The organism is Streptomyces sp. NPDC033165, assembly GCF_055577965.1.
Map to the genome: position 1 here is coordinate 1 of NZ_JBVIPK010000020.1, position 56981 is coordinate 56981.

Sequence of the window (56981 nt, forward strand, 5' to 3'; positions counted from 1 at the left end):
CCCCCCCCCCCCCCCCCCCCCCCCCCCCCCCCCCCCCCCCCCCCCCCCCCCCCCCCCCCCCCCCCCCCCCCCCCCCCCCCCCCCCCCCCCCCCACACCCGCTCCCCCTCCCGCTTCAGGAGTCCCGTTGCCCCGCAGCACATCCCGTACGCACCGCACGTCCCACCCGTCCTCCCTTTCCCGCCCGTCCCTGACGCACCGCGTTTCCCGACGGATCGCAGCCCTGCTGACCGCCGTGGCTCTCGGTGCCGCCGGTACGGCTCTGGCCGGCTGCTCGTCCGAGGCTCCCCCCACAGGTTCCGCACCGACCGGACACGTGCGGACAGCGGAGCCGGAGTCGGACCCGGAGTCGAAGGCGAAGGCGGTACGACCAGCCCCCACCGAGCTCTCGATCCCCTCGATCGGCGTGCGGAGCTCCCTCATGGAGCTCGGACTCAACGCGGACGGCACGGTCGAGGTCCCGCCCGCGGAGAAGGGCATGACTGCGGGCTGGTACACCGGCGGGTCGGCCCCCGGCGAACCGGGCCCGGCCGTACTGATCGGCCACAACGACACCCGCTTCGGCCGGGCCGTCTTCCACGACCTGAAGAACATCCGCAAGGGCGCCAAGGTTCTCGTACGCGACGGAACGGGCAAGACCCTGCGCTTCAGGGTCACGGCGAAGGAGTCGGTCGCCAAGAAGGCGTTCCCCACCGAGAAGGTCTACGGCCCGACGAAGGGCAGCACGCTGCGGCTCATCACCTGCGACGGGGACTTCGACGCCGAGGGCCATCCCGTCGACAACCTCATTGTGTACGGCATACTCGGCTGAAAATCGACGGCACATCCACGGAACCGGGACGCGAACCAGATGGCAGCCGACCGGACAGACTGATGGCATCCAGCGTCTACCCGTGGGTAACTGCCGCTGCTTTGATGGGTGGCACCCGCTACACCCCCCACTCGACGCAGGAGACTTCGTGCCGAACACCGCGTTCCGCCGACTGACCGGCGTGGCCGTTTCCGCCACGCTCGCCGCCGTCACCCTGGCCGTGAGCTCACCGCAGGCCACGGCCGCCGAGACGCCCTCGCTGCGGGTGCTCTCGTACAACGCGTTCCTCTTCAGCAAGACCCTTTACCCCAACTGGGGCCAGGACCACCGGGCGGCCGAGATCCCCAAGACCTCGTTCTTCCAGGGGAACGACGTCGTGGTGATACAGGAGGCGTTCGACAACGCGACCTCCGACGCACTGCTGCGGAACTCCGCCGCGCAGTACCCCTACCAGACGCCGGTGGTCGGCCGGAGCAAGAGCGGCTGGGATGCGACGGGCGGCTCGTACTCGGCGACGACGCCGGAGGACGGCGGCGTGGCGATCCTGAGCAAGTGGCCGATCGTGCGCCAGGAGCAGTACGTCTACAAGGACGCCTGCGGGGCCGACTGGTGGTCCAACAAGGGCTTCGCCTATGTGGTGCTGAACGTCAACGGCACCCGGGTCCACGTGGTCGGCACGCACGCCCAGTCGACCGACCCCGGCTGCTCGGCGGGCGAGGCGGCCCAGATGCGCAGCCGCCAGTTCAAGGCGCTGGACGGCTTCCTCGACGCCAAGAACATCCCCGCCTCCGAACAGGTCGTCGTGGCGGGCGACTTCAATGTCGACGGGCACTCCGCGGAGTTCGCCTCCTTCCTCTCCGACGCGGGCCTGACCGCAGCGGACACGAAGACGGGCCACCGGTACTCCTTCGACACCCGCGACAACTCGATCGCCGCCGACCGCTACCCGGACGACCCGCGCGAGGACCTCGACCACGTCCTGCACCGCGCGGGCCACGCCAGGCCGTCGGACTGGAACAACGACGTGATCAAGGAGCAGAGCGCCCCCTGGACGGTCTCCAGCTGGGGCAAGAGCTACACGTACGACAACCTCTCCGACCACTACCCGGTGATCGGGTCCACCAACTGACAGCACGGGCAACCGACTCCACGGGTGGGACAATCGAGGGCATCCTCCCTCCCCCGCCCGTGAAGGACCCGCTCCGTGAACACTGCCCCCCAGCCGTCGTTCCACCTCCTCCCCGGAGACGTCGACTCCCCGGTGCTGCTGCACGTACCGCACGGGTCCCGGATGGTTCCCGAGGAGGCGCGGGACGGAATCCTGCTGGAGGACCGGGCTCTGGAGCGGGAGCTCGACCACATCACCGACGCCCACACGGGCGAACTGGCGGCCCGGGCGGCGGCGGCATGCACCGCCGCCCGGCCCTGGCGCTTCGTCAACAACCTCTCGCGCCTGGTCGTCGACCCGGAACGCTTCCCCGACGACCGCGAGGAGATGCGCGCCGTCGGTATGGGCGCGGTCTACACGCACACGACGCACCGCGAACGCCTGCGCGGCCCGGACCTCGACCAACACCCTCTGCTGGAGCGGTACTTCCACCCGTACGCGCGGGCGATGACGGCCGCCGTGGACGCCCGCATCGCCGCCACGGGCCGCGCGGTGGTCATCGACGTCCACTCGTACCCGACAGCGCCCCTCCCCTACGAACTCCACGGCACCGGCCCCCGCCCGCCGGTCTGCCTGGGCACCGACCCGTTCCACACCCCGCCGGAGCTGCGCTCCCTGGCCGAGGAGGCGTTCGCGGGCTTCGGCGGCACGGGGGTCGACAGCCCGTTCGCCGGTACGTACGTCCCGCTCAAGCACTACGGTACGGACCACCGGGTCACCGCCCTGATGATCGAGATCCGCCGCGACACGTACATGAGCGAGCCGGGCGGACCCGCGGGTGAGGAACTCGACGCACTCGCCGCGGCCGTGGCGGAGCTGGTGGGCCGTCTCTGACCGGCGGTTCCGCACGAGCTGCCGACCCGTCGGCCATGGACGGCGCAGCCACGTCCCCCGCCCTCACCGACCCGGCCGGACGGCCCGCCCGGCGGCCGGTTCGGCGCTGTCCGCTGAAGCACACGGCCCGGGTGGAGGCCAAGGGCAAGTACCAAGGGCAGGGCGGAGAGCGGCCGTTGGCGCCCCCTGGCCCGGCGCCCGCCCGAAGTGGCGCCGGAACGCCCGGCGGGAAGCCGACGAGGGCAAGGCGTCGGCGCTCGGCCGGAGGAGGGCCCGGCCGAGCGCCGACGTACGACATCCGTGCCCGGGCCCGGGCCCGGGCCCGGGCCCGGGCGCCGCCGCCCGAAGGTGCGCGCTACCCGATCTCCACCACGCGCGCCCATGCCGGAGGCCCGTCCGGAACGCGGTCCGGGTCGCCCTCGCGGTAGGAACGGTTCCTGCGTCGGCGGGGGAACAGACCGACGACCGTCCGGCACGCCGGTTGCGCGGCCGGCCACGGTGTCTGACCATCCGTCAGGACAACGATGGCGTCGGGTCGGGGATGCGACCGCAGCGCCCTGGCGAAGCCCGTACGCAGATCCGTACCGCCACCGCCCACCAGCGGGATGCCCTCCGCGCTGCACAGCGGATGCACGACCCGGGTCGCCGCGTCGCACGCGAGGACGGTGACCAGGTCGCGGCGGCCGCCCACCGCTCGGGAGATGGCGGCGACCTCCAGGAGCGCACTGCCCAGTTCGGCGTCGCTGACCGAGCCGGAGGTGTCGATGACCACGGAGACCTGGGGCGGCCTGCGACGCAGGCTCGGCAGGACGACACCGGGCAGTCCGGCGGAGCGCCGCGCGGGGCGGCCGTAGCTGTAGTCCTCCCCCGCGCCGTGGCCCGAGGTCGCCGAGCGGACGGCGGCCCCCAGCAACTCCCGCCACGGCTGCGGAGGATGGAACGCCTCCTCCGCCCACCGCTTCCATCCCTTCGAGGCGTTCCCGGGGCGGCCGTTGATGCCCTGCGCCACCCGGAAGCGGACCGCGTCCTGCTCCTGGTCGCTGAGCCCGTCGGCTCCCTCGGGCCCCAGCTCCCAGTCCCGCGCCAGTCCGTCGGCGCCGCTGCCGCAGTCCAGCCAGGCGAGGTTCTGGGTACTCGGGCCGAGGCCGAACTGGCGCAGGTAGTCCTCCATGAGCTCGCCGGTCGGCAGCCCCAGGGTCGACGGGTACACAGCGCCCTTCGGCCGGGCCAGGCCGTCGCCGTACACATCGTCGTTGATCTCGCAGTCGGCGGCGATGTTCATCCGCAGCCGGTCCCCGGGGCCGTTCAGCCCGCGCTGCCGGGCGACCCGGTCGCTGCGCCCGTGGTGGTCACGCAGCAGGTGGGAGACCTCGTGGACCCAGACCCCGGCCAGCTGCTCCACGGGGGTCCGCGCCACGAACGCGGGTGAGACGTAGCACCGCCAGTACCGGTCGACGCCCATGGTCGGCACCCGCCACGACTCCACGGTGTGCAGGGCGAACAGCGCCGTCGCCAGGTAGGGGCGGGCCCGGGCGGCCTGCAACCGGGCGGCGAAGAGCTTGTCCCGGTCGAGCGCCCTCGGCGCGTGCGTCGCCGTCGCCTTTGCCGCCGTCGTCTCAGTCGCCTTCGCCTTTGCCTCTGCCTCTGCCTCTGCCTCTGCCGTCACCTTCATCGCCCCGCCTTCGCCGGGACTCGGCCCGCGACCCGGTCAGCCGCCCGATCGGCCCGCCGGGAGAGGGACACCACGCCGGCCAGGTCCTCGATGGCCTCCGGTACGTCCCAGTCCTCCTGGCGCAGCGCGGCGAGCGCGGTCGCGGGAACGACCACCAGATCCGGGGCCCCGGTCTTCAGGGCCCGGACGAGGAGCGTCCACGCGGCATCCCAACGGGACCGGTCCGGGCGGGTACGGACCGCCGCGACGACCCCGTCCAGCGCGGCCTGCCGGAGATCCCCGCGCTCGGGCAGGAAGGCCGCCGCCGGGTCGGCGAGCAGCGTCTCGGGGTCCGGGAGGTCCATCCGGTCCAGGCCCGCCAGGAGCTCCAGCCCCGGGCCGTCCCCCACCGTTCCCCTGACCAGCAGGGACAGCACCTCCCGGGACGATCCGGCGGCGGTCGCGAAGGCGATCAGGCTCAGGGTCATGTCCCAGCTGCGCGGCGACGGCCACGGACCGCCCCGGCGCGTCTCCGTACTGGGCAGCCGGTGGACGAGCGTGGGGCGGGCGGAGAGGAGCCCGCACACCGCACGGCGGGCGAAGTCCACGGCCCCGGGCAGCTTCCCGGGGTCGAGCTCCGGCAGCGTCGCGCGCGGCCAGGTCCCGCCGAGCCCCCGCACGACGACCTCGTGGTCGTGGGTCCACTGGAGGTGGACGAAGCGGTTGGCGAGCGGCGGACTCAGCTCCCAGCCGTCGGCCGCCGAGGAGCGCGGGTTGGCGGCGGCCACGATCCTCACACCGGGCGGGAGTTGAAGGGCGCCGATGCGGCGCTCCAGGACGAGGCGGAGCAGCGCGGCCTGGACGGCGGGCGGCGCGGTGGACAGCTCGTCCAGGAACAACAGCCCCCGCCCCGCGCGCACGAGGCGAACGGCCCAGTCCGGCGGGGCCATCGGGACGCCCTGCTCGGCGGGGTCGTCCCCGACGATGGGCAGCCCGGAGAAGTCGGACGGCTCGTGCACGCTGGCGATGACCGTGGTCAACGGCAGGTCGAGAGAGGCGGCGAGCTGTGTGAGGGCGGCGGTCTTGCCGATGCCCGGTTCGCCCCACAGGAGCACGGGCAGATCGGCGGCGACCGCGAGCGTCAGTGCTTCCAGCTGGGTGTCGGGGCGCGGCTCGGTGGTGGTGTCACGGAGCAGGGTCATCAGCTGCTCGGCGACGACGAGTTGGGAGACGGGCGCGGGGCTGGGGGTGACGGTGGAGTCCACGGGAGCGGCGGGCCGGGTGTTCGTCAGCATGGTGATCACCTGAGGTTGAGTGAGAGGACGAATGAGCGGGGATGTGTACGGGCGTGGGTGCGAGCGTGAGTACGGGCGGACATGCGGGGGTGAGGGTGCGGGGTTTGCGTACGGGCTTGTGTGCGGGGTCGCGCACGGGTCCGTGTGCGGGTCCATGCGTGCACGTGCTTGCGCACGACGGCGCGGTCCGACGCTCTGAGGCCCCGGGTCCCGGGGCAGTTGTCAGCCGACGGCGGTACGGCGCGGGCGCCGGTCACCGGGACGGCGATGGTCGGGGCGGTAGCGGGCGGGACCGGGGCCGAGCAGGTCCGCCCGGAACAGGCCGTAGGTGATCCGCCGTTGCGCGGCGGCCTCCAGTTCGTCCCGCAGAGGCCCCTTGCGCAGCACCGCGTCAGGACCGAGCAGGCCCTCGACGACGGCCAGCGCACCGGCGATGTCTCCGTGGTCGAGACGTTCGCGCACACCGGTCAGGCAGTCCGGGCGCCGGTGAGCCCGGTCGATGGCCTGGAGGCAGGGAAGCGGCGTACCGGTCAGAGCGACCAGCAGCTCTTCGCGGCGGATCTCGGCCGGGTCGTGGTCCAGTGCGGCGAGAGCCCCGTCGACCAGCCCGATGCGGTGCCGGGCTCCCCGGCACTCCACGATGCGCGGCTGCCCGGCCCGCTCAGCAGTCCGCGAGCGGGCCGACGCCGGGACCGTTGCCGGTACCGATGCCGGGTCCGGGGCCGTCGGTGCAAGATCCGGTACGAGGGCGCGCGCGACCAGCGGGTGCAGCTGACCGGCCTCGATCGAACCGCTACGGATCAGGTCGAGGTCCGGCAGCACCCAGGTCGCCGTATCCGGCAGCACCGGCGATGCGGCAGCCGTGCGCGCATCCCTGGCCCCCGCCGCAAGGCGCACGACGGGTGGCGTCCCGCAGCCGCCCCCGCCTTCCTCCACGTACACGAGAATCCGGCGGCGGCCTCCCAGCCGTACGCTCACCGCCCCTCCGGGCCCCTGCCCCTCGGCCCGGAGCAGGATCGCCGCCTCCGCTGCCCAGCGGTCGACGGCGTACGGGCGATCCGGCGGCAAGGCGTCCAGCAGGTGCGGGTCAACAGACGTGCCGCGAACCGCTGTTGGCTGGTCAGCTCCGGATCGCATCCGCAGCTCGTCGACTCTGCGCGCATCCCACAGGTGGCGGTGCAGATCGAGCCGGAAGCGGCGGTTCGGATGGGGGTGGGGATGGCGGCGGGCGCCCGGTTCGGCGTACGACCCGTCCCACAGGGTGAGGCTGACCCGCTGTCCGGCGTCCGCCCAGGCGGGCGGGGTCCGGACAACGAGATACAGCGGGTCCGGCGGCCCGTCGGGCTCCGGACCGCCGTAGCGGGCCAGTGCGATCGTCAGCCCCGGGCGCAGCAGCCCGTGCGGAGCGATTCTCGGCAGATGCCAGCGCAGCAGGTCGGGAGCCAGATGGCGCAGGTCGGCCCGGATGCGGGCGGCGAACGCCGTTCCATGGCTGCGCGCCACGGATCGTAGCTGGAGATCGACGTCTACGCCGGCGGCGGCGCATGCCCCGGCCCAGTCCCCCGCCTGTCGGCGGGCGGTCGCTGTCTCGATCATGGCGGCCGGCACGGCGAACTCGCGTACGCGAGGCCAGAAGGAAGTATGAGACGGGTGGGAATCCCGATTCGCGATGTGATGGTGCATCAGCACTCACCTTGCGCGGACGGGTCCCCCAATCTGTTCATGGAGTGAGTCATCGCGGGAAGCTTAGCTCCGGTCACCGTGATCCGCCAGAACGTTTTTCGTGACCGTAGCCGGGGCCGCCCTCGCGCCTCCCTCAGCGTCAGTTGTCGGCGGGCGTGACCCACTCGACGAACTGGATCATCACGCCGTAGGGCCACACAGGACCTGACCGCGGGACGCGCGAGGCCGGAGTTCTCCCGGATGATCGCCGACAGCACCGCCCTCACGGCCTGCCCGCGCCGACTGCCCGACCCCCGCGTGCCCTTCGGCCACATCCAGGAGTAGACGCTCGCCGGACGGACCGACCCCGAGATCGCGGCTGAGCAGGGAAGGGAACGCATGGCGGAGGACGGGCCGCTCCCCGGCGTCGGGGGAGGGGCGGCCCGACCTCGTACAGTCGTCGCCTCAGGGCTCCCTCATCGCCCCAGGGGCTCAGAAGAAGACCCCGCACCTCAGCAGCACATTCGCGTACGGCCGGGCCTCCCCCGTACGCACGATCAGGCGGGCCGTCGCCGTGAGCGCCTTCAGTTCGTCGTGCGGGAGCAGTTCCAGCCAAGGGAAGTGGTCGTCCAACAGGGTCGCGGCCTCCGGGTTGGCGTCGCGGATCTCCTGGGCCGCCGTCGCGCCCTCCACGGCCAGCTCGTCGAGCAGGCCGTCCAGCACCTCCGCGAACGACGGGGTCCCGGCCCGGAAGGCCAGGTCGACCACCCGCGGTCCCGGCGGGATCGGCATGCCCACGTCGCAGACCAGCACGCCGTCTCCGTGGCCGAGTTCGGCGATGGCACCGGCCAGGTGGCGGTTGAGGACGCCCGACTTCTTCACAGCGCGTCGACCTCCTCCAGCGTCGGGAACGACTCCTGCGCACCCCGGCCCGTGACCGCCGCCGCGCCCACGCGCACCGCGAAGGCCGCCGCCTGCCGCAGGTCGTCGCCGCGGCCCAGCCGCCAGGCCAGGGCCGCCGTGAACGCGTCCCCGGCCCCCGTCGTGTCCACGGCCTCGACCTTCGGGCCGACCAGGTGGTCCAGGGAGTCCGTACGGCGGTCGGCCACCAGGGCGCCCTCCGCGCCGAGCGTGATCACGACCGAGCGGGGGCCCAGCTCAAGCAGCGCCGGAGCCCACTCCTGCGGGGTCTCCCCCGCTGCCGCGCCCAGGATGTACCGCGCCTCGTGCTCGTTGACCACCAGCGGATCGCAGGCAGCGAACACCTCATCGGGCAGGGGGGCGGGCGGGGACGGGTTGAGGACGAACCGGGCGTCCGGCCCCAGGCCGCGTACCGTCTCGGCCACGGTGTCGAGAGGGATCTCCAGCTGTACGGAGACGACCCGGGCGGCCGCCAGCAGCGGGTCCGCCGCCCGGACGTCCTCGGGTGTCAGGCGTCCGTTGGCCCCCGGGGAGACCACGATGCTGTTGTCGCCCGAGGGATCGACGGTGATCAGGGCGACTCCGGTCGGGGCCCCACCGACCAGGACGCCGTCCGTGTCGACGCCCGCGGTGCGCTGCGTCTCCAGGAGAAGGCGGCCGTGGTCATCGTCGCCCACTCGGGCCAGGAGCGCCGTACGGGCCCCCAACCGGGCTGCGGCGACGGCCTGGTTGGCACCCTTGCCGCCGGGGTGGACGGCCAGGTCGGAGCCGAGCACCGTCTCGCCGGGCGCGGGGCGGCGCTCGACGCCGATCACCAGGTCGGCGTTGGCCGATCCGACGACCAGCAGGTCGTACCGGTCATCAGGGGCGTTGTCGTGCATGTGCGTGCTTCCTGCTTTCGTCGTTCCGGGTCCGCCGGGACCACCGGGACCACCGGGGCAACCGGTGTCTGTAGGCCGGTTCACGGGCCGGTTCACCGACCGGTCCACGGACCGGTCCACGGACCGGTTCAGGAGAAGTCGGCGACGTTCTCCCGGGTGACGACCTTGACCGGCACCTTCACCATGCTCTCGACCTTCTCCTCCTTCGCGGCCTTGACGGCGTTGCGCACCGCGATCCTGCCCAGCTCGGCGGGCTGCTGCGCCACGGACGCGTAGAGCGTGCCCGCCTCGACCGCCTTCAGTCCGTCCGGGGTTCCGTCGAAGCCGACGACGGACACGGACTTTCCGGCCTTGCCGCCGAGCGCCTTGGCCGCGCCGAGCGCCATCTCGTCGTTCTCGGCGAAGACGCCGGTGACGCCGGGGTGCGACTGGATGAGGTTCGTCATGACGTCCAGGCCCTTGGTGCGGTCGAAGTCCGCGGGCTGCTTGGCGACCACCTTGATGCCCGGGTACGCCTTGAGGCCCTCGGCGAACCCGGCCCCGCGCTCACGGCTGGCGGAGGTGCCCGCCGTGCCCTGGAGGATGACGATGCTGCCCTTGCCGCCGAGCTTGTCGGCCAGCGCGTCGGCGGCGAGCTTGCCACCCGCCACGTTGTCCGAGGCGACGAGGGTTGCGGTGTCCGCCTTGTTGACCCCCCGGTCGGCGGCGACCACCGGGATCTCGGCCTTGTTCGCGCTGCGTACGCCCGGTCCGACGGCATCGGAGTCCACCGGGTTGACGATGATCGAGGAGACGCTCGAACTCGTGAAGTTCTGGAGCTGGTTGGCCTGCTGGGAGGCGTCGTTCTGGGCGTCGGTGACGGTGAGGTCGATGCCCGCCTTCTTCGCCTCCGCCTCCGCGCCCTCCCGCATCTGCACGAAGAAGGGGTTGTTGAGGGTGGAGAGGGACATGCCGACCTTCGTCGCACCGCCGGACGAGCCGGAGTTGAAGAGGGAGACCGCTCCGATGACGATCGCCGCACAGAGGGCCGCACCCGTGAGCCTGAGGGCGTTCCTCCGGCCGGAGCCGGGTGCGCCCGGGGCGGTCCCGGCCGAGGTGGCCGCTCCCGAACCGGCCTTGCGGCGCAGCGTGTCGAGAAGGACGGCCAGTGCGATGACGACGCCGATGACGACTTGCTGCCAGAACGCCGATACGGAGAGGAGGTTGAGTCCGTTGCGGAGTACGGCGAGGATGAGCGCGCCGATCAGGGTGCCGGACGCCTTGCCGACGCCACCGGCCAGGCTGGCGCCGCCGATGACGACCGCGGCGATGGCGTCGAGTTCGTACCCCTGGGCGGCCTGCGGCTGGGCGGAGACGAGGCGGGAGGCCAGGACGATGCCCGCGACGGCGGCGAACAGGCCGGACAGCGCGTAGATGACGATCTTCTGGCGCTTGACGCGGAGCCCGGAGAGCCGGGCGGCTTCCTCGTTGCCGCCGATGGCGTACATCGAGCGGCCGATGAAGGTGCGACCGAGGATCAGGGCGGTGATCAGGCCCATCGCGATCATCACGAGGACCGGTACGGGGAGCCAGCCGCCGAGCGTGTCGCCGAGCCGCGAGACCGACTCGGGGAAGGCGATCGGGCTGCCCTGCGAGATGACGAGAGACAGCCCTCGGGCGATCGAGAGCATCGCCAACGTCGCGATGAACGGCGGGAGTTTGCCGTACGAGACGAGGGCGCCGTTCACGAAGCCGCAGGCGATGCCCGTGACGATCGCGAGCACGACCGCGAGGACCACCGGCACTCCGGCGGAGGTGGCCGACCAGGCGAGGACCGTCGCGGAGAGGGCGGCCACCGAGCCGACGGACAGGTCGATGCCCGCCGAGACGATGACGAAGGTGACGCCGAACGCGAGGATGGCGGTGACGGCCGCCTGGACACCGACGTTCAGCAGGTTCTGGGTGGTCAGGAAGTCGCCGGAGAGCAGCGACATCGCCACCACCAGGACGACCAGGGCGCTGAGCGCGCCGTTGTCGAGCAGGACGCGGCGTATCACGGAGACTCCGCCCGCTCCCATGTCGCTCTTGACGGTCTCAGTGGCCACGGAGGCCCTCCTTCTCCTGCTTCGTTGCGGGGTGTTCGGTGGGGGCGGGGCTGTCGGCAGGGGTCGGAGCGTCGGCGGCCCCTGTACCGACGGCGAGGGCCATCACGGCGTCCTGGGTCGCCTCTGCCGCCGGGAGCTCACCGGCGATCCGCCCCTGGGCCATGACGAGGACCCGGTCGCTCATGCCCAGGACCTCGGGCAGGTCACTGGAGATCATCAGGACGGCGTGCCCGGAGGCGGTGAGCTCGTTGATGAGCTGGTAGATCTCGACCTTGGCACCGACGTCGATGCCCCGGGTCGGCTCGTCGAGGATGAGCACCCGGGTGTCGGCCAGCAGCCACTTCCCGATGACGACCTTCTGCTGGTTGCCGCCGGACAGGGTGCGGACATGCTGGCCGAGGCCGGACATGCGGACACCGAGCTGCTGGGCGATGCGGGCGGCGGCGGTGCGCTGGCCCTTGAGGTCCACCAGCCCGGAGCGGGTCGCGGAACGCAGGGTGACCAATCCCAGGTTCTCCTGCACGGAGGCGTCGAGGACCAGCCCCTGGCCCTTGCGGTCCTCCGGTACGAGGCCTATCCCGGCGCCCATCGCGGCGGGGACGTCGTGCCGGGTGAGGCGCTCGCCGCGTACGTCGACGGTGCCCGCGTCGTACGGGTCGGCCCCGAAGACGGCTCGCGCCACCTCCGTACGTCCGGCCCCCACGAGTCCGGCCAGGCCGACGACCTCCCCGGCGTGCACATCGAAGCTGATGTCGTGGAAGACGCCGTCCCGGGTCAGCCCCCGCACGGAGAGCAACACCTCACCCGTGTCGGGGCGTTCACGCGGGTACTGCTGCTCGATGCTGCGGCCGACCATGAGCTGGACGAGTTCGTCCTCGGGGGTCGACGCCGGGACCTGGTCGATGCTGCGGCCGTCGCGGAGGACGGTGACGCGGTCGCCGAGCGCGGCGATCTCTTCCAGGTGGTGGGTGATGAAGACGATCCCGACGCCGTCCTCGCGCAGTTGGCGCACGATCGCGAAGAGCTTGTCGACCTCCTCGGAGGTGAGCACTGCGGTCGGCTCGTCCATGATGAGGACACGTGCCTCCAGGCTCAGCGCCTTGGCGATCTCGACCATCTGGAGCCGGGCGATGCCCAGTTCGCGGACCTTGGCATCGGGCTCGACGTCGACGCCGACCCGGCGCAGCAGCTCCGCCGCGTCCTGGCGCATCCGCCGGTGGTCGACGAGGCCGAAGCGGCGCGGCTGGCGGCCCAGGAAGATGTTCTCGGCGACGGTGAGGTCGGGGACGAGGTTGAATTCCTGGTAGATGGTGGCGATCCCGAGCCGTTCGGCGTCCTGCGCACCGGCGATGCGCACCTCGCGGCCCTCGGCCAGGATGCGGCCGCGGTCGGGGCGGTAGGCGCCGGAGAGCATCTTGATGAGGGTGCTCTTGCCCGCGCCGTTCTCACCGAGCAGGACGTGGACCTCGCCTCTGCGGAGGTCGAAGTCGACGCTGTCGAGCGCCACCACGCCGGGAAAGGTCTTGCGCAGACCCTCGATGCGCAGCAACTCATCTGGTGCGGCCACCAGTTGCTTGTCCGGTGCGGTCACCGGTCGCTCCTCTGGTTCGGTGCGGCCCCGCCGCACGAGCGGCGTACGACGAGGCGGGCGGGCAGGGTGACGGACTGCGGGGTCCGCCCTTCGATCAGGTCGGCCAGCGCGCGTACGGCGGCCCGTGCCAGGTCCGCGGTCGGCTGGGCGATGGCGGTGATCGGCGGATCGGTGTGCACGAACCACGGGATGTCGTCGAAGGCGGCGAGCGCGATGTCGTCGGGGACCCGCAGCCCCCGCGCCCGGATCGCGTCCAGCGCGCCGAGCGCCATCAGGTTGTCGGCGGCGAACACGACCTCGGGCGGCTCGGGCAGGGCCAGGAAGCGTTCGGTGGCGCGGCGCCCGCTGGCCGCCTGGAAGTCACCCTGTCCGATATAGGCGTCGGGCAGCGCGAGCCCCAGCCCCCGCATGGCGTCCCGGAAGGCCTCGACGCGCTCGTTGCCGGTGGTGGTGGCCGCCGGCCCGGCGATGATCGCGAGCCTCCGGTGACCGAGACCGTGCAGATGGGCGACCAGGTCCTTGACCGCGCCCGTACCGTCGGCCCGGACGACGGGGACGTCGATGCCGGGAATCCAACGGTCCACGAAGACCATCGGCGTACCGCTCAGGGCCACCTCCCCCATCAGCGGGGAGCCGCCGTCGGCGGGCGAGACGAGGAGCCCGTCGATCCGGCGGTCGATGAGCGTGCGGATGTGATGGTCCTGGAGCTCGGGCCGCTCGTCGGCGTTGCCGATGATCACGCTGTAGCCGAGCGTGCGGGCCTCCTCCTCGACGAAGCGGGCCAGCTCGGTGAAGTACGGGTTGAGCACGTCGCTGATGACCAGACCGAGGGTGCGGGTCTGGGCCGTGCGCAGCGAGCGGGCCACCGCGTTGGGCCGGTAGCCGAGCGCCTCCACGGCGGCGAGAACGCGGGTGCGCGCCTCCGCGCTGACGGACGGATGGCTGTTCAGCACCCGCGAGACCGTGGCGACGGACACTCCCGCCTCGGCCGCGACATCCTTGATGCTCGCCATGTCCGGACCACCTCCTTGTGGTTTCCGTACACCTCGAATCCCCTGGGCAGCCCGATCGCGCGACGCCGTGGAATCGATTACACGGATGATTGGAATCGATTACATGGCCGAAAACAAGACCCCTCCTCGCGTCCGAGACCGGATCGTGACAGGAGCGCGGTCACAGCAGTGACGGCTTGCCCGTCGGGGGCGGCTCGTGCCAGGGGTGGCTTGCGTCAGAGGTGGAGGGAAACCCAGGAGACCCCAGCTGACGTGGGGTCTTCAGTGGTGTCCGAGGGGGACTTGAACTCTCCCCTCCCGCTGTTTCGGGCGGTTTCATGCCGCTGCTGGCCATGCGTTGGCCACGTGGCCAACCTTCCGCCTACTCCGGGGAAGCCGAGTACCTTTCGACGCTGGCCCGCCCCGTGGAGCGGTGGCCCCTCGTGAAGTGGAACGCAGGGGCCACCGAACTGGGCTGGGTCGTGGTCGGAGAGGGCAACACCTACCGTCTACGGAAGCTCGCCGCCTCCGGTGCGGGCCGACTCGGCCTGTCATCCCTGGTCTGACCTGGGGAATCTCTCGGCTGTTGGTCACGTGGCTGGTCACGCCACAGCCTGGAAAAGCAAAAAACCCCTGATCAACAGGGGTCTTAGCTGGTGTCCGAGGGGGGACTTGAACCCCCACGCCCGATAAAGGGCACTAGCACCTCAAGCTAGCGCGTCTGCCATTCCGCCACCCGGACAAGGTGTCTGTCGTTCGCGGTGTGTTCCCCGCGGCGACATGGAAAACAATACCAGGGGTTCGGAGCGCGTTTCACCTGCATATCCGTGGCATACCCGGTGGTCAGTGCGGTGCGGCGGGCCGGTGGTCGGCGCCTCCACGGTCTGGGGAGGTCGCGGGGCTACCTTCGCGTCCATGACTGATCGCGGCTACCGCCCGCCCCGTCCGCTGTCCCCTCTGCGCGAGCACCTGCGCGACACGTTCTGGTTCGCCCCGACCATGGGGTTCGTCTGTGTGTTCGTGCTGTGGCTGGGCGCCACCGAGGTGGATGACGAGATCGTCTCCCTGTTCCAGCGGGAGGAGGCGTACGACGAGCTCGCCGTGCTGATCTCGTTCTCGCAGGACGCGAAGACGATCGTCACCACGATCAGCTCGGCCATGATGACGTTCATCGGTGTCGTCTTCAGCATCTCGCTGGTCGCGGTGCAGATGGCCAGCGGACAGCTCACGCCCCGCGTGGTGCGGATCTTCGTCAGGAGCCGGATCAGCAAGCTGACGCTGACGGTCTTCCTTGCGACGTTCCTGTTCTCGCTGCTGGTCCTGTCCTCGTACGAGAGCGAGACCGACCCCCGGCTGGTGGTCTCGGTCCCCCTGGTGCAGAGCCTCCTCATCCTGCTGCTGCTGGGGATGAGCCTGCTGCTGTTCGTCATCTATGTGAGCGCGACGCTGCGGCTGATGCAGGTCGGGCCGGTCGTCGACAGGATCGCGCGCGACTCGTTCCGGGTCCTGGGCAGGATGCCGAGGGGGCCGCAGGGGGCTGATGAGCTGGGGCCGGAGACCGCACGGGCGATGCACGAGGGGCGCGCCGGGGTGCTGCGGGACGTGAACACGGCGCGTCTGGTGCGGGCCGCCCGGCGGCAGGACGTCGTCCTGCGGCTGATCCCTCGGGTCGGGGACTTCGTGGTGCCGGGGACGCCGGTGCTCGCCGTCCACGGCGGGGCCCTACCGCCGCGGCACCGGTTGCGGTACGCGGTCTCCGTCTCGGTGGAGCGCACCCTGCACCAGGACCTGGCGTTCGGACTGCGCCAGCTCACCGACATCGCGTTGCGGGCTCTGTCGACGGCGGTGAACGACCCGACCACCGCCGTCCAGTGCCTGGACCGGAGCGTGCAGATCCTGGCGGCGGTGGTGCGGCTGCCGCTCGGCACGGTCCACCACCGGGACCGGGCCGGGCGGGTGCGGCTGGTGCAGGACGGTCCGGGCTGGGAGGACCTGGTCGACCTCGCCTTCGAGGAGATCCGCTGGTGTGTGGCCGGCAGCCCCCAGGTGATGCGCCGACTCGTTGCGGGGCTGGACGATCTGCTCCTGCTCGCCCCCGAGGAGCGGAAGAAGCCGCTGATCAGGCACCGAGCCCTGCTCGTGGAGACCGTGGAGCGCACGGTACCGGTGAGCGCCGACCGGGAGTTCGCCCTTCTTCCGGACCGGCAGGGCATCGGGTAGGAGCACGTCACAGCGTTAGGGGGGCAGGGCAGGGAAGGGCAGGGAAGGTAGGGGCCGGGACCGCCGGAGGCCTCCGGCGGTCCCGGCCCCTCGCGCGTCAGTCGCCGCAGCGGCCCTTGCGCAGGGAGTGCAGGTGTTCGCTCGACTTGCGGGCGAAGGCGAGCGAGTCGACCGGGTTGTCGTGCTCGGCCTGCCAGTGGTGGTAGGAGCGGCCGCGGTGGGTCCGGTTGGTGACCTTGGACAGGAACGTCTTGTAGTCGATGTCCCCGTCACCGACGTCGGACATGCGGTACCCGTCGCGGGTCGAGTCGTCACGGACCCCGTCCTTGACGTGGAACAGGGGGTAGCGGTCCGGGTGCTTCAGTACGTACTTCAGGGGGTCGAGCGGGGCCGGGGTCCCGTCCGCACGCTTGCTGAAGCGGAACTGGGCGCAGTAGGCCCAGTAGATGTCCATCTCCAGGTAGACCAGGTCCGGGTCGGTCTCGGCGAGCAGCACGTCGTAGAGGCGCACGCGCGGCTTGTCGGTCGCGAAGGAGAACTCCTCGGCGTGGTTGTGCTGGTAGAACTTCATGCCGCGCTTGCGGGCGGCCGCCCCGTAGATGTTGAACTCCTCGGCCACCCGCTTCCAGCCGTCCACCGTGGAGCCGTAGCGGAAGGGACCGGAGGGCGTCCCGATGTGCTGGAGTCCGAGGGCCTGGGCGTCGTCGAGCACCCTTTCCAGGTTCTGGGCGAAGGTGTAGGCGTCGGGGTTCCCGTCGTCGTAGTAGCCGACGTGGCTGCCGATCGGGTGGAGGCCGTGGTCCCGGGCCAGCCGCTTGAGCTGGGCCAGGGTGATGGGGCCTGCCGAGCCCTGGGTGTAGCCCGCGAGTTCGATCTCGTCGTAGCCGTACTTCTCCAGCTCGGCGAAGACCGGTGCGAAGCCGAGCGTGGAGATCTGGTCGCGCAGACTGTAGAGCTGGATACCGAGGCGGCCCGGGGGCAGTACGGGCTTTCCCTTCCCCCTCCCCTTGCCGTGGCCGTGGCCGTGGTCATGACCGTGGCCGTCTCCCTTGCCGTGACCGTGGCCGTTGCCGTGGCCGTTGCCGTGGCCTTGGCCCCTGTCCCGGCCTGCGGCCTGGGCGCTCGCGGTGCCGATGATCGTGGCGGCGGTGGCTCCGGCGGCGACGCCGAGGACGTTGCGGCGGCTCAGTCTGCGGGCGAGTTCGGTGTCCTTGGAGGTGCGGCTCATGTTCGCGTGACTCCCTTGAGTGACCTGTCGGATGGGGTGACGGTGACTGGTGGGTACTGGGTGCGGTGCCGGGTGGTTGTCAGTGCAGTCCGGCAAGCTGGAGGAGCAGGGACTTCACTTCGGTGGCCCTGACCCGGTCGGTGAACGCGTGGGGGGTGGAGCACAGGATGAGCGGACCTTCGTCGTCGCTCGCGGGGAGGCGGCCGTGGCTGCCCCGGATAGGTGCGGGGTCAAGGGGGACGACCGCCATGCGGTAGCGCAGGCCGAGCTTCTTGCGGGCGACCGCCGAGACGGCCTTGACACGGACGTAGGGGTCCTCGGGGTCCATGAAGAGCTCGACGGGGTCGTAGCCGGGCTTGCGGTGGATCTCTACGAGCTGGGCGAAGTCGGGGGCCCGTGCGTCGTCGAGCCAGTAGTAGTACGTGAACCACGCGTCCTTCTCCGCCACGGCGACCAGTTCGCCGGAGCGGGGGTGGTCCAGGTGGTGCGCCTTCTTGCCCTCGTCGTCGAGCAGCTGCTCGATGCCGGGCAGGTCCGCGAGGGCGGCCCGGGTCGCCTCCAGGTCCTCGGGGCGGCGTACGTAGATGTGGGCGAGCTGGTGGTCGGCGACGGCGAAGGCCCGGGAGGCCATCGGGTCGAGGTACTCCATGCCGTCCTGCGTGTGCACCTCCAGCAGGCCCGCCCGGCGCAGCGCCCGATTGATGTCGACGGGGCGGCTCACGCGGGTGATGCCGTATTCGGAGAGCGCCACGACGGTACGGCCTTCGGCACGGGCGTCCGCCAGCAGCGGGGCCATGGCCCGGTCGAGGTCGGCGGCGGCCCGGTGGGCGCGCGGGTCGTCGGGGCCGTAGCGCTGGAGGTCGTAGTCGAGGTGGGGCACATAGCAGAGAGCGAGGTCGGGGGTGCGGGTGGCGATGATGTGCCGGGTGGCGTCGATGATCCACTGGGAGGAGACGAGGTCGGCACCGGGTCCCCAGAAGTGGAAGAGGGGGAACGTGCCGAGCTCGTCCGTGAGTTCGTCGTGCAGGGCGGGGGGCCGCGTGTAGCAGTCGGGTTCCTTGCGGCCGTCGGCGTAGTAGACGGGGCGCGGGGTGACCGTCCAGTCGGTGTCGGCGCCCATCGCGTACCACCAGCAGATGTTGGCGACGGTGTAGCCGGGGTGGGCGCGGCGGGCCGCGTCCCAGAGTTTGTCGCCCTCGACGAGCCCGTTGTGCTGGCGCCACAGCAGGACGTCGCCGAGCTCGCGGAAGTACCAGCCGTTGGCGACGATGCCGTGTTCGGCGGGCATGGTGCCGGTGAGGAACGTCGACTGGGCGGCGCAGGTGACGGCGGGCAGGACGGTGGCGAGCGGGGCCTTGGTGCCCCGCTCCCCCATGGCCCTGAGGTTCGGCATATGGGCCAGGAGCTGCGGGGTGAGGCCGACGACGTCGAGGACGAGGAGGGGGGTGGGGCGGCTCTCGCCGCCCGCCCGGGGTGGGCTGTCCGTGCTGTCCGTGCTGTCCGTGCTCATGGCAGCTCCTTGAGGCCGAGGTCGACCAGGAGGTCGCGGGCGAGGGTGAGTTCGGCGGCGATACCTTCGGCGAGCTGGGTGCGGGTGCGGGGCCGCAGTTCGACGGGCAGCGCCTGCCAGGTGTACGTCTCCACCTCAAGGTGTCTCGTCAGCGGCACCGGTCCGCCGACGAGGCGGGCGAGCGCGGTACGCAGCACGGGCAGGGTGGAGGTGAGCGGGGGCGCGGGCGGCGCGTGCAGCGGTACGTGGAAGTGAGCCCGCCAGGGCGTGCTGTCGGGGAGCGCCCGACCGCCGATTGCCTCGTCGAGGTCGTCGGTGCCGCGCAGCCCGGCCGCGGTGCTGGTGCGGGTCTGGTGCAGGAAGCGCGGTTCGGCGAAGGCTGCCAGCGCGGTGCGGACCTCTGGCAGGTGGGGGCGTTCGGCGTGCAGGGCGGCGGAGAGCTGCGACTTGACGACCCGGATGCCGGCGGCGGTGAGTGCGTCGAGCGCGGTGTCGGGGTCCTCGAAGGAGGTGGCGAGGTGGCAGGTGTCGACGCAGATGCCGATGCGGTCGTGGGCCACGTCGGTGAGCGGGGCGATGGCGTCGGCGGTGGTCTCCACCGTGCAGCCCGGTTCCGGTTCGAGGCCGATCCGGATGGACTTGCCGGTCAGTTCGGCGAGCGCGTCGAGCCGCTGGGCGAGGGCGACGAGGGCGACGCGCGCGGTACGGGCGGCCTCGGGGTCTTCGCCGTAGGGGGTGCGCCAGGCGAGGGGCAGGGTGGAGATGGTGCCCTGGGTGGCGTCGTCGGGGAGGAGAGCGGCGAGGAGGCGGGCGAGGTCGGTGGTGTGGGCGAGGCGTTCGGGTTCGGTCCAGTCCGGCCGGTAGACGCGGTACTTGACCTCGTCGGCGCCGAATCCCTCGTAGGGGAAGCCGTTGAGGGTGACCACTTCGAGGCCGCGGCTGTCGAGTTCGGCGCGCAGCGCGCGGAGTTCGGCGGGGTCGTTGACGAGCGTGCGGGCCGCGTCCCGGGCGAGCCAGAGACCGATGCCGAGCCGGTCCCGGCCGAGGAGGCGGCGGACCGGTTCGCAGTGGTCGCGGAGCTGGGCGCGGACGCCGTCCAGGGTTTCGGCGGGGTGGACGTTGGTGCAGTAGGCGAGGTGGACGGTGGAGCCGTCCGGGTGGCGGAAGCGCATCGCCTCACTCCCCGCCGCGCAGTATGGAGTTGCCCTCGTGGAGCGGTCGGCGCTGGTCGGGCACGGCGGTGTCGAGCTGGAGGCGGCCGCTCTGTCCGTAGAAGGCGACGGGGTTGCGCCACAGGACCTGGTCGACGTCGTCCTCGGTGAACCCGGCCTTCAGCATGGCGTCGGCGACCTTGCGGGTCTTGAGCGGGTCGCTCTTCCCCCAATCGGCCGCGGAGTTGACGAGGATCTTCTCGGTGCCGTGGTTCCGGAGGATGGCGACCATCCGGTCCTCGTCCATCTTGGTGTCCGGGTAGATGGAGAACCCGGCCCAGCAGCCACTGTCAGTGGCGGCCTTTACGGTTGTCTCATTGAGGTGGTCGAGCAGGACGCGCTCCGGGGGGAGGTGCGATGCGCGGATGGCGTCGAGCGTGCGGTGCAGGCCGGCGAGCTTGTCGCGGTGCGGGGTGTGGACGAGGGCGGGCAGCCCGTGTTCGGCGGCGAGCCGGAGCTGGGCGGCGAGGGCGTGGTCCTCGGCCGGGGTCATCGAGTCGTAGCCGATCTCACCGACGGCGACGACGGAGTCCTTGACCAGATAGCGGGGCAGTGCGTCCAGGACGGGGGTGCAGCGGGGGTCGTTCGCCTCCTTGGGGTTGAGGGCGAGCGCGCAGTGGTGCGCGATGCCGTATTGGGAGGCGCGGAAGGGTTCCCAGCCGAGCAGCGCGTCGAAGTAGTCGAAGAAGCTGGCGGGTGAGGTGCGGGGCTGGCCGAGCCAGAAGGAGGGTTCGACGAGGGCGCGGACGCCTGCGTCGTACATCGCCTGATAGTCGTCCGTGGTCCGGGACGTCATGTGGATGTGGGGGTCGAAGATGCGCATCAGGACTCCTCCGTGGGGGCGGCGGGGGTGGTGAGGGCGAGGACGGTGCGCAGGTCTTCCGGGACCGTGCGGCCTGCGGCGGTGCGTTCGGCGGCGAAGTCACGGAGCATGCGGGCGAGTTCGGTGTCCTCATGGGCGCGTTCGCCGAGCCGGGCGACGGCCTCCACCGGCACCCCGGTGAACAGGCATTTCAGCACCGCGTGCCGCCAGGCGTGCGGGGCCAGGTGGGCGGCGGCGTAGGGGCCGACGGCCGCGGCGATCAGCCGGGTGTCGTTGGTGCGCAGGGCGTCGTCGACGAGCGGGAGAGCGGTGTCGCCGAGGTCGAGGAGGTGCAGGGTGAGCAGGACGGCGCGGCGTTCGGCGGCGGTGCCCTGTTCGTAGAGCCGGGTGACGTCCCGCAGCGAGGCGCGGGCCGCGACGAGGAGGAGGGAGCGTACGGAGTCGGCGTGCTCCGGTCCGCAGTGGCGGCCCGCCGCGGCATAGCTCAGCTCCCATGACGAGGGGGCGGAGGAGATGGAAGGGGTGGAGGAGGAGATGGAGGAGGCGGAGGAGGACGTGGCGTAGGGAGAGGGGGTGCGGGTGCTGGGGGCGGCCTCGGCGACGGCCTCCGCGAGCCAGGTGCGGGCGGTGTCGTCCAGTTCGGTGTCGAGTTCCTCGCGGGGCTTCAGCACGGGGCGGCTCCCTTCGTTTCGGCGTCGCCCGCCATGGCGTTGCGCAGGAAGTCGAAGGAGGTGCGGGCCAGTTCGGGGCCCGCGTGCGAGTGGCGGGGCAGTTCGACGACGGTGAGGCCCCGGTAGTCGGACGCGGCGAGAGCGGCGAGTACGGGCGGGAAGTCGATCTCCCCGTCACCGAACGGGAGGTGCTCGTGGACCCCGCGCCGCATGTCCTCGATCTGGACGTGCCGGAGCCAGGGGGCGGAGTCCCTGATGCACTCCACGGGGGTCGCCTCCTCCAGGCACTGGCAGTGACCGATGTCGAGCGTGAGGCCGAGGGGCCCTGGGTTCCCGAGGAGAGCCCGGAGGTGGTGGAAGTCGGCCAGGGTGGCGAGGAGGTGACCGGGTTCTGGTTCGACTGCGAGGGGGGTGCCGGACCGGTCGGCGGCTTCGAGAACGGGGGTGAGCGTTTCGGTCAGGCGTTTCCAGACGGTGCCCGTCGAGGTCTCCGGCGGGGTGCCCGTCGAGGTCTCCGGCGGGGTGTCCGGCGGGGTGATGCCGCTGAAGCAGTGGACGGCGTGCGCACCGAGTTCGGCTGCCACATCGAAGGCGCGGACGAGGAGCGCGGTGCGGGCGGCCCGGGCGTCGGGGTCCGGGTCGATGAGGGAGGGGCCGTGCTTGCGGCGCGGGTCGAGGACATAGCGGGCGCCGGTCTCGACAGTGACCCGCAGCCCGAGGGCGGTGAGCCTGCGCCGGACCTGCCGGGTGCGTTCGGCGAGGTCCGGGGCCATGGGGTCCAGGTGCATGTGGTCGAGCGTCAGCCCGACGCCCTCGTAGCCGAGGTCGGCGAGGAGCCCGAGGGCGTCGCCGAGGCGGAGGTCGGTGAGCCCGTTGGTGCCGTATCCGAGGTGGAGGGTCATGTGAGGCTCACCTTCCGGGCGAGGGTGCGGGCAAGGGGGACGAGCCCCATGACGACGAGACCGGTGACCGGGGACCCGGCGCGGGCGGCGAGCACGGCCTGGAGCGGGATCATGGCCCGGATGCCCCCGCCGACCGCCCGCTGGGTCAGGGGCGGGGACGGGTTGAGCGCGGCGTGCAGGAGGGGTGGTCCGGCGGTACGGAGGTAGACCCCGGTGAACGCGGGAACCAGGAGACGGAGGGAGGCGGTGGACCAGGTGGGTCGGCCTGGGCGGTGGTGCCCCGCTCCGGGGGATGGTGCCCTTGCGCCGGGGGCGGTTGCCCTTGCGCCGGGGGCGAATGCACTTGCGCCGGGGGAGGTTGTCCGCCTGCTGGGAGCAGTCGTTGCTGCCTCGGCGGTGGTTGCACTCGTGCCGGGTGGGTCGAGCGTCTGTCCCCGGGGCTCTCGCAGCACTGCCGCGGCGAGTGCCGTCGTGGTGGCCAGCACCGCGAGCGGTGCGCCGGTCGACCGACCCTGCGCTTCGTGGCGCGACACGGCGGTGACGCCGTAGGTGTGTGCGCCGAGCGCCAGGGCGGCGGGCAGGGCGGGCAGAGCGAGCAGGGATGTGGACAGGGCGCCGCGCGCCGGTGCCGGGATACCTGCCGCCGGTGCCGGAGCCGCCGTTACGGAGGTTCCTGCCACCGAGGACGCCGGTGCGGCAACGTTGTCGGGCCGACGACCGCGCCGACCGGATGCCGCCCCACCGGTCGCCCCCGTCGCCGTCGCCGCGGCCGTCGCGCCCAGCAGCAGGTCCAGGGAGCGGGCCGCCGCCATCGCCGCAGGGCCCGCCTTCGTGTGCTTCAGGTGGAGGTCGTAGGCCCAGACCGTGGCGGCCAGGCCCGTGGCGACGGTCAGCGCGGGGCGGCCCGCCCGTGCGGCCAGGGCCAGGCCCGCCGCCGTCAGCACTCCGGCCACGCCCAGTGCAGCGGCCGGGCTGACGCGGCCCGAGGGGATCGGGCGGTGCGGGCGGTCGACGGCGTCCTCGTCGCGGTCGGCCCAGTCGTTGAGGGCCATCCCCGCCTCGTACAGGCACAGCGAAGCGCCCACGGCGAGCGCGGTGGCCCGGCCGGGCCGGCGGCCCACCGCGGCCGCCCCGGCCAGCGCGTCACCGGGCACGGAGAACAGGGCGGAGACGCGGAGCAGTTCCGCCCATGCCCGTAGACGCGCGGGGCGCGGGGTCCGGCCCGGGTACGCTCCCCGACCGGCTGCGTGGTGAGCGCCGCTTCCGGGGCGTGCACCCGAGCCCCGGACCGCGGCGGCACCCCTGCCCCCAGCCCCCGGGCCTGAGGTCGAGGTCCCGCCCGGGCCCGGGCCACCGCCCCCTCCCCGGGCCCACGCCTCCGCACCCGGAGCGGCCGCCGTTTCCCCGCCTCCGCCCCGGCCTCCATGCCGGGACGCAGACGCGGACGCAGACGTATCGGCACCGCCTCTCCCGTTCAGGCCCGTGGGGGGCGTCCGGAGCCTGTCCGGTGCGGGCGCAGTCCCGCCCGTACCGGACAGGCCGTCTTCGGGCGCGGCGGACGTCCGGCCACCGCGTTGAGGGGTGGTCCGGAGTGCGGCCGCGAGGGCCGTCAGGCGCCGCCTCATGCCTGGTCCCGCAGCCGCTCGGCGAAGGCCAGCAAGGTGGCGTACTGCTCCGCCAGCGCGGCCGACGTGCCGCCGTCCGGATCCTTGAAGTAGAAACCCAGCTCCGGCAGGGGGCCGCTGATGCCGGTCTCGTGGGCGCGGGCGAGCAGCCTCGCCAGGTCCAGGACCAGGGGGGCCGCGAGCGCCGAGTCGCAGCCCTGCCAGATGGTCTGGAGGATCATGCGGGAGCCGAGGAAGCCGTCGAAGGCTATGTGGTCCCAGGCCGTCTTCCAGTCCCCCATCGCCGGTACGTCATCGATGTGGACCTCGCCCTCGGGGGCGTTGCCGAAGGTGTCGGCGAGGACGCGTTCCTTGCCCGCGTTCTTGGCGGCCGCGGCCGCCGGGTCGGCCAGCGCCGCCCCGTCCCCGCCGCCCAGCAGGTTCGACCCGGACCACGCCCGCACCGCGAGGGCGCGTTGGAGGAACATCGGGGCGAGTACGGACCGGAGCAGCGTCTGGCCGGTCTTGCCGTCGCGTCCGGCGTGGGGAAGTCGGCAGGAGGCGACGGTGTCGGTGAGCGCGGGGGTGCGCAGTCCGGTGGAGGGGGTGAAGTTGGCGTAGGCGCAGTCGGCCCTCAGGGCCGCTGCCGCGTACAGCGAACTGGCGGGCAGCCGGGGGGCGTCGGGGCCGGGAGCGGGTTCGGTGGAGGCGACGTTGATGACGACAGTGCGTGCCAGGTCGTGGCGGTGGGCGAAGTCGGTGAGGTCGGCGGCGAACGCGGCGATGAGCTCCCCGTCACCGCGGTGGTCACCGGGAAGCGGTCCGCCCGGGCGGATCTCGGCGTCGGCGGCGTCGAGTTCCGCGCGTACGGCGGACGGCAGCCCGTACGGGAGCACCCCGCCCTCGGCCAGCGCCTCGGCCCGCTTGGACAGCGGGCAGTCGAGGGTGTCGTGGCCGCCGAAGACCAGGCTGGTCAGGGGCGGCAGGCCGCTGTCGGCGAAGGGGGGCGTCTCGGTGACCATGCCGGTCGGCGGGTGGAGGCCCGCCGCGATGGCCGCGCACCCTGCGGTGGCGGTGGTGGCGACGGAGCCGCGTGCCCCGATGAACCAGACGCCGGTGCGACGTGGAGCGTCGGAACGGCCTGGCGCGTCGGAACGGCCTGGGGCGCCGGAGCGGCGTTCACGATCGGCGTGTGCGGTCACGGGCTGCCTCCCTGAGGGGGTCGGGGTGGAGGACAGCGGGCGGGGGGAAGGTGTGCGCGCTTCCCCCCGCCCGCCGTCGGCAGAGGCGGCCGCCCTACGTCGAGGGCAGCTCCTTCAGTTGGATGTTGCGGAACGACACCTGGTCGTCGGCCCCGTGGTTCTGGAGGCCTATGTAGCCGTCCTTCAGGCTGCGGACGGGGTCGGTGTTGGTGAAGTCGTTGATCTTCGTTCCGTTGAGGAAGATCCGCAGACGTTCGCCCTGGACCTTGATCTCGTAGCTGTTCCACTGCCCCGGCGGCCGCAGGACACGGTCACGGGCCTTGATATTGGCCGACTTGAACCCGTAGACGGCACCCGTGGTGCGGTCGGCCGCGTCGGTGGCGTCGATCTGGATCTCGTAGCCGTTGTTCACCGCCGACCAGGGGTCGTCCGACTCCGGGAAGCCCACGAAGACACCGGAGTTGTCGTCGCCCGCCATCTTCCAGTCGAGCTTGAGGGAGTAGGACTTCAGCTCCTTCGCCTGGTAGTAGAGCAGGCCCATGCCGCCCTCGGAGTGCAGGGCGCCGTCTTTGACGGCGAACTGCCCCGGGCCCGACTGCTTCCAGCCTTCCAGAGTCTTGCCGTTGAAGATGGTCCGGTAGCCCTTGTCCGGCTTGCAGTCGGCCTTGACCTGGCCGGTGGCGTAGCGCAGGCCGCCCAGCACGTGGCTGCGGAAGGCCGGTTCGGCGTAGGACTCCTTGGTGTGGCCGAGGCCGGTGTAGAAGGACCGGCCGCCCTGGTAGTTCTGGCACCAGGAGATCGGGTGGTCGCCCTTCATGTTGCCGCCGGTGTAGGTGGTCTCGTCCAGGGTGGCGAGGATCTTGGCCTTGTCCCGGGGATTGGTGCGGTAGTTGTACCACTCGTCGGTGCGCTCCCACTCCTCGTCCAGATGGGCGGTGGCGGGGTGGTCGTGGTCCTCGACGCGGACGGTGGCGGGCTGGATCCGCGGGTGGGAGTCGAAGTAGGCGCCGACGAGGCCACCGTAGAACTCCCAGTCGTACTCGGTGTCGGCGGCCGCGTGGATGCCGACGTATCCGCCGCCGGTGGAAACGTAGTTCTCGAACGCCTTCTGCTGCTCGGCGTTGAGGACGTCACCGGTGGTGGAGAGGAAGGCGACGGCGTCATAGCGGGCGAGGTTGCTGGTGGTGAACTGGGCGGCGGACTCGGTGGAGTCGACCGTGATGTTGGTGTCCTTGCCGATCTCCTTCAGGGCGGCGATGCCGTCCGGAATGGAGTCGTGGCGGAAGCCGGCGGTCTTGGAGAAGACCAGGACGCGCTTGGCCGTCTTGTCGACCGGAGTGTTCGACAGCTCGAAGTCGTCCACGTCGTAGAGGGCTCCGTCACCGCCCTTGAAGACGAGAAAGAGTTCCGTCTGCTTCTTCGGGGCTCCGCGCAACGGGATGTCGACGTCCTGGAAGGTGTCCCAGCTGCCGGTCACCGGGATCGGTCCCGAGCCGAGGATCTTCCCGGTGGGCGATCCGGTGCGCACTTCGAGGAAGCCGCCCGAACCGGCCGACGAGATACGGGCGGTGAGCTTGGTGGTGCCGCCGAGGACGTACGTCCTGAAGGAGATCCAGTCGTCGTTGTGGATGTCGCCGACGGTCCTGCCGCCGTGCGCGCTCTCCTTGCTCGGGGTGGTGACACCGTAGGAGTCGTCGTAGTGCTCTGCCTGCCGGTGCCTGGGCTGGAGCCGCGCCTGGTCCTTGCCGGTCAGCTCGGCCTGGCCGCCGCCTCCGTTGTCGGTGTACGAGGCCGAAATGCCGCCGTAGATATTGGCGTTCGGGTCGTGGCCGCCTTCCATGGCGGTCTTGATGGTGCCTTCGCAGCCGTGTTCGGTGGTGATGTCGTGGCCGTGACTGTCGTGGCCCAGGGTGAACTTGACCTCGACCTCGGTGCAGTCGATGGTCCCGTCCTCCGGGTCCCTGACGTTCACCTTGAAGGGCACGGAGTCACCGAACTCGAAGAGCTGCCCGTCCTCGGGGAGCACCAGCTCCACGGTCGGGGCGGTGTTGCCGACGGTCACGTGGACGCTGGCCGAGCCGGTGCGGCCGGTCGGGTCCTCGGCGGTGAGCGTCGCGACGTACGTGCCGTTCTTCTTGTACCTGTACGTGGGGTTGGCGGCGGTCGAGGTGCCGCCGTCGCCGAAGTCCCAGGAGTAGGTCAGCGCGTCGCCGTCGGCGTCCGATGTGCCCGCCGAGGAGAATCCCACCTTCAGCGGCGCGGTGCCCGACGTCTTGTTCGCCGAGGCCTCCGCGATGGGCGAGCGGCCTCCGGTGGCGTTCTCGATGCGGTAGAGCGCGGAGTTCTCGTCGCCGCCGAACCAGGCGAGGCCGTAGTCGAGGACGTACAGCGCCCCGTCCGGGCCGAAGGCCATGTCCATGATCTGCGTACCGGACCACGGCACGTCGTTGATGGACTGGACGGCGCCGTCGGCGTCCTGCTCGATGCGCTTGATCCACCTGCGGCCGAACTCACCGGCGAAGAAGTCGCCGTCGTAGGCCTCGGGGAACTTGACCGGGGAATCGAGGCCGGCGTCGTAGCGGTATACGGGACCGCCCATCGGGGACTCGGAGCCGGTGCCGAACTCGGGTACCGATCCGCCGTCGTACGGGATCCAGGCGGCCTCGGCCGGAGGCAGGTCGACGAGGCCGGTGTTGTGCGGCGACTCGTTCTTCGGTGCGGCGCAGTCGAAGGCCGCGCCGGATGTCCTGGTGGCGAAGTCGTAGTCCGTGTACGGCTCGTTCTCGCCCACGCAGTACGGCCAGCCGAAGTTGCCCGCCTTCGTCACCCGGGCGAACTCGACCTTCCCGGAGGGGCCGCGGTCCGGGTCGGCCGCGCCGGCGTCGGGGCCGTAGTCACCGACGTACACGATGCCGGTGGCCTGGTCGACGGAGAAGCGGAACGGGTTGCGGAAGCCCATCGCGTAGATCTCGGGGCGGGTCCTGTCCGTTCCGGGCTCGAAGAGGTTCCCCTCGGGAATGGTGTACGAGCCGTCTTCGGCGACCTTGATACGCAGGATCTTGCCGCGCAGGTCGTTGGTGTTGCCGGAGGTGCGCTGGGCGTCGAACGCCGGGTTGCGGTCGGGGCGTTCGTCGATCGGGGTGTAGCCGTCGGAGGCGAAGGGGTTGGTGTCGTCGCCGGTGGAGAGGTAGAGGTTGCCGTCCTTGTCGAAGTCGATGTCGCCGCCGACGTGGCAGCAGATGCCTCGCGAGGTGGGGACGTCGAGAACCTTCTTCTCGCTGGCGGTGTCGAGGGTGCCGTCCTCGTTCAGGACGAAGCGGGAGAGCCGGTTGACTCCGTCGAATCTCTCGAATTCGGCGGCGGTTCCGGTCTCGGGGGCGTCGCCGGGCGGGGTGTCCATCAGGGGTGCGTAGAAGAGGTAGACGGCACGGTTCTCGGCGAAGTCCGGGTCGACGCCGACGCCTTGGAGGCCTTCCTCGTCGTGGGTGTACACGGGGAGGGTGCCGGAGATGCGGGTGTTGCCCGCGCTGTCGGTGATCCGCAGCTCGCCGCCGCGCGAGGTGTGCAGCACGCTGCGGTCGGGGAGGACGGCCAGCGACATGGGCTCGCCGGTCTCCTCCACGCCCTTGGCGAGGGTGACTTGCTGGAAGTCCTCCGCCGCGGGCGCCTCGTGCCCGGGGTGGCCCGGGTGGGCGGTGGCGCCGGGCGCGGAGCCGAGGGCCAGGGTCGCGGCGGTGAGGAGTCCGCCGGTGAACAGCGCGAGCGATCTGCGTACGCGGGTCCGGGCAAGGAGACGCTGTCTGGTTCGGTGCACGAAAGGTCCTCCGGAGAGTGCCGGTTGTACGGGCGGGTTGGAGCCGTGCCGTGCCGCGCGGGGACTGCCGCGCGTGCCTCACCGGAGCCGGGAGCGACCCCGGTGACGCGAGTCATGTCGTGTACACGAGGTGGACGGTAGACCTGTTCGTCCATGACGGAAAGCCCTTGTGCAACAGCCAAGTCGAACTTCTGCTTCCGGCAGGACAAACGAGATTGCGGGCAGGGCGAGGCAGCCCCGGGAGGCCTTCATGAAAGCCTCGTTCCCCCCGGAACTGCCCTGCCTGCGGCGCTACTCGCCGCCGCCGAAGGCCGCGTCGAAGGTGGCGGACGGCGGGTCGAAGTCGAACCGTTTGAGGCTGGCAAGCGCTTCCGGCGCACCGGTCAGCCGGTCCATGCCCGCGTCCTCCCACTCCACGGAGACGGGGCCCTCGTAGCCGATGGACCGGAGCATCCGGAACACGTCCTCCCAGGGCACGTCGCCGTGCCCCGCCGAGACGAAGTCCCAGCCGCGCCGGGGGTCGCCCCAGGCCAGGTGCGAGCCCAGGCGGCCGTTGCGGCCGTCGAGGCGCTTGCGGGCCTCCTTGCAGTCCACGTGGTAGATCCGGTCCCGGAAGTCGTAGAGGAAGCCGACCGGGTCGAGGTCCTGCCAGACGAAGTGGCTCGGGTCGAAGTTCAACCCGAACGCGGGCCGGTGGTCCACCGCTTCGAGCGCCCGCACGGTGGTCCAGTAGTCGTACGCGATCTCGCTCGGGTGCACCTCGTGGGCGAAGCGCACGCCCTCCGCGTCGAAGACGTCCAGGATCGGGTTCCAGCGCTCCGCGAAGTCCTCGTAGCCCCGCTCGATCATGTGGGGCGGGACCGGCGGGAACATCGCGACGAGGTGCCAGATCGACGATCCGGTGAACCCGACCACCGTGTCGACCCCGAAGGCGGCGGCCGCCCGTGCGGTGTCGGCGATCTCGGCGGCGGCCCGCTGCCGTACGCCTTCGGCCTCGCCGTCGCCCCAGATGCGGGCGGGCAGGATGCCCTGGTGGCGTTCGTCGATCGGGCTGTCGCAGACCGCCTGGCCGACCAGGTGGTTGGAGACGGCGAAGCACTTCAGCCCGTACTTGTCGAGCAGTTGGTGCCTGCCGTCCAGGTAGCCGGGGTCCGCGAGGGCTTTGTCGACCTCGAAGTGATCTCCCCAGCAGGCGAGTTCGAGGCCGTCGTAGCCGAAGTCCCGGGCGTGGTGGCAGACCTCCTCCAGCGGGAGGTCGGCCCACTGGCCGGTGAACAGGGTGAAGGGTCGGGGCATGGGCGAGGACCTCCTAGGAGGGGACCGGGGTGTGTACGGAGTTCTTGGCGGCGCTCTCCTCGATGGCGGCGAGCACCCGCTGCACCTGGAGCCCGTCCGCGAACGAGGGCCGGGGTTCGGTGCCTTCGGTGATCGTGCGGATCACGTCGCGCGCCTGGTGGACGAAGGTGTGCTCGTAGCCGAGGCCGTGGCCCGGCGGCCACCAGGCCTCCAGGTAGGGGTGTTCGGGTTCGGTGACCAGGATGCGGCGGAAGCCGGCGGTGGCGGCGGGTTCGGTGTGGTCGTGGAAGGAGAGCTCGTTGAGCCGTTCCAGGTCGAAGGCGAGCGACCCCAGCTCCCCGTTGATCTCCAGCCGCAGCGCGTTCTTGCGTCCCGCCGCCATCCGGGTCGCCTCGAAGGAGGCCAGCGCCCCGGAGGCGAGACGGCCGGTGAAGACCGCCGCGTCGTCCACGGTCACGTCGCCCAGCTCCGTCGCGTCCGCGCCGCCGGAGAGACCGGCGACGGGCCCGGCGAGCAGCGGCCGCTCCCGCACGAAGGTCTCAGCCACGGCCGACACCCCGGTCAGCAGCTCCCCCGCCAGGTACTGGGCGAGGTCCACGATGTGCGCCCCCAGGTCGCCGAGCGCGCCCGAGCCCGCGCGTTCGCGCTGGAGCCGCCAGGTCAGCGGGGAGGCGGGGTCCACCAGCCAGTCCTGGAGGTAGCTGGCCCGTACGTGGCGCAGGGTGCCGAGGCGGCCGTCCGCGATGAGCTGCCTGGCGTACGTGATGGCGGGCACCTTGCGGTAGTTGAAGCCGACGATCGCCACCTGGCCGCGGGCCTTGGCCGCTTCGGCGGCGCGGACCATCTCCTCGGCCTCCGCGACGGTGTTGGCGAGCGGCTTCTCGCACAGCACGTGCTTGCCCGCCTCCAGGGCGGCGATGGCGATCTCCGCATGGCTGTCGCCGGGGGTGCAGATGTCGATGAGCTGGACATCGTCCCGGGCGATCAGCGCCCGCCAGTCGGTCTCGGCGGCCGCCCAGCCGTGCCGGGCGGCCGCGGCGTCGACCGCCGCACGGTCGCGTCCGCAGATCGCGGCGAGAGCGGGCCGCACCGGCAGGTCGAAGACGTGTCCCGCGGTGCGCCACCCCTGGGAGTGGGCGGCGCCCATGAACGCGTAACCGACCATGCCGACCCCGAGCGTTCCTGGCGCCTGCTGCGGCGGCGGTGCTGCGGCGGTCTGCGTTTCCGTCTCTTGACTACGGGCCATGCGGACTTCCTCCTCGTCGGTGTGCGGTAACGGGCCGGGGGACGCGCCGTCCGCATCCCCCGGAATCCCGGTCAGTTGAAGCCCGTCGGCAGGTACTGGTCGATGTTGTCCTTGGTGACCACGGCGGAGTACAGGGTCAGCGAGGTCGGGATCTCCATCTCGGAGAGGCCGCTGATGCCCTTGCTCTGGCCGAGGGCGCGCGCGAGGTCGATGGCGGAAGCGGCCATCGTCGGCGGGTAGAGGACGGTGGCCTTCAGGACTCCGTCGTCGGCCTTGATGGCTTCCATGGCGGACTTGACCCCGGCCCCGCCGACCATGATGAACTCGTCGCGGCCCGCCTGCTCGATGGCGCGCAGCGCTCCGACGCCCTGGTCGTCGTCGTGGTTCCACAGGGCGTCGAACTGCTTCTGCGCCTGAAGGAGTTGGGCCATCTTCGCCTGCCCCGACTCGACGGTGAAGTCGGCGGACTGACGGGCCACCAGCTCGATGTCGGGGTAGTTCTTGAGCGCGTCGGAGAAGCCCTGACTGCGCTGCTTGGTCAGCTCCAGGTTGTCGATCCCGGCGAGTTCGACGACCTTGGCGTTCGTCCTGCCCTTGAGCTGCTCGCCGATGTAGTGCCCGGCGTTGAGGCCCATGCCGTAGTTGTCGCCGCCGACCCAGCATCGGTAGGCCTGCGGGGAGGCGAAGATGCGGTCCAGGTTGACGACGGGGATGCCCGCCTTCATGGCCTCCAGGCCGACCTGGGTGAGGGCCTTGCCGTCGGCGGGGAGGATGACGAGGACGTCGACCTTCTTGTTGATGAGGGTCTTGACCTGGCCGATCTGGGCGGCGGTGTCGTTGGAGCCCTCGGTGATCTCCAGCGTCACCTCGGAGTACTTCTCCGCCCGGGACTTGGCGTTCACGTTGATGGCGTTGAGCCAGCCGTGGTCGGCCTGGGGTCCGGCGAAGCCGATGGTGACGGGCTTGCCCGGATTGTCGTCGGCCGCGGGCTGGCTGTTGCCCGCGGGCTCGGCGTTCTTCGGCTCGTTGCTGGTGCAGGCGGTGAGGAGGGCGCCCGTGGAGACGGCTGCGGCTCCGAACAGCAGCCCTCTGCGGCTGGTTTCTGGCATGGCGGTCTGCCCCTTCGTCCGGTGGGTGGGTACGGCGTGCGGGTGCGGGGAGGGTGCGGGGTGTGCCGGGGGTTTACACGGCTGCTCAGGTCTCGCCGCCGCGCAGGGTGCGGCGCTGGACGAGGACGGCGGCGACGATGATGGCGCCCTTGGCGATCTGCTGGACGTCGCTCTGGAGGTTGTTGAGCGCGAAGATGTTGGTGATCGTGGTGAAGACGAGGACGCCGAGGACGGACCCGACGATGGTGCCGCGGCCGCCGCTGAGCAGGGTCCCGCCGATGATCGCGGCGGCGATGGCGTCGAGTTCGTAGAGGTTGCCGTTGGTGTTCTGGCCGGATCCGGACAGCACGATCAGCATGAAGGCGGCGATGCCGCAGCAGAGGCCGGACAGGACGTAGAGGTAGAGGCGCTGCCGGCGGACGTCGATCCCGGCGAGCCGGGCGGCCTCCGCGTTGCCGCCGACGGCGACCGTGCGGCGGCCGAAGGTGGTGCGGTTGAGGATCAGCCAGCCGACGATCGTGACCACGGCGAACATGATGACGAGCGGCGGCACCCCGAGGATGTAGGAGTCGGGCAGGCCGAGGTTCAGGACCGGGTCGACGGTGACGATCTGGGTCTTGCCGTCCGTGATCTGGAGGGCGAGACCGCGGGCCGAGGCGAGCATGGCGAGCGTCGCGATGAACGGGACCATTCCGCCGTACGCGATGAGGACGCCGTTCACGAGTCCGGCGGCGACACCGACGATCACGGCGGTGAACGCGATGCCCGCGAAGCCGTACTCCTGGGTGGCCAGGGTCGTCGCCCAGACGGAGGCGAGGGCGACCATGGCTCCGACGGAGAGGTCGATGCCGCCGCTGGTGATGACGAAGGTCATGCCGACGGTGACGACCCCGATGACGGACGCCTGGGTCAGGATCAGCTGGAGGTTCCCGGTGTCCAGGAAGGCGTCCGGTTCGGTGATGCCGCCGACCAGGACGAGGGCGGCGAGCACGCCGAGCAGGGACAGGGTCCGGACGTCGAGCCGCAGGCCGAGGCCGGGCCGCTCGCCGCCCGTCTTCGACGGCGGCGGGCCGGCGGGACCGGTGAGGTCCCCCTTGTCCGGCCCGTTGTGCTGCGCCGACGGGGCGGGCTGTGTCATGGCGTCGGGCTCCCTTCCATCACGAGGTCGAGTACGCGGTGCTCGTCGAGCTCCCGGGCGGGGGCGGTGTGGACCACCTGTCCCTCCCGGAGCACCAGCACCCGGTCGGCGAGGCCCAGCACTTCGGGCACTTCGCTGGAGACGAGCAGGACGGCGAGGCCTTCGTCGGCCAGCCGGCGGATCACGGCGTAGAGCTCGGCGCGGGCGCCGACGTCGACGCCACGGGTCGGTTCGTCGAGCAGCAGGACCCGGCAGCCGCGCAGCAGCCAGCGGGCCAGGACAGCCTTCTGCTGGTTGCCGCCGGAGAGGGTCCGGACGGCGGCGTCCGGGTTGTCGGGCCGGAGCGAGAGTTCCCGGGTGGCCTGCCGGGCCGCCTTCCGTTCACCGCCCCGGTCGATCCAGCCGAGCCGGGCGAAGCGGGAGAGGGAGGAGACGGAGACGTTGCGGGTGACCGATTCGGTGAGCAGCAGGGCCTGCGCCTTGCGTTCCTCGGGGGCAAGCCCGATGCCCGCGGCTACGGCGGCGCGGACGCTGCCGGGGCGGAGCTCCTTGCCCGCGACGGTGACGGTCCCGGTGGTCGCCCGGCGGGCGCCGTAGATCGTCTCCAGGATCTCGGAGCGCCCCGAGCCGACGAGTCCGGCGAGGCCGACGATCTCACCCGGCCGCAGTTCCAGATCGACGGGGGCGAACTCCCCTTCACGGGACAGGCCTTGAACCAGCAGTACGGGATCCGCCGGGGGGCCGGCGGGCTCCTCGGGGCGCGGCGGGAAGACGTACGCGACGTCCCGGCCGGTCATCATGGCAACGATGTCGCGTGTGGGTGTGTCGGCGGCGGGCAGCCCGACGGCGACGGCCCGGCCGTCCTTGAGGACGGTGACCCGGTCGCCGATGCGGCGGATCTCCTCCAGCCGGTGCGAGATGTAGACGACGGCGACCCCGTCGGCGGTGAGGCCGTCGACGATCCGGAACAGGTTGTCGACCTCGTCGGGGTCGAGGGCGGCTGAGGGCTCGTCCATGACGATGAGCCGTACGTCGTGGGAGAGCGCCCGCGCCATGGAGACGATCTGCTGCTGGGCGGCCGAGAGGTCCCCGACCGGCCGGGCGGGGTCGATCTCCGGGTGGCCGAGGCGGGCGAGCAGCGCCCCCGCGGCCGAACGCCCCTCCCCCGTACGGACGATGAAGCCCGCACTGGTCGGTTCGTGGCCGAGGAAGACGTTCTCGGCCACCGACAGCCCTTCGACCAGGTCGAGTTCCTGGTAGATGGTGGCGATGCCCAGGCGCATGGCGGCGATCGGCGACCTGAGCTGGACGGTGTCGCCGCGCCAGGTGATCTCTCCGCCGTCGGGCTGGTGGGCTCCGGCAAGCACCTTGATGAGGGTGGACTTGCCCGCACCGTTCTGGCCGAGGAGGCAGTGGACCTCGCCGGCCTGGACCTCCAGGTCGACGCCGTCCAGGGCGCGTACGCCGGGGAAGGACTTGGTGATGCCGGACATGGTGAGCAGGGGTGGTTCTGGTGCCATGACGAATCCCCTCGGCGAATGGGGTCTCCCCTGCTCGGACGGGCCGAGGGGGCGGGGAGGGCCGGTGAGCGGACAGGGCGCGGGGCTGGAGGTGCCGTGGAGCCGACGGCACCGCGAACGGCTGCCGGCCGGTACCTGAGGAGCTGAGTACCTGATGCGTAGGGACGAATGCCTGACGAGTACCTGATGAAGACCTGGCGAGTGGCGGAACGGTGGTGCGTACGGCCCCGGGTCAGGCCGGTGAGAAGAGGTGGTCGCTGATGAGCCGGGCCGCGCCGGTCACTCCGGCGGCGGGCCCCAACTCGCCCAGCACGATGGGGAGATTGCCGGTGGCCAGGGGCAGCGACTGCTTGTAGACCTGGGTGCGGACACTGGCGAGGAGGTTGTGACCGAGGCCGGTGACCCCGCCGCCGATCACCACCAGACCGGGATTGAAGAAGCTGACGAGACCGGCGATGACCTGGCCGACCCGGTTTCCGCCTTCGCGGATCAGGTCGAGGGAGGCCGCGTCCCCGGCCGCCGCGGCGGCGGCCACATCGGCGGCGGTGAGTCGGCCCGCCGCCGCCAGCCGGACGGCGAGCTCGGGCGACCGCCCCTCCCGGGCCGCGTCCTCCGCGTCCCGGGCGAGGGCCGCACCGCTGAAGTGGGCTTCCAGGCAGCCCCGGTTGCCGCAGGCGCAGGCCCGGCCGTCCGGTGTCACCTGGATGTGCCCGATGTCGCCCGCGCTGCCCGTCGTACCGCGGTACACCTCGCCGCCGACGACGATGCCGCAGCCGATACCCGTGCCGATCTTGACGCAGAGGAAGTCGGCCACGGAGCGGGCGACGCCCGCGTGCTGCTCCCCCATCGCCATGAGGTTCACGTCGTTGTCGACCATGACGGGGCAGCCCAGCTCCTGGCTGAGCGCCTCACGGACCGGGAAGCCGTCCCAGCCGGGCATGATCGGCGGCGCGACCGGCACACCTTCGGGGAAGCGCACGGGGCCGGGGACTCCGATACCCGCGCCGTCGAAGCCGTCGGCGAGCCCGGAGGCCCGCAGTTTGGCGGCCATCGACAGCACCTGCTCGAAGACGGCCACAGGCCCCTCGCGCACGTCCATCGGATGGTTGAGGTGTCCCAGTACCTCCAGCTCCGCGTTGGTGACGGCCACATCGACCGAGGTCGCACCGATGTCGACCCCGAGGAAACGCAGTTCGGGAGCGAGCCGGACGTTGTGCGAGCGGCGTCCGCCACGGGATGCGGCGAGTCCGTCGGCCACCACCAGGCCGGTCTCCAGCAGCCGGTCCACCTCGACGGCGAGCTTCGAGCGCGAGAGGTCGACCTGATCACCCAGCTGGGCACGGGAGTTGGGGCCCCCGTCGCGCAGCAGCCGGAGCAGCCGCGCCTGATGCGCGTTCGCGGGCCGTGCCGTCATACGTCTCACGCGTCCCTCCCCGCCACATCGGCCAGTCCGTCGGGCTTTCGAGGGGAACGTAGCAGCGCTTTCCCGGGGTGGGAAGAAGTTGCGCAGGGATCAGCCCCGACTTTCTCCACGCCCAGGACAAAGGTGCTCCGGGGCGACGTGCGGAGTGACGCGGGGAGTGGCCTGAGGAGCGACGCGGGCAGCGCTCAGGGGCAGCGGATGACCTGTCCCGCGTACGAGAGGTTTCCGCCGAAGCCGAAGAGCAGGACGGGCGCGCCGGAGGCGACCTCGCCGCGCTCGACCAGCTTGGAGAGCGCCATCGGAATGGACGCGGCGGAGGTGTTGCCGGAGTCGACGACGTCCCGGGCGATGACCGCGTTGACCGCGCCGATCTTCCGGGCGACCGGCTCGATGATCCGCAGATTGGCCTGGTGCAGGACGACGGCTGCCAGGTCCTCCGGTGCGATGCCCGCCCTCTCGCAGACCTGCCGGGCGATCGGGGGCAGCTGGGTGGTGGCCCAGCGGTAGACGGACTGGCCCTCCTGCGCGAAGCGCGGCGGCGTCCCCTCGATCCGTACGGCGTTGCCCATCTCCGGCACCGATCCCCACAGCACCGGCCCGATCCCGGGGCCGCCCGGGGTGTCGGGGGCGCCCGGGTCGGCGGTGACGACCGCGGCGCCCGCTCCGTCGCCGAGCAGGACGCACGTGGAGCGGTCGGTCCAGTCCGCGATGTCTCCCATCTTGTCGGCGCCGATGACCAGCGCCCGGGTCGCCGCACCGGCCCGGATCGTGTGGTCGGCGGTGGCCAGCGCGTGGGTGAACCCGGAGCACACCACGTTGATGTCCATCACGGCGGGCGAGCCCATGCCGAGCCGTGCGGCGACCCGCGCCGACATGCTCGGGGACCGGTCGATGGCCGTGGAGGTGGCGACGAGGACCAGATCGATGTCCGAGGGCTGGAGACCGGCGGCGGCCAGCGCCTTGGCTCCCGCGTGCGCCGCCAGTTCGTCCACCGGCTCGTCGGGGCCTCCCACGTGCCGGGTCTTGATGCCGACCCGGCTCGTGATCCACTCGTCGCTCGTGTCGACCATGGCCGCCAGGTCGTCGTTGGTGAGCACCTTGGCGGGCTGATAGTGGCCGAGCGCCACGACACGTGAGCCGGTCATACGGGGTTCCCCTCGGGACGTAGGGCAGGAACCATCCAGTCTTGGTCGCTACCGTCCGGTACGAGGGCACGTGATCCCACAGGAATCCGGGCCGGACGTTGGAGCGTTGACAACTGCCTGGTCAACGTGCTGTGCGGGCGACGGCGACAGGCCGGTCGGTGTGTCGGACAATGGCGGGGTCAGGTTCCGGCTCCCGCACTCGGCACGGGGCCTCCGCACACGGACAGAATCGGGTTCAACTGTATGGGACGGGTCACCGAACGCCGCCGCACCCTCCGCATCCGGGACGGCGCCGTCTCCGTCCGCGCCGACACCCTGGTGGCGGAAGAGCCCCTGGAGATCCGGCTGAACGGCAGACCCCTGGCCATCACCATGCGGACGCCCGGCGACGACTTCGCGCTGGCCGTGGGGTTCCTGGTCAGCGAAGGAGTGATCGCCGAGGGGGACGAGGTGCGGTCGGTCGTCTACTGCGCCGGAGCCACGACGGACGGCGTCAACACGTACAACGTGGTGGATGTGAAGCTCGCGCCGGGCGTCGTGGTGCCCGACATCACGCTGGAGCGGAACGTCTACACGACGTCCTCGTGCGGCCTGTGCGGCAAGGCGAGCCTCGACGCGGTACGCACCACGACCCGCCACCCGGTCGCCGACGCTCCCCCGGTCCGCCTCTCTCCCGAGCTGCTGTCGGCCCTCCCGGACCGGCTGCGGGCCGCGCAGAAGGTGTTCGACCGGACGGGCGGGCTGCACGCGGCCGCCCTCTTCTCCGAGGAGGGCGAGCTGCTGGACGTACGGGAGGACGTCGGTCGGCACAACGCGGTCGACAAGCTGGTGGGCCGGGCGCTGACGGACTCCCGGCTGCCGCTGTCGCGCGCGGTGCTGCTGGTGTCCGGGCGGGCCTCGTTCGAGCTGGCGCAGAAAGCCGTGATGGCGGGCATTCCGGTGCTGGCGGCGGTCTCGGCGCCGTCGTCCCTGGCGGTGGACCTGGCGGCGGAGAGCGGCCTGACGCTGGTCGGCTTCCTGCGGGGGCCGTCGATGAACGTGTACGCGGGTGAGCACCGGATCGCGCTTGAGGCAGGGGCCCGGCAGGGGTGACGGCTCGGGCCCGGCAGGGGTGACGGCTCAGGCCCGCCCGACAGGGGGGAGGACTCGCGCGCCCGGCGGGAGTGACCGCTCGGCCGCCCTCACCGCATGCCGGAATCCGTGGTTCACTCCCCCGCGAACGACAGCCCCTCGGCGGCCAGCGCCTCGCGCAGCACCCGGATCGCCTTCGGGCCGACCCCGTGCAGCGCCAGCACCTCAGCGGCCGTCAGGGCGGTGAGCTGGGTGAGCCGGGTGCAACCCGCCGCGCGGAGGGCGCCGCGGGCCGGGTTGCCCGCGGCGTGCGGGAAGTCGTCGGCATCAGGCCGGCCGGGCATGGCGGTCCTCCGTATCGGCGGTGATCGGCGCTACCGGGTCACCGTAACCGCCGGGTCCGACAACGGCCCGGCGCCGGAGTCCTCGGAGGCCGCCGGGTCCTGCCCCTCCGGGTCGCGGGAGCGGCGTTTGGCGATCACCGCGCAGACCATCAGCTGCATCTGGTGGAAGAGCATCAGCGGCAGCACTGCCAGGCTCGCGTGCGCCCCGAACAGCACGCTCGCCATCGGCAGCCCGGCCGCCAGGCTCTTCTTCGATCCGGCGAACTGGATGGCGATCCGGTCCTCCCGGCCGAACCCGAGCCACCGCGCCCCGGACCAGGTCAGCGCGAGCATCAGGGCGAGCAGCACCGCCTCGGCGCCGAGCAGGGCGGCGAGGCGGGCCGGGGTGACCTGCTGCCAGACACCGGCCACCATGCCCTCGCTGAACGCGGTGTAGACGACGAGCAGGATCGAGCCACGGTCCACCAGGCCGAGAACCTTCTTGTGCCGGACGAGGTAACCGCCGATCCAGCGGCGCAGCAGCTGTCCGGCGAGGAACGGGACGAGCAGCTGGAGCACGATCTTCAGCAGGGAGTCCGCCGAGAACCCGCCGGCGGCCGAGCCGAGCAGCAGGGCGGCCAGCAGCGGGGTCACGAAGATCCCGGCGAGGCTGGAGAAGGACCCGGCACAGATCGCGGCGGGCACGTTGCCCCGGGCGATCGAGGTGAAGGCGATCGAGGACTGGATCGTGGAGGGCACCAGGCACAGGAAGAGGAAGCCCGCCTGGAGCTCCGGCGTCAGCACGTACGGCACCAGCCCCTTGCTCGCCAGCCCCAGCAGCGGAAAAGCGACGAACGTGCAGGCCAGGACCGTGAGGTGGAGCCGCCAGTGCCTCAGCCCGGCGAGCGCCTCAGCCGTCGAGAGCCGCGCCCCGTACAGGAAGAACAGCAGGGCGACCGCACCGGTGGAGGCACCGCCCGCCACGTCCGCGGCGGCGCCCCGGGCGGGCAGCAGCGCCGCGAGAACGACGGTGCCGATCAGCGCCAGGATGTACGCGTCGACGGGCAGCCAGGACGGCGGCTTCGGAAGGCGGCGGATCATGTGCTCGGGTGCTCCACGGGACGGTTCGTTCATCGGGCATCGGGCATCGGGCCATGCCGGGCTCCGGGAGCCCCGGCATGGCCCGGGCTCGGGGAAGCCGGGCCGTATCGGGCTCGGGAAGCCCGGCCGTACCAGGCACGGGGCACCCGGCCGTACCGGGCTCGGCGAGCCCTGCCGTACGAGGCTCCGGAGAACCCTGCCGTACCAGGCTCGGGAGACCCGGCCGTACCGGACTCCGGGAGCCCCGCCCTACCGGCACCATCCTGCTCCCCACCAGGTGATCGGGAAACCCGTACACCGCTCTGACTGTCATCACGGTTCTCGATAACGTGGGGCCATGGACGCCTCGTACGACCCCGCTCAGCTGCGTACCTTCCTCGCCGTCGCCCAGACGCTGAGCTTCACCCAGGCCGCCCGCAGGCTCGGGGTCCGCCAGTCCACGGTGAGCCAGCACGTACGGCGGCTGGAGGAGGCGGCGGGGCGGCAGCTGTTCGCGCGCGACACCCACCGGGTCGATCTGACCGAGGACGGGGAGGCGATGCTCGGCTTCGCCCGGACGATCCTCGCGGCGCACGAACGGGCCGCCGCGTTCTTCGCGGGCACCCGGCTGCGCGGGCGGCTGCGCTTCGGGGCCTCCGAGGACTTCGTGCTGACCCGGCTCCCGGAGATCCTGGAGGCCTTCCGCCGCGACCACCCGGAGGTCGAGCTCCAGCTCACGGTGGAGCTGTCGGGGACCCTGCACCGGCAGCTCGCGGCGGGCCGCCTGGATCTCGTCCTGGCCAAGCGCCGCACCGACGACACGCACGGCGAGCTGGTGTGGCGGGACGCCCTGGACTGGATCGGCGCGCCGAGCCTGCGGCTCGATCCGGAGCGCCCCGTGCCGCTGGTCGTCTTCCCGCCGCCGGGGATCACCCGGGCCCGCGCCCTGGAGGTGCTGGAGGAGCACGGGCGGGCCTGGCGGATCGCCGTCACGAGTACGAGCCTGAGCGGTCTTGTGGCGGCGGCGCGGGCGGGCCTGGGGGTGATGGCGCACTCCCGGGGGCTGATTCCGCCTGGTCTGGTGCCGGTTCCGGCCAGGGCGGGGCTCCCCGAGCTGGGCGGTGTCGACTTCGTGCTGCTGCACGGGAACCGCGGGGGTCCGGCGCAGGAGGCGGCCGACGCGCTGGCGGCGGCGATCCTGGCGGGCGGGGATCGGCTGCACCGAGGGGGCGGCGGTCACGACGCCTCGTAGCGGGACGCCCGCACGGCCGTGACCGCGGCGGGCGGATTCGGTGGAGATTCCGGTGCGAGCCGCTCACTCGTCCGGCAGAACCAGGCACTGTGTACGCCCGACCCTTGCCCATCTGGCCGGATTTCAACGGTTGACGGGACGGATGCACCGGTGCACGGAGCGTGTCGGAACCCCTCCCGCCCGGCCCCTGCTTGGGGTAGCGTCGCGGCGCTGTGCGGAGCGCCACGAGGAGCAGGTCATTGCGTGAATTCACTGTCCCACCCATGGCAGCCGCGCCCCAGGTCGGCGGTCTGGCCGATGTGGTCTTCGAGCACGCCGAGGACGATCCGCGGCGGGTCGCGCTCGGCCGCAAGGACGCGGGCGGACAGTGGCGGGATGTGACCTCGGAGGTATTCCGCGACGAGGTGCTGGCCCTGGCGAGGGGGCTGATCGCGCACGGCGTGCGCTTCGGCGACCGGGTCGCGCTGATGTCCCGTACGCGCTACGAGTGGACCCTCCTCGACTTCGCACTCTGGACCGTCGGGGCCCAGTCGGTGCCGATCTATCCGACGTCCTCGGCCGAGCAGGTCCTGTGGATGCTGCACGACGCCGAGGCCGTGGCGGTGATGGTCGAGCACGAGGACCACGCGATGACCGTCGGCTCGGTGATCGACCGGCTGCCGCGTCTGAAGCGGCTGTGGCAGCTGGACGCCGGGGCGGTGGACGAACTGGTCGCGGCGGGCGCGCAGGTCGACGACGAGGTGGTCCACCGGCACCGGCGCGCGGTGACTCCCGAGTCCGTGGCGACCGTCATCTACACCTCCGGGACGACCGGCCGCCCCAAGGGGTGCGTGATCACCCATGCGAGCTTCATGTTCGAGAGCGACACGATGGTCGGCCGCTGGGAGCCGGTGTTCCACTCCAAGCCGGGTGACGAGGCGGCCACGCTGCTCTTCCTGCCGCTGGCCCATGTCTTCGGCCGGATGGTGGAGATCGCGGCGGTCCGGGGCCGGGTCAAACTCGGCCATCAGCCGGAGTTGTCGGCGAACGCGCTGATGCCGGACCTGATGGCGTTCCGGCCCACCTTCATCCTGGCGGTGCCGTACATCTTCGAGAAGGTCTTCGACGGGGCGCGGCGCAAGGCGGAGGCGGAGGGCCGGGCAGGCCCGTTCGACAAGGCCGTCGAGGTCGCGGTGAAGTACGCCGAGGCACTGGAGCAGAAGGCGTTCGGGGACGGCCCCGGGCCCTCGGCGGGGCTGCGGGTGCAGCACCAGTTCTTCGACAAGGTCGTCTACAAGAGGGTCCGCGATGCGATGGGCGGCCGGGTGCGGCACGCGATGTCGGGCGGCTCGGGCATGGACCGCCGGCTCGGTCTGTTCTTCGCGGGCGCCGGGGTGAGCGTCTTCGAGGGGTACGGGCTGACCGAGTCGACCGCGGCGGCGACCGCGAACCCGCCCGAACGCACCCGGTACGGCACGGTCGGGCAGCCCATTCCCGGGACCTCGGTGCACATCGCCGAGGACGGCGAGGTCTGGCTGCACGGGGCGAACGTGTTCTCCGGCTATCTGGGCAACCCCGAGGCCACCCGGGCCGTGCTGCGCGACGGCTGGCTGGCCACCGGTGACCTCGGCGCGCTGGACGAGGACGGCTATCTGACGATCACCGGGCGGAAGAAGGAGATCCTGGTGACGTCCGGGGGCAAGAGCGTCTCCCCGGCCGGTCTGGAGGAGCGCGTACGGGCGCATCCGCTGGTCGCCCAGTGCATCGTCGTCGGCAACGACCGCCCGTACATCGCGGCGCTGGTCACCGTCGACCAGGAGTCCGTGGACCACTGGCTGTCCATGCAGGGCCGCGCCCCGCTCGCCCCCGCCGACCTGGTGCGCGACCCGGACCTGGAGATGGAGATCCGCCGGGCGGTGGTGGCGGCCAACACGGCGGTGTCGCAGGCGGAGTCGATCCGTACGTTCCGGATACTGGCCCACCGGTTCACCGAGGACCACGGGCTGCTGACGCCCTCGCTGAAGCTGAAACGCAAGGCGATCGAGGCGGCGTACGCGGCGGAGGTGGACGCGCTCTACCACTGATGCGGCGCGGCCGGGTGCGGGAATGTCTGTGCCCGCCCGGACGTTGTCGTGGGAAGTACCAACCGACGACGTTAGGATCGATCGCTCGTGAGCCAGGTCCCCTCCATCACCCTCAACAACGGCCTCGACATGCCGCAGCTCGGTTTCGGCGTCTGGCAGGTGCCGGACGACGAGGCGGAGAAGGCCGTGGCCACAGCCCTCAGGGCCGGGTACCGAAGCATCGACACCGCCGCGATCTACGAGAACGAGACAGGCACCGGCAAGGCGGTCGCCGCCTCCGGCATCGCCCGTGACGAGCTGTTCATCACCACCAAGCTGTGGAACTCCGAGCAGGGGTACGACAGCACGCTGCGCGCTTTCGACGCCTCGCTGGACAAGCTCGGCCTGGACTACGTCGACCTGTATCTGATCCACTGGCCGGTCCCGGCGAAGGACGCGTACACCGACACGTACAAGGCGTTCGAGAAGATCTACGCCGACGGCCGCGCCAAGGCCATCGGCGTGTCGAACTTCCGCCCCGAGCATCTGAAGCGACTGCTCGCGGAGACCTCCGTGGTTCCCGTCCTCAACCAGATCGAGCTGCACCCGCAGCTCCAGCAGGCCGAGTCCCGCGCCTTCCACGCCGAGCACGGCATCGCCACCGAGGCGTGGTCGCCGCTGGGCCAGGGCAAGGGCCTGCTGGAGGTGCCGACGGTCGTCGCCATCGCCCAGAAGCACGGCCGCACCCCCGCCCAGGCGGTGCTGCGCTGGCACCTCCAGACCGGCAACATCGTGATCCCGAAGTCCGTGACCCCGTCGCGGATCGAGGAGAACCTCGATGTGTTCGGCTTCGAGCTGGACGCCGATGACCTCGCCGCGTTCGCCGCGCTGGACGAGGGCAAGCGGCTCGGCCCGGACCCGGCGGAGTTCAACGTCGGCGCCTGAGCGCCGAAGCCCCCGGCGCCCCCACCGTGATATCGGTGGGGGCGCCGTCGTCGGTCAGGTCGGTGTCCCAGCCGAAGCGCACAACGCAACCGGAGAGATACGGAACATGAGCAGCGAACCCGCGCCCGTCGTCCAGGCAGGCCCCTACCGTCTGCGCAACGTCGGCAGCGAACTGGTGCTGGAGGTCTACGGCGGGGCCAAGGGCAGCGGCGCCCGGGTCCAGCAGGGCAAGGACGACGGGACGGACGCGCAGGTGTGGCAGCTGTCCCCCGTCCACGAGGGCGCCGCCCTCTTCCACCTGGTCAACGCCCACAGCGGGAAGCGGCTGGACGTGGCGAACGCCGCCACGGAGAACGGCACCCGTGTCCAGCAGTGGAAGGCCAACAACTTCGGCGCTCAGGAGTGGCTGATCGAGCAGCACGCGGAGGCCCCGGGGACGGTGACGCTGGTGAGCTTCATCAGCGGCCTCGTCATGGAGGTGGCGGACCGCTCGACGGAGGAAGGGGGGACGGTGCAGCAGTGGGAGGACACCGACTCCCCGTTCCAGTGGTGGCGGTTGGAGCCGGTGGCCTGAGGTCTGTCGTTCGGATCAGGCCGGACCCCGCGAGTCCGGCGTGATCCGAACGGCCGGCCCCAGGGAGGTCTCTCAGAGTACGGTCCAGACGCCGGTAGAGCATCAAGATCCCGTTCGTCTGCTCCACGATCCACCGCTTGGCCTGCGGGACAAAGCCCTTGTCGGCCGGTTGCGCTCGACGATCTCTACGTCGATACCGTGGGTCTTGCCGCGGTCGACGACGGTCTTCTTGAACCCCTGGTCGACCAGGGCCTTCTTGGCCGTGTCCAACTGGGCGGCCACGCCGTCCAGCAGGGCGGTGCCGGCGGCGCTGTCGTGCGCGGATGCCGGCAGCACGACGGCCTCGGCGACGAGACCCATGACGGTGCTGGCGCACGAGGGCGAGGCCGTCACCTGGCGCGGCGGGCCGCCCACGACAGGGTAAGGAGTACGACGGCGATCACCCCGGTGGCCCACAGTGGCCGGTCCACCACCAGCGGCGCCGCCACGGTTACCGCAGCGGCAGCCGGATAGCGCAGCGAAGACAGCGGGGCGGAGACGAGAGCCCCGGCAGCGGGCACCACGCACATGCCCCACAGGGCCAGCAGGGCGACGGCCACGGCTACCGCGAGGGGCACGGCCGCATGACCGCCCGCCCCCGGAGCGTCCGCGCGGTCCGCCAGGAAGCGTGTTCCCGAGCCCGCGGCGCACAGGGCCCCGAGGAACACGTAGTGCCCGTACGTCCACCGCCTCCTCCACCGCTGCGCCACCAGTTGGGCGTGCGGCATGCCGCAGTAGAGCCACACCAGGCAGACGATGACGCCCACGGACAGCACGGCCACGGACAGCAGTGCGCTCCGCCTCTCGACGTCCTCCAGGCTCAGTTGCACGGCCCAGATCGTCGCGGCGACCGTCTGGGCGGCCACGGTGAGGGCGAAGCGGAGGTGCCTACCCGCGAAGTGGGCGGGGTTGACCGGTGGCGCACCGCGGCGTTCGGCCCACAGCGGCGCGGTGATCTCGCCCGCGGCCAGCAGCGGGAAGGTGAGCAGCTGCCACGGGTCGGGCAGCGCGAGCCGTGCCGCCCAGCCCACCTGGAGCAGCAGCAGAGCGGTGGCGAATCGCAGACACGTCACGCGCCGCTGCGGGTCTCCTCTGGCGGCGCGGTACCACTGCGCGACGAGCGGGACGCGCATCACGGCGTAGCCGATGGTGATGACGGCGAAGTCGCCCTCGGCGAAGGCCTGGGGTACGCCGGCGGCGAGCACGCAGGCTCCGACGATCTGGAGCGCGGTCACGCCCCAGGTCAGGCCGTCGTCGGTGTCGTACGCGGAGGAGAACCTGCTGTAGGAGAGCCAGGCCCACCAGATCGCGAAGAACACCATCGCGAACCCGAGGACGGCTTTCCCCGCCCCGGCAGCCGTGTCGGCGTCGGCCAGCGACTGCGCCAACTGAACGGCTGCGAAGCCGGAGGCCACGGAGAACGCCAGGTCGAACAGCAGCTCCAGCGCGGTCTGGCTGCGGGGTTCGGCCGGGTCCCGCGGCCGCATCCGCCGGTGCAGGGGCGGTCCCACTCCGTGGTTGCCCGGTGGCACCGGGCCGGTGTCCCGGGGTTTCCCGCTCAGGTCAGCCGGCGGCGGCGTCATGGCGGCGCGCTTGGACGGCGTGGGTCGTGACGGCGAGTGCGAGCAGGCAGACGGTCGCGGCTGCGGCGAGGGCCAGGGGGTTCAGGATGTCGGTGAGTTGGGCCAGGACGCCGAGCAGGACCAGGATCGCGATGACCACCAGCCGGGAGTGGGCGATGAGGCCCGTACGGGCGTGGATGTAGAGCAGGTTTCCGACGAGGTAGAGCGCGGGGCCGCCGATCACGCACCAGATCACCTCCGGTTCGAGGTGTCCGGTGGAGTGCATGGTGACCTGTTCGATGGACACGGCCACCACGATCGCTCCCGCGATCATCACCGCGTGGGCGTAGGCGAAGCCCGAGCGGGCGATGGCCGTCTGCAGTGCTCCCTCGGGGTCTGCTTCCCGCTCCCGTTCGATGCGGAAGCCGAAGTAGTTCCACCACAGCAGGACCAGACCGGTGAAGCCGATCACGGTCGCCGCGACGACCGGTCCCGTCAACTCGACCTCGTCCAGGGTGAAACCCATGATCAGGACGGATTCGCCGAGCGCGATGATGAAGACGAGCCGGTTGCGCTCGGCGAGATGTTCGCGGTGCAGCGGCCAGGTGTGCATGGGCGCGGAGCCGAAACGGGGAACGAAGAAGTCGGCCAACGGCGCCCCGTAGTCGATCACTACGGCGACCAGCCACCACCACAGACGGTGTTCCTCAGGCGCGAACGCCCCCGCGATCCAGAACACCCCCGCGCAGGCGGTCCAGCACAGCATCCTGGCGTAGTTCCCGCCGAGCACCTGGCCGCGGCAGGCCACCACCATGAATGTCGTACGCAGCAGTTGCAGGCTCACGTAGCACACGGCGAACAGCATGGCGTCCGCCCCGAAGGCCCCGGGCAGTGCCACGGCCATGCCCAGACCCAGCAGCATCAGTACCGCCGTCAGGAGCCGGACCGCTACGTTGTCCGGGTTGAGCCAGTTCATCGCCCACGCCGTGTAGTTCCAGCCCCACCAGACGGCGAGGAACAGCACTGCGGCCCGTGCCACTCCCTCGCCCGTGAGGTGCGTGAGCAGGAAGTGCGACAGCTGAATGATGGCGAAGACGTAGACGAGGTCGAAGAACAGCTCGATCGCTCCCACTTCCGGAGCACCGTCCTTCGCCCGTTCCCGGAGCAACTGATGCTGGGTGCGCTGTACGGTCATGGTCGGTCCATGAGGGAGAGCGCCATCAGCGGTGCGGTCGCGCGGGTTCGGCCTCGCATCTGGGCTCGGTGCGCTGTCATGCCTGACCGGTGTCGAACCGGCTGATCCGGTCCTCCGAGACCGTGAAGGCCCAGCGCGTGCGCATGCTGCCCCAGGTGGAATTGGTGTAGGTGGCGACCAGGGTGCGGCCGTCGGCCGAGACCGATTCCACGTCCATGCGCCCGTCGGCAGAGAAGATCTCCTTCTCTGCCCAGGAGTTCAGGTCACGCTGGGTGCCGTCGTCGGACATGGTGGCATCAGGGGTGAGAGCGGCGAAGAAGGCGTCGCGGTCGCCGGCGTTCACAGCGGCGACGAACGCGGCCACCGCGGGATCGCTGAGCTGAGCAGGCATGGCGTATCTCCTCGGAACACGGGATGAGAGGCACGGTCTGTTCGGACGGGGCAAGGCCTCGCTGGTGCTGGGGCACCGCGGTGCCCCAGCACCAGCGAAGGGGTGGTCAGCGGGTGGTGTAGCCGCCGTTGAGGAAGAAGGTCTGACCGTTGGCCCACCAGCCGTCGGTAAGCAGGAGACGCACCCAGGGGACCATGTCTTCGATCTTGGTCAGGTCACCGTTCATGGCCGAGGACTTGTGGTAAGCGACGGAGTCGTCGTCCTCGGCCGGGTAGAAGAACCCGGTGTCCATCGGCCCCGGGGCGATGTTGTTCACGGAGATGTTCCGGCCGAACAGCTCCTTCGACAGCGCCCGGGTGAAGTGTTCGACGGGGGCCTTGCTGCCGGCGTACGTGGAGTACAGGCCGGTGTAGGCGGCCAGCAGCGAGGTGACGATCGTGACGATCTTCCCGCCGTCCTCCATCCTGCGCGCGGCCTCGCGCATCACGAAGAACGCGGCCTTGGAGTTGACCGCGAACATCTGGTCGTACTCCTCCTCCGTGATCTCGGTGAGCGGCTTCTTCAGCACCATGCCGGCGGTGTTGACGCTGTAGTCCAACTCTCCCGAACCGGTTCACGACCGCGTCGAAGACCCGCTCCACCTCAGAGACCCGCGTCAGATCGGCCTGGACCGCGAACGCCTCGCCGGGACCGGCGTTGATCTGCGCGACCACGTCGTCAGCCTTGGCCCGGGAGGAGTCGCTGTGGCAATGCACCGCCACCCGTGCGCCCTCGGCGCCCAGAGTCGTACTGATCAGTCCGCCGAGATTGCGTGACGCACCCCCTACGAAGGCGACCTTGCCGTCGATCGACTTGTCCGGGGTGCTGGCCATGACAGTCTCCTTGCATGTACGTGGGAAGGATCACCACCACGCGGGCACCGGCCCGTAGACGGCCGGGCGGGTGTCTGCACTCCGTCCACACAAGCACGGCCCATGCGCCTGAGCATCTTTATGCGATCCGACCGTGGCATGGGAGCCGACCGTTCGCCGCCGCGGCGCTCCCACGATCACCGCCCCGTGCCGCGCGGTACCCGACAGATGCGCCCCCGCCGACGAACCGTCCGGGCCCGACCTGCCGGACCACCCGGCCTACCAGCAGATCCTCGCCGCCTTCGCCGATGCCGCGACACCGCTGCGGGCCCGCGATCTCTGTCAGGCCCTCGACCCGCCCATCGTCCCGAAGAACACCGAAGGCATCCGGTCCAAGCTCAAACGCCTGGTCACCCGGGGAATCCTCACCGAACCCGAACCCGAACCCGGCCTGTCCGCCCAGCCCGGCACCTGATCCCCATCACGCTCCGGTGACCAGCAGCCCTCACTCAAACCCACCCTCGAAACGGACAAATACCCACGTACCACACTCTCAGGCCTCGCGCCGCCCCAGGTGCACCGTGCGGGCGGTCAGCAGGAACACGTCGGGCCGGTGGTGGAGGCCCTGCGGGTCATCGGGGTCCAGCAGCCTTTCCAGTACGGCGCTGTCCTCGGCCGTGAGCAGTTCCCCGAACACCTCGCGCTCGCGGGCCATGCTCGCGACGGCATGGTCGCGGGCGGCGCGGGAGAGCGGGGCGGGCAGGTCGAGCAGGAAGCTGCGGGTGCCCTGCGGGGTGAGTCCGACGGCGGCGAGCAGCGCACTCCAGTCCTCCGTCTCCCTTTTCGTGTCAGGGAGTTCGGCGCGCATCCGGTCGAATCGCTCGGCGGCCGCCGCCTCCATCCGGGCCTCCAGAGCGGGCCGCCCGATGCCGATGTCGCGGGGCAGCCGCCGGGTGGGGAGCCCGCCCTCGACGAGCGCGACGGTCCCGCCGGGCCGCAGGAGCCCGGCGAAGGAGGCGAGGGCGGCGCGCTGGTCTCCCATGTGGTGCAGGGAGTTGCCCGCCCAGACCAGGTCGGCCTGCCCCAACCGGTGCACCTCGCGAGGCAGTTCGGCCTCCTTCGTGCGGAAGCGGTCGATCACGCCGAGGCGCTGGGCCCGGTTCCTCGCGCGCTCCAGGAGCGCGGGCGTCGCGTCGACGGCGACGACTTCCGCCTCGGGGAAGACGTCCGCCAGCAGGCAGGAGACGACTCCGGGGCCGCTGCCGATGTCCAGCACCCGGCGGACCTCCGGCGCGGTGGGCAGGGTGGCGATCCAGCGGGCCGCTTCCTCGTACTGCGTGCTGCTGAGTTCGGCGTCCTGCTCCAGCAGCGGGCCCATGACGTCCCAGTCGATGTCCGTGCCCGGATCAGCCCCGGACCCGGACCCGTGCGCGGAGGTGTGGGCGCGGGCATGGGCGTGGGAATGATGGTGGACAGCCGTGGCGGTGGGCGCGGGCGCTTCGTGGTGGCCGTGACCGGCGTTGCTGGGCATGGGACCAGGCTCCCCAACGTGCCTTCAGTCGGCGAATTCTGTTGCCGGTTCAGCAAATCACCCCCATTGCCCCCGCGCGGGACGCCTGGACCTCCACGACCCGGCCGAGTTGTTCGCGACGGTGCTCGACGGCAACGACACGGCGGCGACGGACGGGGACAAGCGCGTCCTGGGGCGGGAGCCGAGGATTCGGTCGGCGCCTGGCGAGCCGCTGACGCCGGGCCCGTACGCCCGTCGGCCGACGCGACGGAGTACGGGCCGAGGACACCGACTGAACGGTAGGCGGAGCACGCATATTGCCGCGCCGCCCATGGGCCCATAACTTGCCATTATGGAGCTGGAGTTGCGCCATCTGCGAACGGTCCGTGCCATAGCCGACACAGGCAGCCTCACCAAGGCCGCCGCTACCCTCGGGCTGGCCCAGCCCGCCCTCAGCGCCCAGCTGCGGCGGATCGAGAAGGCCCTGGGAGGCGCGCTCTTCGAGCGCGACCACACCGGTGCCCGTGCCACCCCGCTCGGCGAACTGGTGCTGGAACGGGCCCGGGTGGTGCTGCCCGCGGTGAGCGAACTCCAGGCGGAGGCCGTACGGTTCGCCAACGCCACGGGGGCGCTGGACCGGTTCCGGCTGGGCGGCACGCACGGCCCGCTGCTCGGCGGTCTGGTGGACCGGATGGCCGCCGCTCACCCGGCGACCCCCGTGTCGACGTACACCTCGTGGTCGGTGGCCGAGATCGCTTCGCTGGTGATCGACGGGCGGCTGGACTTCGCACTCATCGGGACGTGCGGCGAGAGCCCGCCGCCGCTGGCCGAGCGGCTCGCCTGGGAGGTCGTCGGGGTGGACCCGGTCTTCGTGATGCTGCCGGAGGACCATGCCCTGGCCGGACAGAGCGAACTGGAGCTGGCCGCACTGGCGGACGAGTGCTGGGCGGACGTACCGGGCGACGGCTGTTTCGCGGACTGTTTCGCCACGGCCTGCGCGCGGGCGGGCTTCACCCCGGTGTCGGTGTACGAGACGGACACCGCGTCCGTCGTCCACCTGGTCCAGGTGGGGCGGGCGATCGGGCTGTGCCGGGCGACGTTCCCGCCTGCTCCCGGGCTGGTCACCAGACCGCTGGCCGGCGCGCCGCTCAGCTGGCGCCATCTGGTGGGTTGGCACCCGCACTCCTCCGCCGCGGACGCCGCGGCGGCGACGGTGACCGGGGCGACCCGGTCGGCGTACGCGGAGGCGGTGTCGCGGAGCCCGAGCTACGCCCGGTGGCTCACGACGCACCCGCGGTTCGGCACGGTGGCCTGAGGCGGGGCCGGAGGGGGCTCCCTCGCCGGGCCGGGGTGCACCCGGCGCCCCCGACCGTCAGCTCACCCGGCCCGTACGGCGCATGGAGTTCATACGGCCAAGGCCGCTCATGCGACTCATGCGGCTCATTCAGCTCCGTGGGACGGCGCGGCGGCCGACACCCTGGCGGCGAGCGCGAAGTCCTTCTCGGTGACCGCGCCGCCCGCATCATGGGTGTGGACGGAGAGCGCCACCGTGTTGTAGCCCAGCGTCAGATCGGAGTGGTGGTTCAGCTCCTCCTGAATCTGCGCGATGTGGACGGTCAGCGCGGCGGCGGCGAAGTGGGAGGGCAGCCGGAAGGTCCGGGTCAGCAGGTCCCCTTCCAGCGCCCAGCCGGGCAGGCCCTCCAGGCGGCGTTCGATCTCGGTCGGCGACAGCGGTTCGGCGGTCATGGAACGGCTCCCGGGTGTCTCGGTGGACCGGCGGCAGGACGTACGCCCCGGCGGACCGGGGCCGACCAATACGACCCCGGCACGCCGGTGACGTTACGGTCTCGGCATGACGACTGTCGTGCCCGACACGGGAGTGGGGCCACTGCTGCGGGGCTGGCGGGAGCAGCGGCGCCTCAGCCAGCTGGAGCTGGCGCTGCGCGCGGACTCCTCGGCCCGCCACATCTCGTTCATCGAGACGGGCCGCTCCCGGCCCAGCGAGGAAATGGTCCTGCGGCTGGCCGAGCAGCTGGACGTCCCGGTCCGCGAACGCAACGCCCTTCTGGTGGTGGCCGGTTACGCACCCCGCTTTACGCGGACACCGCTCGACGACCCCGCGATGGCGTCCTTGCGCGAGAGCCTGGAGCGGCTGCTGACCGCGTACGAGCCCTATCCCGCGCTCGTCGTGGACGGCACATACGGGGTGGTTGCCGCCAACCGGGGGATCGCTCTGCTGCTGGAGGGGGTGTCCGAGCGGCTGCTGACCCCACCGGTCAACGCGATGCGGCTGACTCTCCACCCGGAGGGGCTCGCTTCGCGCATCGTGAATCTCCCTGAGTGGCGGGCGGACCTGCTGGCGCAGATGGACCGGCAGATCGCCCTCGCCCGCTCGTCCGAGCTGCGTGCGCTGTACGACGAGGTGGCCGCCTACCCGGTGCCTTCGCGGACCGGCCGGACCGACCTGGCCGACCCGCCCGCCGGGGGCGCGCGAGCGGAGGGAGCGGACGGCCCGGGGAGGGGCCGGCCGCCCGTGTTCGCGCTGCCGTTGCTGCTCGAACACGGGGGCCGGGTCCTGTCGTTCTTGTCGTCGATCGCGACGTTCAACACCCCGATGGACGTGACGGTGGCCGAGCTGGCCATCGAGACGTTTCTCCCCGCCGACCGGGAGACCGCCGCCCATCTGCGCGCCCACGTGGCGTGCTGACCCGTCCGGGTTCACACCGGCCGCGGGCCCCGTCGCCGAGCGGATCGCGTCAGACGCGGGCCCCGTTGTCGTGCGGATCGCGGCGGCCGGTGCCACCGCGCCCGCGCGCAGGCCCCTTGTTCCTCCCCTTCATCTGCCCCTTTCCCGGTACGGGCGGCGGCGCCTTGGCGGTCCGCTCCAGTACGAGAGCCCCTGGTACGGCGGCGAAGACCGAGGACCAGGTGCCTACGCAGATGCCGATAAGCAGGGCGAGCGCGAAGTCGGCGAGCGAGTCGCCGCCCAGGACCGCGAGGGCGGCCAGGATGAACAGGGCGCCCATCCCGGTGTTCACCGTACGGGGGACGGTCTGGAGGACGGCCCGGCGGGCGACCGTGGCCACGGGTGACCTCCGGTCGGCCGCCCACAGCTCCCGTACCCGGTCGAACACCACCACCGAGTCGTTGACCGAGTAGCCGATCACGGTGAGCAGGGCCGCCAGGAAGACGCCGTCGACCGGCCGCCCCAGCCAGGCGAAGGCGCCCACCACGAGGATCACGTCGTGCGCCATGGCCCCGACCGTGGCCATGGCGAACGTCCAGCGGAACCGGGCCGCCAGATAGGCCAGTTGAACGAGTACCGCGACCCCCAGCGCGATCAGCGCGTTGCGCCGCAGTTCGTCGCCGAGGCTCGGGCCGATGAGCTCGTCCCGTACCTTCGTGGTCTCGCCGCCCTCCGCCGCGAGGGCGGCCCGCAGCGCCTCCTCTGCGTCGTTGTCGAGCTTTCCGGCGCGTACGGAGAGGTCGCTTTCGCCCGCGGTGGTGACCTCTGCGTCGCCGAAGCCCGCCCCGGCGATCGCGTCGCGGGCCGTCTCCACGTCGACCGGGCGGCTGGTGGAGTACTCGACCAGCCGGCCACCGGTGAACTCGACGCCCAGATCGACTCCGCGCACCACGATTCCGGCCACCGCGACGGCGACCAGGGCCGCCGCGACGACGAGCCAGCGGACCGGCTTGCGGAAGAGCTGCGGGTCCTTGCGGGCCAGCCAGGCCCGTACGCTGCCGGGGCGGGCGATTCCGTTGACGCCCCGGTAGTCGCTGACGAAGCGGGAGTTCGCGGCGATCTCGGTGAGCGCGCGGGCGATGACCAGCGCCGAGAACATCGAGGCGACGACCCCGATGGCGAGGGTGACCCCGAAGCCCCTGACCGGCCCGGAGCCCAGGAAGAACAACAGCGCGGCGGCGATGAGGGTGGTGGCGTTGGAGTCGGCGACCGCGCTCCACGCCTTGCGGAACCCGGTGGTCAGGGCGGAGCGCAGGGAACGCTTCGGCTGCGCGGCGCACTCCTCTCTGGCCCGCTCGAAGACCAGCACGTTCGCGTCGACCGCCATCCCGATCGCCAGGACGAATCCGGCGAGCCCGGGGAGGGTGAGCGTGACGCCGAGAGCGACGAGGGCGGCGTAGGAGATCACCCCGTAGGCGCCCAGCGCCACGGCCGCGAGGGCGCCGAAGAGCCGGTAGACGAGGGTGACGAAGAGCGCGGTGGCGGCCGCTCCGATGAGGGCGGCCTGCGCACTCGCCTCGATGGCCGCCGCGCCGAGCGTCGGGCCGAAGGTCCGCTGTTCGACGATCTCCACGGGTACGGGCAGGGCGCCGCCCTTGATGAGCAGCGCCAGGTCACGCGCCTCGTCCGCGCTGAACGAGCCGGTGATCTGAGTGGCGCCGGACGGCAGACCGGCCCGGCAGCCGAGCGAGGGGTCGACCTGCGGTGAGGAGATGACCTTCTCGTCGAGGACGATGGCGACCCTCCGCCGCTCGTCCCCGGCCGGGTGGCAGGCGGCCTCTCCGGTCAGCCGGGTCCAGTCCCGCCCCGCGTCCTCGCGGAATTCGAGCGAAACACTCCAGCCCGCGCCGCGCTGAGCGTCGAACGAGGCGGTGGCGTCCTCGACACCGGCACCGGAGAGCCGGGCGGGACCGAGGGCGAGCGGGCGGCCCTGCTCGTCGGGAAGCGCCAGCCGTTCGGGGTCCGGGGCGGCGTCGGGGCCGGGGGTGGCATCGGGGTCCGGGCCCCCTTCCTCGGGGCCCTCCACGGCGTGGAAGGTGAGCTGGGCCGTCCGGCCGAGCACCTCGGCGGCCTGGCGCGGGTCCTGGACATCGGGCAGCTCGACGATGATCCGGTCCTCGCCGGAACGGGTCAGGGTCGGTTCGGCGACACCCAGCGCGTCGATGCGCTGCCGCAGGACCTCCAGGGTGCGGTCGGTGGTCTCCCGGTCCGCCTCGACGGTGGCGGTGTCCCGGGCCTGGAGCACCATACGGGTGCCGCCTTGGAGGTCGAGGCCGAGTCTGGGCGACATGGTCAGGGTGATGAAGACGGAGACGAGCAGAACGGCGGCAGCCAGAACCGCCCGCACCGTGGTGGCGCGAGTCATGGAAATCCTCCGGTGGGGCGCCGGGCGCCCTCACCTCAGTGAGGAAGCGGCGCCGGATCGGCAGAGCAGGACGGATGACCGGTCGTGGAACCGGTGGTCCTGCCCGGAGGTCCCCGTACACCGGGAAGCTCGCCCGGGCGGGTGCGGGGCGCACCGAAGGAGGCCGCGGCGACCTGCCGCAGGCCGTCGCGGGGCACGGCAGGCCCTGGCTGACAGGGCGGCAGGGCGTCGTACGGGGGCGGGGGCGCGTGGCTGAGGAGATAGGCCCGGCCGCTGCCCGCGCGGGGGGTCTGTGCCGGGTCGGCGGCGGCGCGGGAGTGCTCGTGTCCCGCCTCGGACACGGCGAGCTCACCGCTGGCACCGGCGTAGTACGGGACGGCGCCGGACACGGCCTGGGCCGGAGCAGCCGTGATGGTGGTCGTGGTCGTACGCTCGGTGCCCTGGCTGAGGTGCGGTCCTGCGCCAGGGGGTTGCGGGGCGGGGGCGCCGGCCACGGCGGTACCCACTGTGGCAGTTCCGGCCGTGGAGGCTCCGCCCGTCGTAACGGCTGGCACGGGGGCGGCACCGTTCGCGGTGGACGCGCCGGCGACCACCGCGAGCACCCCGAGGAGCAGCGCCGCCAGCGCGCACCGGGCGCGGGTCACCGGGCCGGGCCGTCTCGGCGGGGACGCGCTTCTCCGGGGCGGCTCCGGGTGCCGGGTCACCGTGCCCGGCCGGGGTGCTCGGGCGGGGCCGAGCGGTGGCGGAGCACGGAGCCGAGGATCTGCCCGGCACCGCGGACGACGGTGGTCGACGGGTCGTCGGCCAGGCGCACGCGTACGCCGAGACGGTGCGCGAGGCGGTCGGTGACATCGGGGCGCAGCGCTCCGCCGCCCGCGAGCACGGGGCCCCTGCGCAGGGCGCCACGGATGACGAGGACCAGGCCGCGACCGGGCGCCCAGGCCCGGGTGCGGGAGCTGCCGAGGTCCAGGGCCAGTCCCCGGGTGGCGGGGTGCCTGCCGATAGGGCCACGGTGCTCGTGGGGCTCATGGTGCGGCCGGAGCCCTCCGCGTACACGCACGGCGCCGAACGCCCCGGTACCGCT

Annotated in this window: 47 protein-coding genes, 1 tRNA gene and 2 pseudogenes; 13 read left to right on the plus strand and 37 right to left on the minus strand. The window is 71.7% G+C overall.

What is annotated here, in order from left to right; all coding sequences use genetic code 11:
* The first annotated feature begins 189 nt into the window (after nt 1-189).
* The 3 genes from ACZ5WC_RS30875 to ACZ5WC_RS30885 all read left to right on the plus strand — a co-directional run bounded on the left by ACZ5WC_RS30875 (nt 190) and on the right by ACZ5WC_RS30885 (nt 2812).
* Nucleotides 190-810, plus strand: a complete 621-nt coding sequence (locus tag ACZ5WC_RS30875) for a class F sortase (protein WP_468543991.1) — start codon at nt 190-192, stop codon at nt 808-810.
* A gap of 148 nt (nt 811-958) precedes the next feature.
* Nucleotides 959-1939, plus strand: a complete 981-nt coding sequence (sph, locus tag ACZ5WC_RS30880; protein ID WP_468543906.1) for a sphingomyelin phosphodiesterase — start codon at nt 959-961, stop codon at nt 1937-1939.
* A 75-nt stretch (nt 1940-2014) separates the two neighbouring features.
* The gene (locus ACZ5WC_RS30885) at nt 2015-2812 is read left to right on the plus strand and encodes an N-formylglutamate amidohydrolase (protein ID WP_468543907.1); all 798 of its coding nucleotides are present in this window, start codon (nt 2015-2017) and stop codon (nt 2810-2812) included.
* Nucleotides 2813-3167: 355 nt separating this feature from the next.
* Here ACZ5WC_RS30885 and ACZ5WC_RS30890 read toward each other — a convergent pair whose 3' ends face one another.
* The 8 genes from ACZ5WC_RS30890 to ACZ5WC_RS30925 form a co-directional block, all read right to left on the minus strand.
* Entirely contained in the window at nt 3168-4478 is a 1311-nt protein-coding gene (locus tag ACZ5WC_RS30890) for a vWA domain-containing protein (RefSeq protein WP_468543908.1), read from the minus strand.
* Nucleotides 4479-4480: 2 nt separating this feature from the next.
* Nucleotides 4481-5758 carry an AAA family ATPase gene (locus ACZ5WC_RS30895; RefSeq protein WP_468543909.1) on the minus strand — a complete coding sequence of 426 codons (1278 nt, stop codon included), beginning with the start codon at nt 5756-5758 and terminating at the stop codon, nt 4481-4483.
* A gap of 222 nt (nt 5759-5980) precedes the next feature.
* A complete protein-coding gene (locus tag ACZ5WC_RS30900; protein ID WP_468543910.1) occupies nt 5981-7441 on the minus strand; it encodes a hypothetical protein in 1461 nt (486 codons plus the stop codon).
* Between the two features lie 471 nt (nt 7442-7912).
* Entirely contained in the window at nt 7913-8302 is a 390-nt protein-coding gene (gene rbsD / locus ACZ5WC_RS30905; RefSeq protein ID WP_468543911.1) for a D-ribose pyranase, read from the minus strand.
* On the minus strand, nt 8299-9222 hold the full coding sequence (locus tag ACZ5WC_RS30910) for a ribokinase (RefSeq protein ID WP_468543912.1): 924 nt from the start codon (nt 9220-9222) through the stop codon (nt 8299-8301). Before ACZ5WC_RS30910 ends, rbsD begins: the two co-directional genes overlap by 4 nt.
* A gap of 128 nt (nt 9223-9350) precedes the next feature.
* On the minus strand, nt 9351-11306 hold the full coding sequence (locus ACZ5WC_RS30915) for an ABC transporter permease/substrate-binding protein (RefSeq protein WP_468543913.1): 1956 nt from the start codon (nt 11304-11306) through the stop codon (nt 9351-9353).
* A complete protein-coding gene (locus tag ACZ5WC_RS30920) occupies nt 11296-12897 on the minus strand; it encodes a sugar ABC transporter ATP-binding protein (protein ID WP_468543914.1) in 1602 nt (533 codons plus the stop codon). Before ACZ5WC_RS30920 ends, ACZ5WC_RS30915 begins: the two co-directional genes overlap by 11 nt.
* Complete coding sequence (locus ACZ5WC_RS30925; protein WP_468543915.1) at nt 12894-13910, minus strand: LacI family DNA-binding transcriptional regulator; 1017 nt, start codon at nt 13908-13910, stop codon at nt 12894-12896. Before ACZ5WC_RS30925 ends, ACZ5WC_RS30920 begins: the two co-directional genes overlap by 4 nt.
* A gap of 422 nt (nt 13911-14332) precedes the next feature.
* On the opposite strand from ACZ5WC_RS30925, the gene ACZ5WC_RS30930 reads away from it, so the two are divergent.
* Nucleotides 14333-14455, plus strand: coding sequence for a hypothetical protein (locus ACZ5WC_RS30930; RefSeq protein WP_468543916.1), 123 nt, complete (start codon nt 14333-14335; stop codon nt 14453-14455).
* 88 nt (nt 14456-14543) lie between these two features.
* Here the strand turns inward: ACZ5WC_RS30930 and ACZ5WC_RS30935 are convergent.
* Nucleotides 14544-14631 (minus strand) — tRNA-Leu (locus ACZ5WC_RS30935).
* Nucleotides 14632-14804: 173 nt separating this feature from the next.
* Between ACZ5WC_RS30935 and ACZ5WC_RS30940 the strand changes: the two genes are divergently transcribed.
* Complete coding sequence (locus ACZ5WC_RS30940; protein ID WP_468543917.1) at nt 14805-16109, plus strand: DUF2254 domain-containing protein; 1305 nt, start codon at nt 14805-14807, stop codon at nt 16107-16109.
* A gap of 97 nt (nt 16110-16206) precedes the next feature.
* Here the strand turns inward: ACZ5WC_RS30940 and ACZ5WC_RS30945 are convergent, their stop codons facing one another.
* The 16 genes from ACZ5WC_RS30945 to ACZ5WC_RS31020 form a co-directional block, all read right to left on the minus strand.
* The gene (locus ACZ5WC_RS30945) at nt 16207-17337 is read right to left on the minus strand and encodes a sugar phosphate isomerase/epimerase family protein (RefSeq protein ID WP_468543918.1); all 1131 of its coding nucleotides are present in this window, start codon (nt 17335-17337) and stop codon (nt 16207-16209) included.
* 79 nt (nt 17338-17416) lie between these two features.
* Nucleotides 17417-18847 (minus strand): nucleotide pyrophosphatase/phosphodiesterase family protein, encoded by a 1431-nt coding sequence (locus ACZ5WC_RS30950; protein WP_468543919.1) that lies wholly within the window; start codon nt 18845-18847, stop codon nt 17417-17419.
* Nucleotides 18844-20019, minus strand: coding sequence for a metabolite traffic protein EboE (gene eboE / locus ACZ5WC_RS30955; RefSeq protein WP_468543920.1), 1176 nt, complete (start codon nt 20017-20019; stop codon nt 18844-18846). Before eboE ends, ACZ5WC_RS30950 begins: the two co-directional genes overlap by 4 nt.
* Nucleotides 20020-20023: 4 nt before the next feature.
* Nucleotides 20024-20881: a TatD family hydrolase gene (locus tag ACZ5WC_RS30960; RefSeq protein ID WP_468543921.1), complete on the minus strand. Its 858-nt coding sequence runs from the start codon at nt 20879-20881 to the stop codon at nt 20024-20026.
* Nucleotides 20881-21552 (minus strand): EboA domain-containing protein, encoded by a 672-nt coding sequence (locus ACZ5WC_RS30965; RefSeq protein ID WP_468543922.1) that lies wholly within the window; start codon nt 21550-21552, stop codon nt 20881-20883. Before ACZ5WC_RS30965 ends, ACZ5WC_RS30960 begins: the two co-directional genes overlap by 1 nt.
* Nucleotides 21546-22454 carry a sugar phosphate isomerase/epimerase family protein gene (locus ACZ5WC_RS30970; RefSeq protein ID WP_468543923.1) on the minus strand — a complete coding sequence of 303 codons (909 nt, stop codon included), beginning with the start codon at nt 22452-22454 and terminating at the stop codon, nt 21546-21548. The genes ACZ5WC_RS30965 and ACZ5WC_RS30970 overlap by 7 nt, the downstream gene beginning before the upstream one ends.
* Nucleotides 22451-23608: an SCO3242 family prenyltransferase gene (locus tag ACZ5WC_RS30975; RefSeq protein WP_468543924.1), complete on the minus strand. Its 1158-nt coding sequence runs from the start codon at nt 23606-23608 to the stop codon at nt 22451-22453. Before ACZ5WC_RS30975 ends, ACZ5WC_RS30970 begins: the two co-directional genes overlap by 4 nt.
* 467 nt (nt 23609-24075) lie before the next feature.
* Nucleotides 24076-25260: an inositol-3-phosphate synthase gene (locus tag ACZ5WC_RS30980; RefSeq protein ID WP_468543925.1), complete on the minus strand. Its 1185-nt coding sequence runs from the start codon at nt 25258-25260 to the stop codon at nt 24076-24078.
* A gap of 94 nt (nt 25261-25354) precedes the next feature.
* Nucleotides 25355-29074, minus strand: coding sequence for a ThuA domain-containing protein (locus ACZ5WC_RS30985; RefSeq protein WP_468543926.1), 3720 nt, complete (start codon nt 29072-29074; stop codon nt 25355-25357).
* 291 nt (nt 29075-29365) lie between these two features.
* Entirely contained in the window at nt 29366-30370 is a 1005-nt protein-coding gene (locus ACZ5WC_RS30990; RefSeq protein ID WP_468543927.1) for a sugar phosphate isomerase/epimerase family protein, read from the minus strand.
* Nucleotides 30371-30383: 13 nt separating this feature from the next.
* Nucleotides 30384-31616 (minus strand): Gfo/Idh/MocA family protein, encoded by a 1233-nt coding sequence (locus tag ACZ5WC_RS30995; RefSeq protein WP_468543928.1) that lies wholly within the window; start codon nt 31614-31616, stop codon nt 30384-30386.
* Nucleotides 31617-31687: 71 nt separating this feature from the next.
* Nucleotides 31688-32725, minus strand: a complete 1038-nt coding sequence (locus ACZ5WC_RS31000; RefSeq protein ID WP_468543929.1) for a substrate-binding domain-containing protein — start codon at nt 32723-32725, stop codon at nt 31688-31690.
* 85 nt (nt 32726-32810) lie between these two features.
* Complete coding sequence (locus ACZ5WC_RS31005) at nt 32811-33863, minus strand: ABC transporter permease (RefSeq protein WP_468543930.1); 1053 nt, start codon at nt 33861-33863, stop codon at nt 32811-32813.
* Complete coding sequence (locus tag ACZ5WC_RS31010; RefSeq protein ID WP_468543931.1) at nt 33860-35383, minus strand: sugar ABC transporter ATP-binding protein; 1524 nt, start codon at nt 35381-35383, stop codon at nt 33860-33862. Before ACZ5WC_RS31010 ends, ACZ5WC_RS31005 begins: the two co-directional genes overlap by 4 nt.
* A gap of 232 nt (nt 35384-35615) precedes the next feature.
* The gene (locus ACZ5WC_RS31015; protein WP_096628268.1) at nt 35616-36797 is read right to left on the minus strand and encodes an ROK family transcriptional regulator; all 1182 of its coding nucleotides are present in this window, start codon (nt 36795-36797) and stop codon (nt 35616-35618) included.
* A gap of 194 nt (nt 36798-36991) precedes the next feature.
* Nucleotides 36992-37951: a beta-ketoacyl-ACP synthase III gene (locus ACZ5WC_RS31020; RefSeq protein WP_468543932.1), complete on the minus strand. Its 960-nt coding sequence runs from the start codon at nt 37949-37951 to the stop codon at nt 36992-36994.
* Between the two features lie 243 nt (nt 37952-38194).
* On the opposite strand from ACZ5WC_RS31020, the gene fdhD reads away from it, so the two are divergent.
* Nucleotides 38195-39043, plus strand: a complete 849-nt coding sequence (gene fdhD / locus ACZ5WC_RS31025) for a formate dehydrogenase accessory sulfurtransferase FdhD (protein WP_468543933.1) — start codon at nt 38195-38197, stop codon at nt 39041-39043.
* 113 nt (nt 39044-39156) lie between these two features.
* Here the strand turns inward: fdhD and ACZ5WC_RS31030 are convergent, their stop codons facing one another.
* Both ACZ5WC_RS31030 and ACZ5WC_RS31035 read right to left on the minus strand, forming a co-directional pair.
* Entirely contained in the window at nt 39157-39366 is a 210-nt protein-coding gene (locus ACZ5WC_RS31030; protein WP_311122214.1) for a helix-hairpin-helix domain-containing protein, read from the minus strand.
* A gap of 30 nt (nt 39367-39396) precedes the next feature.
* Nucleotides 39397-40446, minus strand: coding sequence for a bile acid:sodium symporter family protein (locus ACZ5WC_RS31035; RefSeq protein ID WP_468543934.1), 1050 nt, complete (start codon nt 40444-40446; stop codon nt 39397-39399).
* 337 nt (nt 40447-40783) lie between these two features.
* On the opposite strand from ACZ5WC_RS31035, the gene ACZ5WC_RS31040 reads away from it, so the two are divergent.
* The 4 genes from ACZ5WC_RS31040 to ACZ5WC_RS31055 all read left to right on the plus strand — a co-directional run bounded on the left by ACZ5WC_RS31040 (nt 40784) and on the right by ACZ5WC_RS31055 (nt 45238).
* Complete coding sequence (locus tag ACZ5WC_RS31040) at nt 40784-41677, plus strand: LysR family transcriptional regulator (RefSeq protein WP_468543935.1); 894 nt, start codon at nt 40784-40786, stop codon at nt 41675-41677.
* A gap of 263 nt (nt 41678-41940) precedes the next feature.
* Complete coding sequence (locus ACZ5WC_RS31045) at nt 41941-43740, plus strand: AMP-dependent synthetase/ligase (RefSeq protein ID WP_468543936.1); 1800 nt, start codon at nt 41941-41943, stop codon at nt 43738-43740.
* An 87-nt stretch (nt 43741-43827) separates the two neighbouring features.
* Complete coding sequence (locus ACZ5WC_RS31050; RefSeq protein WP_468543937.1) at nt 43828-44664, plus strand: aldo/keto reductase; 837 nt, start codon at nt 43828-43830, stop codon at nt 44662-44664.
* Nucleotides 44665-44770: 106 nt separating this feature from the next.
* Nucleotides 44771-45238: an RICIN domain-containing protein gene (locus tag ACZ5WC_RS31055; protein WP_468543938.1), complete on the plus strand. Its 468-nt coding sequence runs from the start codon at nt 44771-44773 to the stop codon at nt 45236-45238.
* Nucleotides 45239-45340: 102 nt separating this feature from the next.
* Here ACZ5WC_RS31055 and ACZ5WC_RS31060 read toward each other — a convergent pair whose 3' ends face one another.
* The 5 genes and pseudogenes from ACZ5WC_RS31060 to ACZ5WC_RS31080 all read right to left on the minus strand — a co-directional run bounded on the left by ACZ5WC_RS31060 (nt 45341) and on the right by ACZ5WC_RS31080 (nt 49297).
* Nucleotides 45341-45631 (minus strand): hypothetical protein, encoded by a 291-nt coding sequence (locus tag ACZ5WC_RS31060; RefSeq protein ID WP_468543939.1) that lies wholly within the window; start codon nt 45629-45631, stop codon nt 45341-45343.
* Entirely contained in the window at nt 45628-46860 is a 1233-nt protein-coding gene (locus ACZ5WC_RS31065; protein WP_468543940.1) for a low temperature requirement protein A, read from the minus strand. Before ACZ5WC_RS31065 ends, ACZ5WC_RS31060 begins: the two co-directional genes overlap by 4 nt.
* Entirely contained in the window at nt 46841-48034 is a 1194-nt protein-coding gene (locus tag ACZ5WC_RS31070) for a low temperature requirement protein A (RefSeq protein ID WP_468543941.1), read from the minus strand. The genes ACZ5WC_RS31065 and ACZ5WC_RS31070 overlap by 20 nt, the downstream gene beginning before the upstream one ends.
* 76 nt (nt 48035-48110) lie before the next feature.
* Nucleotides 48111-48425: a nuclear transport factor 2 family protein gene (locus ACZ5WC_RS31075; protein WP_468543942.1), complete on the minus strand. Its 315-nt coding sequence runs from the start codon at nt 48423-48425 to the stop codon at nt 48111-48113.
* A 106-nt stretch (nt 48426-48531) separates the two neighbouring features.
* Nucleotides 48532-49297, minus strand: a pseudogene (locus tag ACZ5WC_RS31080) (SDR family oxidoreductase).
* Nucleotides 49298-49430: 133 nt separating this feature from the next.
* On the opposite strand from ACZ5WC_RS31080, the gene ACZ5WC_RS31085 reads away from it, so the two are divergent.
* Nucleotides 49431-49751 carry a hypothetical protein gene (locus ACZ5WC_RS31085; protein ID WP_468543943.1) on the plus strand — a complete coding sequence of 107 codons (321 nt, stop codon included), beginning with the start codon at nt 49431-49433 and terminating at the stop codon, nt 49749-49751.
* A gap of 78 nt (nt 49752-49829) precedes the next feature.
* Here the strand turns inward: ACZ5WC_RS31085 and ACZ5WC_RS31090 are convergent, their stop codons facing one another.
* The gene (locus ACZ5WC_RS31090; protein WP_468543944.1) at nt 49830-50807 is read right to left on the minus strand and encodes a class I SAM-dependent methyltransferase; all 978 of its coding nucleotides are present in this window, start codon (nt 50805-50807) and stop codon (nt 49830-49832) included.
* 331 nt (nt 50808-51138) lie between these two features.
* Here ACZ5WC_RS31090 and ACZ5WC_RS31095 point away from each other — a divergent pair, with 331 nt between their 5' ends.
* Nucleotides 51139-52101, plus strand: a complete 963-nt coding sequence (locus ACZ5WC_RS31095) for a LysR family transcriptional regulator (RefSeq protein WP_468543945.1) — start codon at nt 51139-51141, stop codon at nt 52099-52101.
* A gap of 125 nt (nt 52102-52226) precedes the next feature.
* On the opposite strand, the gene ACZ5WC_RS31100 is transcribed toward ACZ5WC_RS31095, so the two are convergent.
* Nucleotides 52227-52532 carry a 4a-hydroxytetrahydrobiopterin dehydratase gene (locus ACZ5WC_RS31100; protein ID WP_468543946.1) on the minus strand — a complete coding sequence of 102 codons (306 nt, stop codon included), beginning with the start codon at nt 52530-52532 and terminating at the stop codon, nt 52227-52229.
* A 106-nt stretch (nt 52533-52638) separates the two neighbouring features.
* On the opposite strand from ACZ5WC_RS31100, the gene ACZ5WC_RS31105 reads away from it, so the two are divergent.
* Complete coding sequence (locus ACZ5WC_RS31105) at nt 52639-53493, plus strand: helix-turn-helix domain-containing protein (protein ID WP_468543947.1); 855 nt, start codon at nt 52639-52641, stop codon at nt 53491-53493.
* Nucleotides 53494-53542: 49 nt separating this feature from the next.
* On the opposite strand, the gene secD is transcribed toward ACZ5WC_RS31105, so the two are convergent.
* The 3 genes and pseudogenes from secD to ACZ5WC_RS31120 form a co-directional block, all read right to left on the minus strand.
* The gene (gene secD, locus ACZ5WC_RS31110) at nt 53543-55897 is read right to left on the minus strand and encodes a protein translocase subunit SecD (protein WP_468543948.1); all 2355 of its coding nucleotides are present in this window, start codon (nt 55895-55897) and stop codon (nt 53543-53545) included.
* A 35-nt stretch (nt 55898-55932) separates the two neighbouring features.
* Nucleotides 55933-56541, minus strand: coding sequence for a hypothetical protein (locus ACZ5WC_RS31115; protein ID WP_468543949.1), 609 nt, complete (start codon nt 56539-56541; stop codon nt 55933-55935).
* Nucleotides 56542-56597: 56 nt separating this feature from the next.
* Nucleotides 56598-56807 (minus strand): annotated as a pseudogene (locus ACZ5WC_RS31120) (rod shape-determining protein); the annotation flags it as partial.
* Between the last annotated feature and the right edge of the window lie 174 nt (nt 56808-56981).

Bases quoted from the DNA above. Each gene is read 5' to 3' on its own strand.
- ACZ5WC_RS31095 (WP_468543945.1), top strand. From the start codon at position 51,139: ATGGAGCTGGAGTTGCGCCATCTGCGAACGGTCCGTGCCATAGCCGAC.
- ACZ5WC_RS31055 (WP_468543938.1), top strand. From the start codon at position 44,771: ATGAGCAGCGAACCCGCGCCCGTCGTCCAGGCAGGCCCCTACCGTCTG.
- ACZ5WC_RS30995 (WP_468543928.1), bottom strand. From the start codon at position 31,616: ATGGCCCGTAGTCAAGAGACGGAAACGCAGACCGCCGCAGCACCGCCG.
- secD (WP_468543948.1), bottom strand. From the start codon at position 55,897: ATGACTCGCGCCACCACGGTGCGGGCGGTTCTGGCTGCCGCCGTTCTG.
- ACZ5WC_RS31065 (WP_468543940.1), bottom strand. From the start codon at position 46,860: ATGACGCCGCCGCCGGCTGACCTGAGCGGGAAACCCCGGGACACCGGC.
- eboE (WP_468543920.1), bottom strand. From the start codon at position 20,019: ATGCGCTTCCGCCACCCGGACGGCTCCACCGTCCACCTCGCCTACTGC.
- ACZ5WC_RS30970 (WP_468543923.1), bottom strand. From the start codon at position 22,454: ATGACCCTCCACCTCGGATACGGCACCAACGGGCTCACCGACCTCCGC.
- ACZ5WC_RS31010 (WP_468543931.1), bottom strand. From the start codon at position 35,383: ATGGCACCAGAACCACCCCTGCTCACCATGTCCGGCATCACCAAGTCC.
- ACZ5WC_RS30910 (WP_468543912.1), bottom strand. From the start codon at position 9,222: ATGCACGACAACGCCCCTGATGACCGGTACGACCTGCTGGTCGTCGGA.
- ACZ5WC_RS31090 (WP_468543944.1), bottom strand. From the start codon at position 50,807: ATGCCCAGCAACGCCGGTCACGGCCACCACGAAGCGCCCGCGCCCACC.
- ACZ5WC_RS31045 (WP_468543936.1), top strand. From the start codon at position 41,941: ATGGCAGCCGCGCCCCAGGTCGGCGGTCTGGCCGATGTGGTCTTCGAG.
- ACZ5WC_RS30895 (WP_468543909.1), bottom strand. From the start codon at position 5,758: ATGCTGACGAACACCCGGCCCGCCGCTCCCGTGGACTCCACCGTCACC.
- ACZ5WC_RS30925 (WP_468543915.1), bottom strand. From the start codon at position 13,910: ATGGCGAGCATCAAGGATGTCGCGGCCGAGGCGGGAGTGTCCGTCGCC.
- ACZ5WC_RS31040 (WP_468543935.1), top strand. From the start codon at position 40,784: ATGGACGCCTCGTACGACCCCGCTCAGCTGCGTACCTTCCTCGCCGTC.
- fdhD (WP_468543933.1), top strand. From the start codon at position 38,195: ATGGGACGGGTCACCGAACGCCGCCGCACCCTCCGCATCCGGGACGGC.
- ACZ5WC_RS31005 (WP_468543930.1), bottom strand. From the start codon at position 33,863: ATGACACAGCCCGCCCCGTCGGCGCAGCACAACGGGCCGGACAAGGGG.
- ACZ5WC_RS31075 (WP_468543942.1), bottom strand. From the start codon at position 48,425: ATGCCTGCTCAGCTCAGCGATCCCGCGGTGGCCGCGTTCGTCGCCGCT.
- ACZ5WC_RS31105 (WP_468543947.1), top strand. From the start codon at position 52,639: ATGACGACTGTCGTGCCCGACACGGGAGTGGGGCCACTGCTGCGGGGC.
- ACZ5WC_RS30960 (WP_468543921.1), bottom strand. From the start codon at position 20,881: ATGCGCATCTTCGACCCCCACATCCACATGACGTCCCGGACCACGGAC.
- ACZ5WC_RS30900 (WP_468543910.1), bottom strand. From the start codon at position 7,441: ATGCACCATCACATCGCGAATCGGGATTCCCACCCGTCTCATACTTCC.
- ACZ5WC_RS30990 (WP_468543927.1), bottom strand. From the start codon at position 30,370: ATGCCCCGACCCTTCACCCTGTTCACCGGCCAGTGGGCCGACCTCCCG.
- ACZ5WC_RS31070 (WP_468543941.1), bottom strand. From the start codon at position 48,034: ATGACCGTACAGCGCACCCAGCATCAGTTGCTCCGGGAACGGGCGAAG.
- ACZ5WC_RS31000 (WP_468543929.1), bottom strand. From the start codon at position 32,725: ATGCCAGAAACCAGCCGCAGAGGGCTGCTGTTCGGAGCCGCAGCCGTC.
- ACZ5WC_RS31030 (WP_311122214.1), bottom strand. From the start codon at position 39,366: ATGCCCGGCCGGCCTGATGCCGACGACTTCCCGCACGCCGCGGGCAAC.
- ACZ5WC_RS31100 (WP_468543946.1), bottom strand. From the start codon at position 52,532: ATGACCGCCGAACCGCTGTCGCCGACCGAGATCGAACGCCGCCTGGAG.
- ACZ5WC_RS30950 (WP_468543919.1), bottom strand. From the start codon at position 18,847: ATGAGCACGGACAGCACGGACAGCACGGACAGCCCACCCCGGGCGGGC.
- ACZ5WC_RS31020 (WP_468543932.1), bottom strand. From the start codon at position 37,951: ATGACCGGCTCACGTGTCGTGGCGCTCGGCCACTATCAGCCCGCCAAG.
- ACZ5WC_RS30940 (WP_468543917.1), top strand. From the start codon at position 14,805: ATGACTGATCGCGGCTACCGCCCGCCCCGTCCGCTGTCCCCTCTGCGC.
- ACZ5WC_RS31015 (WP_096628268.1), bottom strand. From the start codon at position 36,797: ATGACGGCACGGCCCGCGAACGCGCATCAGGCGCGGCTGCTCCGGCTG.
- ACZ5WC_RS30945 (WP_468543918.1), bottom strand. From the start codon at position 17,337: ATGAGCCGCACCTCCAAGGACACCGAACTCGCCCGCAGACTGAGCCGC.
- ACZ5WC_RS31035 (WP_468543934.1), bottom strand. From the start codon at position 40,446: ATGATCCGCCGCCTTCCGAAGCCGCCGTCCTGGCTGCCCGTCGACGCG.